The sequence below is a fragment of the Mesorhizobium sp. M0663 genome (assembly GCF_040320585.1).
GTDB lineage: Bacteria > Pseudomonadota > Alphaproteobacteria > Rhizobiales > Rhizobiaceae > Mesorhizobium.
Genome location: NZ_JAMYPX010000005.1, coordinates 220,315 through 274,535, shown reverse-complemented (window position 1 = coordinate 274,535; position 54,221 = coordinate 220,315). Strand labels below are relative to the sequence as shown.

The following is a 54,221-nucleotide window of genomic DNA, read 5'->3' as shown; positions in this document are numbered from 1 at the left end:
CAGCGAGGCCGAGTTCAAGGCCTCGCTGACCGGCTGGGCGGCAAGGCAGCGCTTCGGCATCGGCTTCAGCCATGTCGAGGGGAGCGCTCTCACAGCCCTGCAGCCCGGTCTGTCGCCGCGCTTCGTCAAGGGAACGTTCGTGCCGGGGTGGAAAACCGTTGCCGATCCCAAGCTGCTTGGAAAGGCCTTGTGGGCCTATGCCGAGAGGTTGGGCGCCGGGTTCGAAAGGGCCCGGATCGAGCGTGTCAAGGCGGGACAGGACGGCGCGATCTTGACCACGGCCGACGGCACGCGGCGACGGGCGAAGCACGTCGTCATCGCTGCCGGGGCCTGGTCGCATCTGCTGGCGAGACATCTCGGCGACGGAATCCCGCTGGAGACCGAGCGTGGCTACAACACGACGTTGCCGAAGACTGCCTTCGATGTAAGGCGGCAATTGATCTTCTCCGGGCATGGCTTCGTCATCACGCCGCTCGAGACGGGCCTGCGCGTCGGCGGCGCGGTCGAACTCGGCGGCCTTGAGCGGCCGCCCAATTATGCGCGCTCGAAAGCGCTGCTCGAAAAGGCGCAGAAATTCCTGCCGGGACTGGATCCGGCCAATGGACGCGAATGGATGGGGTTCCGGCCGTCGCTGCCGGATTCGCTGCCGGTGATCGGGCGGTCGCAACAAACGCCGTCGGTGGTGTATGGTTTCGGCCACGGTCACCTCGGCCTGACCCAGGCTGCGGCGACCGGGCGCTTGATCCGCGAGCTCGTTCTCGGGCAGAATCCATCGCTCGATCTCGGCCCGTTCAGCCCGCAACGGTTTTGAGTTCGAAGACATTCAGTTGGGAGCCGGCATGGCCAAGAATTCCTTCTTCTGCATAGACGGCCACACCTGCGGCAATCCGGTGCGGCTGGTCGCCGGCGGTGGGCCTTTGCTCAAGGGCTCAACGATGATGGAGCGGCGAGCGCATTTCCTGGCCGAATATGACTGGATCCGCACCGGGCTGATGTTCGAGCCGCGCGGCCATGACGTGATGTCCGGCTCGATCCTCTATCCGCCGACGCGTGAAGATTGCGACATCGCCATCCTGTTCATCGAAACCTCGGGCTGCTTGCCGATGTGCGGCCACGGCACCATCGGCACGGTAACTTTTGCCGTCGAGCATGGGCTGATCAAGCCGAAGACACCGGGCGTGCTCAGGCTGGATACGCCGGCGGGCGTGGTCGTAGCGGAGTACAGCCAAGTCGGCGACTATGTCGAGGAGGTGCGCATCACCAATGTGCCTTCCTTCCTCTATGCCGAGGCACTGACGGTCGAATGCCCCGGGCTCGGCGAGATCAGCGTCGATGTCGCCTATGGCGGCAATTTCTACGCCATCGTCGAACCGCAAAAGACCTATCGCGACATGGCCGACCATTCGGCCGGCGAACTGATCGCCTGGAGCCCGGTGGTGCGGCAGCGGCTCAACGAAAAATATACCTTCGTGCATCCGGAGAATCCCGGCATCAATACGCTGTCGCACATATTGTGGACCGGCGCGCCGACCAACCCGCAAGCCGATGCCCGCAACGCCGTCTTCTACGGCGACAAGGCAATCGACCGGTCGCCCTGCGGCACCGGCACCTCGGCGCGTATGGCGCAGCTTCACGCCAAGGGCAAGCTTGGGGTCGGCGACGACTTCGTCCACGAATCGATCATTGGTTCGCTGTTCAAGGGCAGGGTCGAGGAAGAGGTCACCGTCGCCGGCAAGCCGGCAATCATTCCGTCGATCGGCGGCTGGGCACGAATGACCGGATTGAACACGATCTTCATCTACGACCGCGACCCGTTCGCGCACGGCTTCGTCGTCAAATAGAAAAAACACTGACGCAAGGGAAAGAGAGAGCGCAAGCGGATTGACGTCAACGGCGCAACGATCCCGCTCATCAACTTATTTTGACGGCGATTTCTTCGAAATGGAGCGCATGCTGCGATTGAATCGTCAAAGACATTGCGTTAGGCCAATGGTAGGGTCCGCGATGGTCCAGGGGGCGGACGGGAACAAAACGGGCAATCGAACGGCGTGCGGCGAAAACACGCATAATGATCGAAAAATCACGTTGCAATCCGGGCTCGAAACTTTACGACTAGGGGAAATACGAAAAGGAATGCGTCTGCATGGGCGACATTCCAGGGGAGCCACGACAGCATGCAGTATTTTGTCCAGCAGCTTATCAATGGGCTGACGCTGGGATCGATCTATGGGCTGATCGCGATCGGCTATACGATGGTCTACGGCATCATCGGCATGATCAATTTCGCCCATGGCGACATTTTCATGATCGGCGCTTTCACCGCGCTCATCGTTTTCCTTATCCTCGGTGCGTTGTTCTATTCGCTGCCGATCGTCGTTGCGCTGCTGATCATGATGATCGTCGCAATGCTGCTGACCAGCCTGTATAATTGGACGATCGAGAAGGTGGCCTACCGGCCTTTGCGCGGTTCATTCCGGCTGGCGCCGCTGATCACCGCGATTGGCATGTCGATTGCGCTGTCCAATTTCGTCCAGGTGACCCAAGGGCCGCGCAACAAGCCGGTCCCGCCAATGGTGTCCAAGGTCTACAACATCGAAGGCATCAGCGTCTCGCTGAAGCAGATCATCATCGTCCTGGTCACCATAGTCCTGCTGGCGCTGTTCTGGTACCTGGTCAACAAGACCTCGCTCGGCCGGGCGCAGCGCGCCTGCGAGCAGGACCGCAAGATGGCCGCACTGCTTGGCATCGACGTCGACCGCACCATCTCGATCACCTTCATCATGGGCGCCGCCCTTGCCGCCGTCGCCGGCACGTTGTTCCTGATGTACTACGGTGTGGTGGTGTTTTCCGACGGCTTTACGCCCGGTGTGAAGGCATTTACTGCCGCGGTGCTCGGCGGCATCGGCTCACTGCCCGGCGCCGTGCTCGGCGGGCTGATGATCGGCTTCATCGAGAGCATGTGGTCGGCTTATTTCTCGATCGACTACAAGGATGTCGCGGCGTTCTCGATCCTGGCGATCGTACTGATCTTCCTCCCTTCCGGCATTCTCGGCCGGCCAGAAGTCGAAAAGGTCTGAGATCATGGCGGTTACCGTGTCTCCGGAAAGCACCGTCGTCGCCACCCCGGTCCAGCGCGCCTTTCGCGAAGCGCTCTATGCCGGCGCCATTTCGCTTGGCCTGTTCGTGCTGTTCATCGGCCTGAAGACCGACCAGAACATCTCCAACGAACTGATCCTGGTGCAGCGCTGGGGCTTGCTCGCCGGCGTCGTGATCGCCACCATGGCCGGACGCTTCCTTTACGTCGCCTATGGCCAACCCTTCCTGGCGAACCAGAAGATCGTCGACGTCGCCACCGGCCTGCTGCCGGTCAGCCTGGCTTCGCGATTCTTCCGCTTTCCCGCGTTCATCGTGGCGCTCGCCGTCGCCGTTATTCTGCTCGCACTCAGCGGCTTTCTGACCGAGGCCTTAGGGCCGGAACTTTCCGATTTCGTGCGGTTCGTGCGGGCGCTTGCAATCATCTATGCGCTGGCCTGGCTGATTTATCATTTCCGGGCCTTCATTCATGCTCATTTCTCGGCATTGGGCATAACTGCACTGGCGCTCTACCCGATCGTGGTGGTGTTGGTGCTAGCGCTATATGCCGGGTCGATGGCCGCCGGTTTCCAGGGCTCGCTGAAATATGTCGACAATTACGGCATCCAGATCCTGATCTACGTGATGCTGGCCTGGGGGCTGAATATCGTTATCGGCTTGGCCGGCCTGCTCGATCTCGGCTATGTCGCCTTCTACGCCGTCGGTGCCTACGCCTATGCGCTGCTCGGCACGCATTTTGGCCTCTCCTTCTGGATCCTGCTGCCCGCCGCCGGCCTAATGGCTGCGTTTTGGGGGGTGATGCTAGGCTTCCCGGTGCTGCGCTTGCGCGGTGACTATCTGGCGATCGTGACGCTCGCCTTCGGCGAAATCATAAGGCTGGTGATCATCAACTGGCGCGAGGTGACCAACGGCTCGGCCGGGATTTCCGGCATCCCGAAGGTCTCTTTCTTCGGCCTGATGTCGTTCAACGTCTCCGATCCGAACTACATCTCGAAGGTGCTCGGCATCGCCCAATCGGGTGCCTACTACAAGATATTCCTCTACTATTTGATCCTCGGGCTCTGCCTGCTGACGGCCTTCGTCACCGTGAGGCTCAGGCGGATGCCGGTCGGCCGTGCCTGGGAAGCGCTGCGCGAGGACGAGATCGCCTGCCGTTCGCTCGGCATCAACACCACCACCACCAAGCTCACCGCCTTTGCCACGGGCGCGATGTTCGGCGGCTTCGCCGGCTCGTTCTTTGCCGCGCGGCAAGGCTTCGTCAGCCCGGAATCCTTCGTCTTCCTGGAATCGGCGATCATCCTCGCCATCGTCGTGCTTGGCGGCATGGGCTCGCTGGTCGGCATTGCCGTCGCCGCCATGGTGATGATCGGCGGCACCGAAGTCCTGCGCGAACTGGATTTCCTCAAGACCGGCCTCAGGTGGGGCAACACGACGGTCATACCCGGTTTCGGGTCCGGCTTCACGCCGGAACTGTATCGCATGCTGCTGTTCGGCATGGCGATGGTCATCGTCATGCTGTGGAAGCCGCGCGGCTTCGTCGGCAGCCGCGAGCCGACAGCTTTCCTCAAGGTGCGCAGGGCGGTGTCCGGGTCCTTCACCAAGGAGGGACACGGCTGATGAACGCGAGCCCCTCCATGAACAATGCCATCCTGCAGGTCGAGCATCTGTCGATGAAGTTCGGCGGTCTCGTCGCCATCGGCGACCTTTCCTTCCAGGCCAAGCGCGGCGAGATCACCGCGCTGATCGGTCCCAACGGCGCCGGCAAGACCACCGTGTTCAATTGCATCACCGGTTTCTACAAACCGTCGGAAGGCATGATCACGCTCAACCGGCGCGACGGCTCGACGTTCCTGCTCGAACGCTTGCCCAACCATGAGATCCCGGCGCGCGCCAAGGTGGCGCGCACCTTTCAGAACATCCGCCTGTTCTCGGGCATGACGCTGCTGGAGAACCTTCTCGTCGCCCAGCACAACAAGCTGATGAAGGCCTCCGGTTACACCATTCTCGGCCTGTTCGGCTTTAGCGGCTACAGACAGGCCTCGGCGGAATCGGTTGAACTGGCCGAGCACTGGCTGGAGAAGGCCGATCTTGTCGACCGCGCCGACGATCCGGCCGGCGATCTGCCCTATGGCGCGCAGCGGCGGCTCGAAATCGCTCGCGCCATGTGCACCGGGCCTGAGCTTCTGTGCCTCGACGAGCCGGCCGCTGGTCTCAATCCGAAAGAATCGGCGGGGCTCAATGCGCTGCTGATGGACATCAAGGACAACACCGGCACGTCGATCCTTTTGATCGAGCACGACATGGCGGTGGTGATGCAGATTTCCGATCACGTCGTGGTGCTCGAATACGGGCGCAAAATCTCGGACGGCAACCCGCAATCGGTGCGAACCGACCCGCGCGTCATCGCCGCCTATCTTGGCGTCGACGACGAGGAGGTCGAGACGGTGCTCACCGAAGTCGGCGACGAAGATGTCATCGAGCAATTGGATACGGGCCCGGATGCCGCCCACGGCCCAGGCACATCGTCTTCCTATCTCGCCGGACCGGTTGCCGACACGGTCGGCCACAGCGAGGGCGAGCGCGTCACCGTGTCGAAAGGTGCCTCGAAAGCCGGGCAGTTCGATGCGAGGTCGAGTGCCGCAGCAAGCAAGGCGGCAGCGCAGGCCAAAGCCAAACCGACGGCGAAATCTTCTGCCGCGAAATCCTCTGCAGCAAAGCCGGCCACCAAGGCTCCGGTGAAGCCGAAGACGCCGCGCGTCTCCAATCGGCGCGGAGGGCGCAAGTGATGGCCGGCACAACGCTGCTCGATATCAAGGGCGTTCAGACCTACTACGGCAACATCAGGGCGCTGAACGGTGTCGACGTCACCGTCAGGCAAGGTGAGATCGTAGCGCTGATCGGTGCCAACGGCGCCGGCAAGTCGACGCTGATGATGACCATCTTCGGTGCTCCCCGCGCCCGCGCGGGTACCATCACATTCGCCGGTACCGACATCACCCAACTGCCGACCCACGAGATCGCGCGCATGCGCATCGCCCAGTCGCCGGAAGGGCGCCGCATTTTCCCGCGCATGACGGTGATGGAAAACCTGCAAATGGGCGCCAGCCTCGACAACCTTGAGCATTATGACGAGGACGTCGAGAAGGTGTTCACGCTGTTTCCACGCCTGAAGGAACGCATTGCCCAGCGTGGCGGCACGCTGTCCGGCGGCGAGCAGCAGATGCTGTCGATCGGGCGCGCGCTGATGGCACGGCCGAAGCTGCTTTTGCTCGACGAGCCGTCGCTCGGCCTGGCGCCGCTGATCGTCAAGCAGATATTCGACGCAATCCGCGAGCTGAACCGGACTCAAGGCCTGACCGTGTTCCTGGTCGAGCAGAACGCCTTCGGCGCGCTGAAACTCGCCACGCGCGGCTATGTCATGGTCAACGGCAATGTGACGATGAGCGGCACCGGCAAGGAGTTGCTCGCCAATCCGGAAGTGCGCGCCGCCTATCTCGAAGGCGGCCATCACTGAGTTTCAGGAGGCATCAATCATGCAGGGCATTCTCTATGAGGAACCCTCGATCTGGCAGTTCTTCTTCGTCACCTGCCTGCTCGGCGGCTGGGCGGCGTGGATGACGGGCAAGGCGTGTGCGCAGACGTGGCGCAGCTTCGCCCAGTTGTTCGCCTTCATGCTGGGGCTCGGCATCGGCATAAGGTTCATTCATCACGCGCTGTTCGGCGGAACGATGTTCTCGCTGCATTACTACATCGTCGATACCATTGTGCTGATGATCTTGGGCTTCATCGGCTACCAATACACGCGCACCAACCAGATGGTAACGCAGTATAATTGGCTTTACGAAAGAGCCTCTCTTTTGAGCTGGAAACCAAAAGGTTGACATTTATCATTAACGGCGTTTCAGGGATGAATCGGCGTGACAAGTGCCTGAAAATCGGCAAAGTACTCTTTCTGCGAGCAAGAGTGGGCATCGCATGAAAGCAACATCCACGCCCACTCGGTAAATGGGAGCGTTTCAATGAAAAAGTCACTTTTGTCCGCCGTCGCCCTGACCGCGCTTGTCGCGTTCAGCGGCAACGCGTGGGCTGACATCCTGATCGGCGTTGCCGGTCCGATCACCGGTCCGAACGCAGCGTTCGGCGCCCAGCTTCAGAAGGGTGCCGAACAGGCAGTCGCCGATATCAATGCGGCCGGCGGCGTTCTTGGCCAGCAGCTCAAGCTTGAAGTCGGCGACGACGTCTCCGATCCCAAGCAAGGCATCTCGGTCGCCAACAAGTTCGTCGCCGACGGCGTCAAGTATGTCGATGGCCACTTCAACTCCGGCGTCTCGATCCCGGCGTCGGAAGTCTACGCCGAGAACGGCATCCTTGAGATCACGCCGGCCGCGACCAATCCGAAGTTGACGGAACGTGGCATGTGGAACACCTTCCGCACCTGCGGACGCGACGATCAGCAGGGCAAGGTCGCTGGCGACTATCTCGCCGCGAACTTCAAGGATGCCAAGATCGCTGTCATCCATGACAAGACGCCTTATGGCCAGGGCCTCGCCGACGAAACCAAGAAGGCGCTCGCAGCCAACGGCGTGACTGAGGCCATGTATGAAGGCATCAATGTCGGCGACAAGGATTTCTCGGCCCTCATCGCCAAGATGAAGGACGCGGGCGTCTCGGTCGTATACTATGGCGGCCTGCACACCGAAGCCGGCCTGATCATTCGCCAGCTCGCTGACCAGGGCCTCAAGGCAACCTTCATGTCCGGCGACGGCATCGTGTCGAACGAATTGGCCTCCATCGCCGGCGACGCCGTCGAGGGCACGCTGATGACGTTCGCTCCGGATCCGCGCAAGAATCCGAACGCCAAGGAACTCGTCGAGAAGTTCCGTGCGGCCGGCTTCGAGCCCGAGGCCTATACCCTCTACTCCTACGCGGCGATGGAAATCATCGCGGCGGCCATCACCAAGACCGGTTCAGCCGATGACGCTCAGAAGGTAGCCGAAACCATCAAGTCGGCCGGCCCCTGGAAGACCGCGATCGGCGAGATCGGCTATGATGCGAAAGGCGACATCACCCGTCCGGATTACGTGATGTACACCTGGAAGAAGGGTGACGACGGCAAGTACACCTATGTCGAGAACGCACCCGGCAAATAACCGGACGTTGCTACATGAGAATGCCCGGCGCCTCGCGCCGGGCATTTTTCATGAGAGTTCCTGAAAGCCTGGATCGGAACTGCCCAGGCGTTCTTCGGATCGACACGCAATGTGTCAGCGCGATAGATCAAATTAAATCGGTTTAATCCTCTTTTCGATTTTGTTTGCACTGCAGCATTTTCGCGCTAATCATGTCCGGCAGTTCCCTTCCCCGCGTCCGGAGCCCTGTCCTTGGCAATCTCGAAGATCCTTGTCGCCAACCGCTCCGAAATAGCCATCCGCGTCTTCCGCGCGGCAAACGAGCTCGGCCTCAAAACCGTGGCGATCTGGGCAGAGGAGGACAAATACTCCCTGCATCGCTTTAAGGCCGACGAAAGCTACCAGGTCGGGCGCGGGCCGCATTTGGCCAGGGATATGGGGCCGATCGAAAGCTATCTGTCGATCGAGGAGGTTATCCGCGTCGCCAGGCTGTCGGGCGCCGATGCCATACATCCAGGGTACGGCCTGCTGTCGGAAAGCCCGGAATTCGCCGAAGCCTGCGCCAAGGCCGGCATCATCTTCATCGGGCCAAAGCCGGATACGATGCGCAGGCTGGGCAACAAGGTCGCCGCCCGCAATCTCGCAATCGAAGTCGGTGTGCCGGTAATTCCCGCTACCGATCCCTTGCCGGACGACATGGCGGCGGTAAAGGAACTCGCCAAGACGATCGGCTACCCGGTGATGCTCAAGGCGTCCTGGGGCGGCGGCGGCCGCGGCATGCGCGCCATCCGCTCCGAGGCCGATCTCGCGCGCGAGGTGATGGAAGGCAAGCGTGAGGCGAAGGCGGCTTTCGGCAAGGACGAGGTCTATCTCGAAAAGCTGATCGAGCGTGCGCGCCATGTCGAGGTGCAGGTGCTGGGCGACACACATGGCAACGCCGTGCACCTGTTCGAGCGCGATTGTTCGATCCAGCGCCGCAACCAGAAAGTGGTCGAGCGGGCGCCGGCGCCCTACCTCGAAATGTCACAGCGCGAGGAGCTTTGCGGCTACGCGCTGAGGATCGCGCGCGAGACCAGCTATATCGGCGCCGGCACAGTCGAGTTCCTGCAGGATGCCGATACCGAAAAATTCTATTTCATCGAGGTCAATCCGCGCATTCAGGTCGAGCACACCGTCACCGAACAGGTGACCGGCATCGACATCGTCAAGGCGCAGATCCACATCCTCGACGGCTTTGCCATCGGCACGGCGGATTCGGGCGTGCCGGCGCAGAAGGACATCAGGCTCAACGGCCATGCATTGCAGTGCCGCATCACCACGGAAGATCCCGAGCACAATTTCATCCCCGACTATGGCCGCATCACCGCCTATCGCGGTGCCACCGGCTTCGGTATCCGCCTTGATGGCGGCACCGCCTATTCGGGCGCGGTCATCACCCGTTTCTACGATCCGCTGCTGGAAAAGGTAACGGCTTGGGCGCCGACGCCGGCCGAGACCATCGCCCGCATGAACCGGGCGCTGCGGGAATTCCGCATCCGCGGCGTGGCGACCAACCTCACGTTCCTCGAGGCGATCATCAATCACTCGAGCTTCGCCGACAATTCCTACACCACCAAGTTCATCGACACGACGCCGGAACTGTTCGCCAGTGTGAAGCGGCAGGACCGCGCGACCAAGCTGCTCAACTACCTTGCCGACGTTTCGGTCAATGGTCATCCCGAGACGCGCGGCCGGCCGCAGCCAAAGGCCGATGCGGCGCCACCGGTGGTGCCATATCTCAACGGCAATGTGCCTCAAGGCAGCAAGCAGAAGCTCGACGTGCTCGGGCCGGAGAAATTCGCCGCGTGGATGCGCGAGCAAAGAGAGGTGCTGGTCACCGACACGACAATGCGCGACGGGCATCAGTCGCTGCTCGCCACAAGGGTACGCACCTATGACATCGCCGGCATTGCCGGCACTTATGCGCGCGCGCTGCCACAGCTTTTGTCGCTCGAATGCTGGGGCGGCGCCACATTCGACGTCGCCATGCGCTTTCTCACCGAAGACCCATGGGAGCGGCTGTCGCTGGTGCGCGAGGCAGCACCCAACCTTGTGCTGCAGATGCTCCTGCGCGGTGCCAACGGCGTTGGCTATACCAACTATCCCGACAATGTCGTCCAGCATTTCGTCCGCCAGGCCGCTGCCGGCGGCATCGACCTGTTCCGGGTCTTCGACTGCCTGAACTGGGTCGAGAACATGCGCGTGGCCATGGATGCGGTCGGCGCCGAGGGCAGACTGATCGAAGCGGCGATCTGTTATACCGGCGACATACTCGATCCGGCGCGGGCCAAATACGATCTGAAATACTATGTCGGCCTGGCCAGGGAATTGCAGGCGGCAGGCGCCCATATCATCGCTGTCAAGGACATGGCTGGGCTTCTAAAGCCGAGCGCTGCCCGCGTGCTGTTCAAGGCACTGCGCGAGGCGACGGACCTGCCGATCCACTTCCACACCCACGACACATCCGGCCTGTCGGCGGCAACCGTGCTGGCGGCGGTGGAGAGCGGCGTCGACGCCATCGACGCGGCGATGGATTCGCTGTCCGGCAACACCTCGCAGCCGTGCCTCGGTTCGATCGTGGAGGCGCTGAAGGGCACCGAGCGCGATCCAGGCCTCGACCCGCAGTGGATCAGGAACATCTCGTTCTACTGGGAGGCGGTGCGCAACCAGTATTCAGCCTTCGAAAGCGACCTGAAGGGGCCGGCATCGGAGGTCTATTTGCACGAAATGCCGGGCGGTCAGTTCACCAACCTCAAGGAACAGGCGCGCTCGCTCGGGCTGGAGACACGCTGGCACGAAGTGGCGCAGACCTATCACGACGTCAATCTGATGTTCGGCGACATCGTCAAGGTGACGCCGTCGTCCAAGGTCGTCGGCGACATGGCGCTGATGATGGTGAGCCAGGACCTGACCGTCGCCGACGTCGAGAATCCGGCGAGGGACATCGCCTTCCCGGATTCGGTGGTGTCGATGTTGCGCGGCGATCTCGGCCAGTCGCCGGGCGGCTGGCCAAAGCCATTGCAGAAGAAGGTGCTGAAGGGCGAAAAGCCGATCACGGTGCGGCCGGGTTCGCTGCTCAAACCGGCGGACCTCAAGGCCAGTCGCACGGAGGTCGAGGAAAAGCTCGAGCGCAAGCTCAGTGAGTTCGAGTTCGCGTCGTGGCTGATGTATCCGAAGGTGTTTTCCGATTTTGCCGCCGCGCAGGAGACCTACGGGCCGGTCAGCGTGCTGCCGACGCCGACCTATTTCTACGGCATGAAGCCGGAAGACGAGATTTTCGTCGACATCGAAAAAGGCAAGACGCTGGTGGTGCGCTGCCTTGCCATGGGCGATGTCGACGAAAAGGGCATGGTCACCGTGTTCTTCGAGCTCAACGGGCAGCCGCGCCGGGTGAAGGTGCCGGACCGGGCGCATGGCGCCTCCGCCGCCAAGGCACGGCGCAAGGCGGAGCCGGGCAATGAGGCGCATGTCGGCGCGCCGATGCCTGGCGTCGTCTCGGCGCTTTCGGTGGCTGCCGGCCAGCCGGTGAAGGCGGGTGACGTGCTGCTGTCGATCGAAGCGATGAAGATGGAAACGGCGCTGCATGCCGAACGCGACGGCACCATAGCCGAGGTGCTGGTCAAGGCCGGCGACCAGATCGATGCCAAGGATCTGCTGATCGCGTTCGGGTGAAATAGGCCGGCATCAGACAGCCTTGTCGGCGCCTGGCAGCAACCCTTCATGCCGCATCGATAGCACCTTGACCCGCCGCGCCCGGTCGGGCATCGAACCGCTGCAATTCGCCGCTCGGGTCACCCCGAGTCGCGGTGAGAAAACGACGCGGAGAGAAGACTATGGCCGACGACATCATCGAGACCAGCCAGACTGTTGCCGCCGGCCAGCTGCGCGCCTTCATCGAACGCATCGAGCGGCTCGAGGAAGAGAAAAAGACGATTGCCGACGACATCAAGGAAGTGTTCGCAGAGGCCAAGGGCACCGGCTTCGACACCAAGGCGATGCGGTCGATTATCCGGCTGCGCAAGAAGGACCAGGCCGAGCGGCAGGAAGAGGAATCCATCCTCGATCTGTACAAGGCTGCGCTCGGCATGGTGTAAAGGCCGGCCTCGGCGCCGGAGACGATCGCGGGAGAAGCGGTTCTGACCATGGATTCCAGCCATGAGCGAATTCGATTTTGGCGCCCGCCGCGCCTCTGAATTCCGCCAACGCAGCTTCTGGACGCTGTTCGCGGAACGGCATCCGGATGAAAGGGCTCTGCTGGCGAGGCGCGGACCGTGGTTCTGGCAGCGTGGGCTGCCCGATTTCGCATTGGTCCTTTCCATGTACGTCGCGCCTGCGCAGAATCATGTCGGCGTCTTCTTCGGCCGCAACGAGAAGTTCGGTGCCACGCAAGCCTGGTCGCGGTTGAAGCCGTTCCAGCCGGCCATCGAAGACAGGCTGAAGCTCAGGCCAGAACAAAGTTGCGACGGCCTCGGCATCAATTCGATGTGGCGGGTGAATTGTCTTGCCGAAGACAATTGGCCGGCGATGACCGACTGGCTGGTGACGGAAGCCTCGCGTTTCGAGCGCGCGATTGCCGAAGTTCTGGGTCGGGAATAAAGCAGGGTTTCCAGACGCAATCCTTAGAATCGCTCTGGTGAGCAGAGCGAGGGAGCCGGTCGATCGATGACGATCATGTCGCGCGTTGCCGCCTTCTTCCGCTCACGCTGGTTCGGCGGCGTGCCGCTCGATCGGCTGTTCTGGCGCGACCTGGTCGTTGTCGGCACAGCGATCAACGTCGCGTCGTCGGTGGCGGCACTCATTCTGCTCGGGCTGAAGCTGCCGCTTGCGCTAGTCCTGGCGGTGCATTTCGCGCCGGTGCCCTACAATATCTTCCTGACCTTTGCCGTTTGGCGAACTGCCGGAAAATCGAGTGGCGTCATGGCCTCGCTGATGACGCTTGGCGCCACGTTGTGGCTGATCCTGGTGGTTGTGGCCTGACGATCAGGCGGCCGGATCGAATTTGAGCGCCACGCCGTTGATGCAATAGCGCAGACCGGTCGGCGGCGGGCCGTCGTCGAAGACATGGCCGAGATGGCTGCCGCAGCGGGCGCAATGGCACTCGGTGCGGACCATGCCATAGCTGCGGTCGACGGTGGTCTCGAGCGAACCCGGCACTGGGTCGTTGAAGCTCGGCCAACCGGTGCCGCTCTCGAATTTCAGCTTGGATTCAAACAAGGGCTGGTCGCAGCCGACGCAGGAGAAGGTGCCGGCGCGCTTCTCGTGCAGCAGGGCGCAGCTTCCCGGCCGCTCGGTGCCGTGGTTGCGCATCACCGCATATTGCTCGGGCGTCAGCCGGGCGCGCCATTCGGCATCGGTGCGGGTAACGGGGTAGGTGTGGCTGTCCATTTTTTCCTCTTAGCTTATCTCGCTATTTGGGTTGCCTTCCCAACTTCGCCTGAAATAGGCATTTGTTACGGCGTTTGCCCGTATTTCCTATCCCGTTGCAAAGAATTCCTCAGGCGATGGCCGCGAGATAGCGCGCAACCGATGCTGAAAATGCCGCCTTTGCATCTCCGATGACGTTCTGGTTCCACCATGCGCCGTAGATATGGTCGAACGCGAAAGGCTCCAGCGCGGCCTTGATGCCGTGCACCTTCGTCGCGTTGAGCGGGATATAGTTCGGATAGCTGTACATGAAGCTGACATGACGGCGGGTCGGCGTCACCTGCAGGATGTCGCCGGCCAGGATGGCATTGCCGGCATCGCGCTTCCAGTGCAGCACCTGGCCACCGGCAAAGTGGCCGCCGCAGCGGATGAGCGTCAGCGACGGGTTTATGGCGCCCATCTCGCCCTCCCAACTGATGATTGCCGGATGCGGCCGCATGATCCACTGACGATCATCGGCGTGCAGATAAATCGGCACGCCGCCAAACGCCGCGCTCCATTCGACCATTGCCGAATAATAATGGCAGTGCGAAATGGCGATGGCGGCCAGGCCGCCCCGGCGGTTGATCTCCGCCACCGCCTCGTCGCTGACCATCGAGATGCAGTCCCACAACACATTGCCGTGCGGCGTTTGCGCCAGCAATGCGCGCTGGCCGATAGCGAAGCGCGGCTCGATGCCGAAGGCGAGCACGCCGGCATCATCCTTGATCACGAGCCGATGGCCGGCGGCGAGCTCTTCCGGCGTGGTCCAGGCCTGGCCCTCCCAGCGCACATATTGCCGCTCGTCCTCGCAGATCGGGCAATGTCGCGGCGGCGTCGCTGTCGCCGCGAACTGGACACCGCATTGCAGGCAAAGGAAACAGGTCGACCGTCCTGTTTTGCGTGGATCCATTCAGTGCTTCCTTGAAAGTTGCTTCGTCGCGGCTTCGAGGCCGGCGAGCGTCAGCGGAAACATGCGGCCGCCAAAGATATCGCGGATCATGGCAATCGAATGGGTATAGCCCCAGTTCTTCGCGTCTTCCGGATTGAGCCAAATGGCGTTCGGCCATTGCTGCAGCAGCCTGCCGAGCCAGACGGCACCGGCCTCCTTGTTCCAATGCTCGACCGAGCCGCCGGGTTGGGCGATCTCATAGGGGCTCATCGAGGCGTCGCCGACGACGATCACCTTGTAGTCGGGGCCATATTTATGGAGGAGATCGAAGGTCGGAATCACCTCGGCATGGCGGCGGCGATTGTCCTTCCACACGCCTTCGTAGAGGCAGTTGTGGAAATAGAAATATTCGAGCTGGCGGAACTCGGCGCGGGCGGCCGAAAACAGCTCCTCGACGCTCCTGACATGGTCGTCCATCGAGCCGCCGACATCGAAGAACATCAGCAGCTTCACGGCATTGCGACGTTCGGGTTGTGTCTTAACGTCAAGATAACCGTGCTCGGCGGTGGCGTGGATGGTGCCGGGCAGGTCGAACTCCTCTTCGGCGCCTTCGCGCATCCAGCGGCGCAAGCGCTTCAGCGCGACCTTGATGTTGCGGGTGCCGAGTTCGACGGCATCGTCGAAATTCCTGAACTCGCGCCTGTCCCAGATTTTTACCGCGCGGCGGTTGCGGCTCTCGTGCTGGCCGATGCGCACGCCTTCGGGATTGTAGCCATAGGCGCCGAAGGGCGAGGTGCCGCCGGTGCCGATCCATTTCGAACCACCCTGATGTCGGCCCTTCTGCTCCTCCAGCCGCTTCTTCAGCGTCTCCATCAGCTTTTCGAAGCCGCCCAGCGCCTCGATCAGCTTCTTCTCCTCATCGGTCAGGTGCTTTTCGGCGAGCCTCCGCAGCCATTCCTCCGGGATGTTTGCGACATCGACCGGGTTTTTGCCAGCCTGCGCCTCGACACCTTTGAAGATGTGCGAAAAGACCTGGTCGAAGCGGTCGATGTGGCGCTCGTCCTTCACCAGAGCGGCGCGGGCGAGATAGTAAAAGCCCTCGACATCATAGTCGACCAGCCCGGCTTCCAGCCCCTCCAGCAGCGACAGATATTCGCGGAGCGAGACCGGAACCCGCGCTGCCTTCAGTTCGAGGAAGAAGGGGATGAACATCTCACCGTCTACAGCAGATCGTACTCGATGAAGCCGGTCCTGCGCGCCACGTGGTCGTAGAGCTTGCGTGCGGTGGTGTTGGTCTCGTGGGTCATCCAGTAGACGTTCTTGACACCGATCTTGCCGGCTTCCTGTTTGACCGCTTCGATCAGGGCGGCGCCGACGCCCTTGCCGCGCACATCGGGGTCGGCGAACAGGTCCTGCAGATAACAGTTGTTTATCTGCGACCAGCAGGAGCGGTGGTAGAGATAGTGCGTCAGGCCGACGGCCTTGCCGTCGAGGGTGGCGATGAAACCCTTTGGCTCGAACTCGCCCGCCGTGAACAGCCGCTTCCAGGTGACGGCATAAACCGCTTCCGGCAGCTTGGTTTCGTAAAAGGTGAGATAGGCGGTCCACAGACGCCGCCAATTGGTATGGTCAGATTGCGCCAATGGGCGGACGGTGATCTCGGTCATTTCGTTTCCCTCTGAAGTCGGCAACCTGAAGCTGCCTCCGTGCCCGGCTAGAGGCAACGGTCCAGCACCGGGAAAGCGCTGTCCGGTGACTTCGTGGGCTTCCGGCCGACCGGCCCCTCACCCCTGCCGTCTCGCCATGAAGGCCAGGCGCTCGAACAGATGCACGTCCTGTTCGTTCTTCAGCAAGGCGCCGTGCAGTTTCGGCAGCGCGTTCTTCGGGTCGGCGCGCAGGTCCTCGGGCGCGATGTCGTCGGCGACCAGCAGGCGGATCCAGTCGAGTGCCTCGGAGGTCGACGGCTTCTTCTTGAGGCCCGGCACGTCACGGATTTCATAGAATTGCGTGAGTGCGGCGCGCACCAGGTTCTTCTTGATGCCGGGATAGTGCACGTCGACGATTTTGTGCAGCGTCTCGACGTCGGGAAAGCGGATGTAGTGGAAGAAGCAGCGGCGCAGGAAGGCGTCCGGCAGCTCTTTTTCGTTGTTGGAGGTGATGATGACGATCGGCCGGACGGTGGCGCGAATGGTCTCGCCGGTCTCGTAGACGAAGAACTCCATCCGATCCAGTTCCTGCAACAGATCGTTGGGGAACTCGATATCGGCCTTGTCGATCTCGTCGATCAGAAGCACGACTTTCTTGCCGGCAGCAAAGGCGTCCCACAGCTTGCCGCGCTTGATGTAATTGCGGATGTCGTTGAAGCGCTCGTCGCCGAGCTGGCTGTCGCGCAGCCGCGAGACGGCATCATATTCATAGAGGCCCTGCTGCGCCCGCGTGGTCGACTTGACGTGCCATTCGATCAGATCCAGGCCGAGCGCCGCCGCCATCTGGCGGGCAAGTTCGGTCTTGCCGGTACCGGGCTCGCCCTTGACCAGCAACGGCCGCTCCAGCGCGATCGCCGCGTTGACCGCCACCATCAGATCCTTGTCGGCAACATAGGCTGCCGTGCCTTCGAAACGCATTTTTGCTCCCGGGTTCATCGCGCGACCCTAAGGACGCGGCCTTCGCTGTGCAAGGCGCTGCTGGCAAAGCGGGGATCTTGCCGGCGCGACCCTCGTCGAGCGGTTCTGCGTCGATTTAAGACTCGAAACATGCCGTCTCTCTGGCGCTTGGTCTGCCGTCTGCCTATATTGGCGGAGACGGTCTGCGCTTCCCGGCAGGAGAACATTTTCCCCGGGGCCTTAATGATCCCTAGGGAGCTGTCCCTGGGAAGACCCGTGGGTTTTCTCATACGGCGCCCACCTACTTTGTAGGTTCCCGGGATCGCTCTCTCCACCGGTTGTGTGGATCGTCACCTGTCGAAAAGGCCATGTCTGGCGGATCTTGTCGTCGCGCCGCTTTGTGCGGTGCTCTCACGAACGAAAAAGTTCGCCCCGCTCCTCCAAAACGTCGCTCGTAAAACTCCATCCAAATCTGACCTTTTCTAACGTCGGCGCATGACATCCCCAAAAGACCTGAAAAAAAATCTCCGCAACCAAGCCCTCGGGCGCCGCGACGCGCTCGATCCTTTCTGGCGGGTGGAGGCAGCACTCGAAATGGCCGAGACGGCGCGCGACCGGATCACCGTCGCGCCGGGCCAGATCGTCTCAGGCTTCTGGCCGATGCGCTCGGAAGTCGACATCCGGCCGCTGATGTTTGCCTTGCGCGAAAAGGGGGCAAGGCTCTGCCTGCCGGCCATTCTCGACAAAACCATCATCGTCTTTCGCGAACTGGTGCGCGGCGCGCCGATGGTCGACATGGGCTTCGGCACCGTCGGGCCACACGAGGAAGCCGAGGTGCTCGATCCCCAGCTGATGCTGGTGCCGCTTGCCGCCTTCGATGCGCGCGGCCACCGCATCGGCTACGGCGCCGGCTATTACGACCGGGCGATCGCGCGGCTGGCCGACAAGGGGCAGCAGCCGCGGCTGATCGGCATTGCCTTCGACTGCCAGGAGGTGGCCGTGGTGCCTGACGAGCCGCATGACGTGATCATTCCGGAAATACTCACCGAGAGCGGGTTGCGTCGCTTCGCGCCGAAATTGTAGATAAGTTCCTGGACGCATGGTCTTTTCCGAAAGTCATGCAGCTTTTTGCTTCGCTGACCTTCGGTTCGGGATCACGCTTATATGAGACTTCTCTTCCTCGGCGACATGGTCGGCAAGACAGGACGTACGGCGGTGTGGGAACAACTGCCTGGCCTGATCTCGGATTTCAAGCTCGACTTCGTCATCGTCAATGGCGAGAACGCCGCCGGCGGCTTCGGCATCACCGAGGAGATTTTTCGCGAGACGATCTCGGCCGGCGCCGATGTCGTCACCACCGGCAACCATGTCTGGGACCAGCGCGATGCGCTGATTTTCGCGCCGCGCGAGGAGCGCTTCCTGCGTCCGTCCAACTTCCCGAAAGGCACGCCGGGGCGCGGGTCCGGCGTCTACATCGCCAGGAACGGCGCGCGCGTGCTGGTCGCCAACATCATGGGCCGGGTGTTCATGCATCCCGAGCTCGACGATCCGTTCCAGGCCGGCGAGCGCGAACTTGCCGCTTGTCCGCTTGGCGAGCAGGCCGATGCGATCGTCATCGATTTCCATGCCGAGGCGACCTCGGAAAAAATGTGTTTCGCCCACTTCGTCGACGGCCGTGCCAGCCTTGTTGTCGGCACCCACACGCATCAGCCGACCGGCGATCACCAGATCCTCAATGGCGGCACCGGTTATATTTCCGATGCCGGCATGTGCGGCGATTACGATTCCTCGCTCGGCATGGACAAGGAGGAGCCGCTCAACCGGTTCTTGTCCAAGGTGCCGAAAGGCCGCTTCGAGGCGTCGACCGGACCGGCGACATTGTGCGGTGTCGGCGTCGACATTTCCGACCGTAGCGGCCTGACCGAACGGATCGCGCCGTTTCGCCGCGGCCCGCGGCTGGAGGAAACGGCTCCGTCCTTCTGGTCGTGACATTGATATAGACGCTTGCAATACCCAATTGCCGGCGAAACTGCTCTAGATCGTAGAGGGGACGACCTCCATGCAGCTAGTCGAATTCCTGGCGCCGCATTTCGCCTTTGTCTCCGACCCGACGGCATGGGTCGCGCTGCTGACGCTGATCGTGCTGGAGGTCGTGCTCGGCATCGACAATCTGATCTTCATCTCGATCCTGACCAACAAATTGCCGGTAGCGCAGCGGGCCCGCGCCCGGCGGCTCGGCATCTCGGCCGCGCTGGTGATGCGGCTGATCCTACTGGCCACCATCTCGATCATCGTTCAACTGACGACGCCGATATTCACCGCCTTCGGCCACGGCTTTTCATGGCGCGACCTGATCCTGATCGCCGGCGGCCTGTTTCTCGTCTGGAAGGCGACCAAGGAAATCCACCACACGGTCGATCTCGATGATCACCAGGACACCATGATGGGCGAGACGCTGCAGCTTTCGCTGGCCGGCGCGATTTTCCAGATATTGCTGCTCGACCTCGTCTTCTCGATCGACTCGATCATCACCGCCGTCGGCATGACCGACGAAATCGCGATCATGTACATCGCGGTGATCGTGGCGGTGAGCGTGATGATGCTGGCGGCCGGGCCGCTGTCCGACTTTATCGCCAGGAATCCCAGCATCGTCATGCTGGCCCTCGGTTTCCTGCTGATGATCGGCATGACGCTGATCGCCGACGGCATGGGTTACCACGTGCCGAAAGGCTACATCTACGCCGCCATGGGCTTTTCGGCACTGGTCGAAGGGCTCAACATGCTGGCGCGGCGGCGGAAGAAGGCAAAAGGCGGCGGGCACTGAGGATGGCCCACCGCGGCTGACCTAATTGCCCGGCACACCCTTCGGGTGGCGGTCGCCGATCAGGCCGAGCATCACGCCTTGCTCCAGCCACGCCTTGGCGCCGGCGAGCACCAGCGCAAAACCGCCGGTCGAGCCGATCGCCTGCTTGACCTGCTCGTCAGGGCTGCCGGCAAAGCCGAAATTGCGGACCTCGACAAAGGTCGTGTTGCCCGGCATCTCCTCGAAAGTCCAGACCACCGTAGTCGGCGGATCGCTCCATTGCATGACGATCTTCTTGTTATCGACGATCTCACTGACATTGACCGTCGTCGAGACGCCATACATGCGCCATTCCCAGTGAACTTTGTTGCCGCTGTCCAGCCTGTTGCTGCCATGGGTGAACCAGAACTTCGTCGTGATCGCCGGATCGACGAAGGCTTCGAATACGTCGGCGACCGGCCGCCTTATCAGCATGCCGGCTTCGGCGGTCGGCGTTTCGCGGATTTCCATTTCGTCCTCCTTTCCACGGCGCCGCCCTGTTCACCAGGCATCGGGTTCGCGCACCAGGTGAATGATGTTGGCCGGGTTGGTGATCCAGCCGCCGCGAAAGCCTTCACCCAGTGCCTCGATGGCATCGCAGCGCACGATGCCGGCCTCGGCGAGATGCTCCGCAGCGGCCGGAAAATCATCGGTGAACAGTTCCAGCCAGATCTCGGCCTGGCTCATCATCGGCGCCTCGTCGATCCACAGCCGATTGGGACCGAGTTCGAATCCGACGGCCGGCGGCTTGGCCGTGAATGGCTTCAGGCCGATGACGTCGCGATAGAAGGCGACCGTTGCCTGGTATTGATGCGGCGGGACCTTCATCGCGATGTTGATGCCGCCGGTGATCTTCGCGGTCATTCTTACTCCATTTGCTCTCAGATGTTGTTCTCGTTAGCCGGCTCGCCCTTCATCTCGCTGCGGTAATAGCCGTCGCGCAGATTGATGCCGTATTCGACATAGGCCTTCATGCAGGCCAGCATCTGCGACCAGCCCTCGCAATTGAGGTAGGACTTCTTCAGGCCGACCGCGTCCTCGTGCCAGCCGGTTTCGGCGATGGTGACAAAGGTGCCGCCATCGTCGAGCGGTTCGAAATTCATTTCGATGCGGGTCTTGTAGGTCGGCTTGCCGTCGGCGTCGGTGGCATCCCAGCGCAGCACGATGCGGCTGTCTTTCTTCACCTCGTCGACCTCGACCGGAACCTTGCCCCACCAGATGACGGTGGCGCCCGCCTCCAGCAGTGCGCTGGCGCCGCCGATCGTGGTGAAGTAGCCGCTGAGTTTCTTCGGATTGACGACCGCATCGAAGACTTCGGCGACGGGTTTGCCGATGCGGCCAGAAACCCTGAATCCAAGAGACATATCCACAGCTCCTTCCTTGAATGGCTCAAGGATATGTTATAGAAATATAACATGTCAAGCCAATCGCGAGACGACAATGTTTTCAAGGCGCTGGCGCATCCGCGCCGGCGTGCGTTGCTGGACCGGCTGAAGGATGCGCCGCAGACCACCGGCATGTTGTGCGATGCCTTCCCCGACATGGACCGCTGCACGGTCATGCTGCACCTGAAGGTGCTGGAGGAGGCCGACCTGGTCGTGGCGCGGCGCGAGGGGCGCGAACGCTGGAACCATCTCAACGCGCTGCCGATCAAGCACATCCACGACCGCTGGATCAGTCAATATGCCACGCACGCGATCAGCATCCTCGACCGGCTGAAATCCGATCTTGAGGGATGAAAGGTTTGCCGAAGCCTGCCGATTTTCGGATCTTGAAAGCCTTGCGTGCCGGCAGCAATGGCGCGGCTGGACGAATTGAGCCGATTTATCTATAAGCCGGCCATTCCGACAGCGAGCGCCGTCCGTCCGTCAGGGACGCAGCAGGACGTTCTGAAATTTTGAATTCGAGCATTTTGCAAGATGCCGGGTGGTTCACCAGGCGGCAGATGCTCTAGCCGAGAAGATGACAGGGGTGCCATGGCTGGCCATTCACAGTTCAAGAACATCATGCACCGCAAGGGCCGCCAGGATGCGGTGCGGTCGAAGATGTTTTCCAAGCTGGCGCGCGAAATCACCGTCGCCGCCAAGAGCGGCACGCCCGATCCATCGATGAACCCGCGCCTGCGCCTTGCGGTGCAGAACGCCAAGGCGGTGTCGATGCCGAAGGACAATATCCAGCGCGCCATCAACAAGGCGTCGATGGGCGATGCCGAGACCTACGAAGCCGTGCGCTACGAGGGTTACGGGCCAGGCGGCGTCGCGCTGATCGTTGAGGCGCTGACCGACAACCGCAACCGCTCGGCGTCGAATGTGCGCGCTGCCTTCACCAAAGCCGGCGGGGCGATGGGCGAGACCGGCTCGGTATCGTTCATGTGGGACCGCGTCGGCGAGATCTACTATCCGGCATCGGCCGGCAGCGCCGAGAAGGTGATGGACGCGGCGATCGAGGCCGGTGCCGACGACGTCCAGTCGGACGAGGAAGGCCACACGATCTATTGCGCTTTCGAGAATCTTGGCGAAGTGTCGAAGGCGCTGGAAGGCGCGCTTGGCGAGGCTGAATCGGTGAAGCCGATCTGGAAGCCGCAGACCAATATCGCGGTCGACGAGGAGCGGGCACAATCGCTGATGAAGCTGGTTGCGACGCTTGAGGACGACGACGACGTGCAGAGCGTCTACGCCAATTTCGAGGTCGACGAGGAGACCTTGGCAAAGCTCAGCGCGGCGTAAGTTCAGAACGCCGCGCACCGATCACGTATCTTTCTTCTAGAGCTGTCAGTTACTGATGGGGGACGGATGACTGACACTGACGAGGCTCGTTTTGCTGACGCGATGTCCTGGCCTCGCCGGGGTGACATATGGCGCCGGCTGTTCGCTTCGATCATCGATTATCTTATCGTCCTGATACCTCTTTACGCACTGGTAGCGGGTTTGTTTCTGCTGACTGACGGCGGAGTCAAAGGCAGCTTTTGGTTGAACTGGAGAATATGTCAGGCGGCTTCGTTAAACGGAGCAAGTGATCCATCACTTGCCCGTTACGATTGGCAGGTATGCAGAACGTCGCTGTTCGGTTTGACGGTCGCCGAATGGGCCCTGGGAACGGCTTCGGGCTCACAGTCTGAAGGAAATCCTTCCATCTCATTTGATTTGGATTCGCAGGGCAATTTCCGACCGGCAGCATTGGATTTGGGTTTCCTCGAACTGGTCGTTCTCGCGTCTTATCTCCTTGTCATGGAGTTGACCTCCGGCCAGCCAATCGGCAAGCGTTTCGCGGCGCTCATAGTGCATGACCAGGATGACAAAAATAGAATCGGACTACCCGTACGAAAGGCTGTTCGGCGGCAGGGAATGAAATTTCTCGGCGCTTTGCCTATAATGGCCACAGGAGGGTGGTACGCTTTTCAGGCTTGGGGCAGCGCTCCTGGGGTCGCGCAGGACTTCTCCCAGCCGGAGATTGTCGGTGCATACGCCGCGTTGGTCTTGGTTATGGTCTGGCCGATTTGGATTGCAATATCCATAGCCCTTGGCAACGACCCGATACACGATCGATTTGCCGTGACCACAGTCCGCGCAGATGAGACCGAGACATGAGCGAACAGGCGCCCACCGTCCGCATCACCTATTGCACCCAGTGTCAGTGGCTGCTCAGGGCCGGCTGGATGGCGCAGGAGCTGCTGTCCACCTTCGGCACCGATCTCGGCGAGGTGACGCTGGTGCCCGGCACCGGCGGCATCTTCACCATTTCCTGCAATGACACGCTGGTCTGGGACCGCAAGCGTGACGGCGGTTTTCCCGACGCCGCAAAGCTCAAGCAGCTGGTTCGCGACGTCATCGATCCGGATCGCGATCTCGGCCATGCCGATCGCAAGGGCCATAAGCCAAAAGACCCTGCCTGACGGCCTTTTACGCTTCCGTCCTGCATTCACCGCCATGCGAAGATGAAGCAGCCCAGCGCCACGATGGCGGTGATGGTGCGGACATGGTTCCACATCACCCAGTCCTTGAGATAGGTGGCCCACACAGCGGCGCCGTTGGCGCTTGCCGGATCGACCGCGGCCAGGGCGTTGTTGAGCGGCACGTTGAACATCATCGTCACGATCGGATTGCCAACGACATAGATCAGGGCGCCGGCGAGAAGCCAGAACGAACCCGGTTGGCTCCAGCCGATAAGAGCGCCGGCGGCAAGGACAAGACAGACCAGCCCGGTGCCGAAAAGCGCGGTCATGAATGCCGGCGTAATCACGGTGATGTTGATCGAATTCATGGCGGCGATGCCGCCTCCGGCAGGCAAGCGGGCGAGCGCCGGCATGATAAAGTTGGAGAAGGCGAAGAAAACGCCGCCGACAACGCCTGAGCCAATGGCAGCGACGAAGGTGAGGGTGGGAAGCAGTTTCATGATCATGTCAGTTCCTCCGGTTTCGGGGTTCGAGCAATTTGATTGGCACGTCCACAAAATGTGAATAATCCTCATGTTTGCAAAACGTGATAAACCCTCGTATTTTGCGAGTCAAGGCAATTTGTTGATTGTTCGTCTGGAGACAGTGATGGAAGGCTCTGCCGTATCGGATTCACAGAACGGCCAGATCGCATCGCCGCGCCGGGCGCCGAGCCAGCAGCGCAGCCGCGAGCGGGTCGAGCGCATGCTGGCCGCCGCCTCGGCGCTGATCGCCGAGCAAGGCAGCGACGCCATGCGCATGGGCGAGGTGGCCGAGAGGGCCGGCGTGCCGATCGGCTCGCTCTACCAGTTCTTCCCCGACAAGAGGGCGCTCATCTGGGCGCTGGCCGAACGCTACACCGCCGAAAGCCAGGCCTGCATTGCGGCAGCGCTAGCCGAGGTCAATGACGCCGAAGGCCTGCGCCGGGCATTTTCGGAACTGGTGGATATCTACTACGGAATGTTCCTGGCGGAGCCGGTGATGCGCGACATCTGGTCGGGCACGCAGGCCGACAAGGCGCTGCGCGAACTCGAGCTTGCCGATAGCCGGGCCAACGCCGAATTCCTTACAGCCGTGCTGAAACGGCTGCGGCCATCCGCCGATCCGGAAGCGCTCGAAACGACGGCGTTTCTCATCTGGCAGATGGGCGAGGCCGCAATGCGGCTGGCGATCTCGGTCGGGCGGCAAGAGGGCGACAGGCTGGTTGCCGCCTACAAGCGGATGGCACTGCGCGAGCTGGTCGGCGAATAGGGCCGTATTTTCGCAATAAAAAACCCGCCACGAAGGCGGGTTTCTCGATCTGCGAAACGCCAATGCGGCTTAGAGGCCGAAGCCTTCGAAACGCTTCTTGAACTTCGACAGGCGGCCACCGCGGTCGAGCAGGGTCTGCTGGCCGCCGGTCCAGGCCGGATGAGTGGTCGGGTCGATATCGAGGTTCATCGTATCGCCTTCCTTGCCCCAGGTCGAACGGGTCATGTATTCGGTGCCGTCGGTCATGACGACCTTGATGGTGTGGTAGTCGGGATGGATGTCGGTCTTCATGGTTCTGTTCCTGGCTGCCGGGTGCTGCCGACGGGCTGAAGCCTGCGTCGATGCGCCCCTTTTTAAAACTCGAAGCCGCAGCTATTGAGGAGCCACGGCTTCTAAAACGGTCGGCGAGCCTATACATCAGCCGGAATTGAATCACAAGGCCGCGGCAAGCGCATATTGATGGCGCAAACCTCAAAGGGCCAAAGGAAACGGTCATGGCGAACATCAGCGGCGATGCAGACGAGCGCAGGCGCTCGCTGAGGCCGCTGCAGCGCCTGTTTCCCTACATCACCCATTACCGCAAAATGGTCATCGGCGCGATCGTCTCACTGGCCGTCGCGGCGGCGACGACGCTGGCGCTGCCGCTGGCCGTGCGGCGGATGATAGACCACGGCTTTTCCGCTTCCGATTCCAGCTTCATTGCCGAATATTTCGCCATGCTGGTGGTGATGGCCGCCGTTCTGGCGGCGGCGTCGGCCAGCCGCTACTATTTCGTCATCACGCTCGGCGAGCGCGTCGTTGCCGATATCCGCCGCGATGTCTTTGCCCACGTCACCACGCTGTCGCCCTCCTTCTTCGACACGGCCCAGTCGGGCGAGATCGTCTCGCGGCTCGCCGCCGACACGACACAGGTCAAATCGGCCGTCGGTGCTACCGCCTCGGTGGCACTGCGCAACGTCATCCTCGGCCTTGGCGCCGTGGCGATGATGGTCTTCACCAGCCCAAAACTGTCCGGCCTGGTCATCGCGGCCATTCCGCTAATCGTGCTGCCGCTGGTCGCCTTCGGCCGCTCGGTGCGGCGCAAGTCACGGCTGGCGCAGGATACTCTGGCCAATGCCACCGCCTACGCCAGCGAGCAGATCGGCGCGGTGCGCACCCTGCAGGCCTTCACCAACGAGAAGCTTGTAACCGGGTATTTTTCATCCGCCGTGGAAGCAGCGTTCGAAGCGGCGCGGGCCTCGATCTTTGCCCGCTCGTTTCTCACCTTCTTCGCCATCTTCATGATCTTTTCCTCGGTCGTGGCGGTGCTATGGTTCGGTTCGCGCGACGTGCTCGACGGCACGCTGTCGCCAGGCACGCTTGGCCAATTCCTGCTCTATTCGGTGTTCGCCGCCGGCGCGCTCGGCGCCCTGTCGGAAGTCTGGGGCGAACTGTCCCAGGCAGCGGGCGCTGCCGAACGGCTGACCGAGATCCTGGCCGAGAAACCGGCGATCCAGGCGCCCGCCGATCCGAAGCCGCTGCCGGCAAAGGCGAGAGGCGCGATCAGTTTCGACGATGTCTCCTTCTCCTATCCGGCCCGGCCCGACCGCGCCGCCGTCCATGGCCTGAGCTTTCAGGTCAAACCCGGTGAGACGGTGGCGATCGTCGGGCCATCCGGCGCCGGCAAGAGCACGGTGTTTTCGCTGCTTCTACGCTTCTACGATCCGGAGGCCGGCAGGACCGTCATCGACGGGGTCGATCTGCGCGAGGCCGATCCGGCCGCGATCCGCGCGCGCATCGCCATCGTGCCGCAGGACGTCACCATCTTTGCCGCAAGCGCGCGCGACAATATCGGCTTTGGCCGGCCTGGCGCCAGCCAGGCCGAGATCGAGGCGGCGGCGAAGGACGCGCTTGCCGACGAGTTCATCCTGAAACTCGAAAAGGGCTATGACAGCCAGGTCGGCGAGCGCGGCGTGACGCTGTCGGGCGGCCAGCGCCAGCGCGTGGCGATCGCCCGCGCGATTCTGCGCGATGCGCCCATCCTGCTGCTCGACGAGGCGACCTCGGCGCTCGATGCCGAAAGCGAGACGCTGGTGCAGACGGCGCTGGACCGGCTGATGAAGGGCCGCACCACGATCGTCATCGCCCATCGGCTGGCAACCGTGCTGAAGGCCGATCGCATCCTGGTCATGGATGGCGGCCGCATCGTCGAGGAAGGCACGCATCAGAGCCTGGTCGCCAAGGGCGGCATCTATGCGCGGCTGGCCAAGCTGCAGTTCGATACCGGGGCGAATGCTTTCAGGGGCGCGGCCGAGTAGCATCGCTCCATCCGATGAAATCGGGATGAGGCTCCATCTTCTTGTTTGACCATGATCTTTTCCGAAAACCGGCATCCACTTTTCGGGATCATGGTGCCCAGCGGCCGCCGAGTTTCTTCAGCTACCGAAAGCTCGGCGTTTGCCGCGTCGATAGGCTATGAACAGGGGAACGCCGACAAGCAACGACAACAAAAGCATGCTGGCGACGGTCTGTCGCTGCTCCTTTGCCGGATCGCTGAGCTGCACATCGGCAGGCGGCTCTTCATAGGTAAAATCGTACTGCCAGCGAACCTGGTCTGCGAGGTCATCGACGGTTTTCAGATAATCGGCAATCGCCTTGGCCGGTACTTTAGTCGCCAGCGTCTGAAAGTTCCATTCAACTTGCAATTCGGTGGGCGTGTTGGACCAGGATGCCTTGAGAGACAGATAGGGCGTCACGACGTTTTTCATCCACTCGCCGGAAAACCTCGCCTTGAGGTTGCGCACGGTCACCTTGTGGCGGCGGTAGAACTGGGGGCCGAGGGAGACGGGCCCGGTTCGGTCGACGATTGTCGGGGTTGGAAGAGAGTTGTTGCCGAGATCGGCCGCGCGGATCGGGAAATTCTTTGCCAGATCGTTGGCCGTCAGCGCCTCCGCTGGCAAGCGATAACTTTCCTTCACGCTCACTATGTTGCCGTCGCGGCGATCCACGATTTCCGGCTTGGCGATGGTTTGGATGCCTGGATATTGCTTGTTGTAGTATTTCAGGTAGGCGTCCGACACCTCGCTCAGCGACCGGCTGGCGAAATTGCCGCGCATCCAATCGGCATCGGCGTCCTCATATGTCGAGAAGACCGTCAGCACGAGGGGATCGCCCGGTTTCCGCGGAAAGTCGAATTCCTCGGCGATCTGGATCGACGGGCTGGTAAGCACAGGGCTCGGCATCTTCTCCAACCCGCCGGTGCTGGAAAGCGGCAGCGCGAAGCCGTAGTCCGGCTGTGCGAGATTGTGCGCCCTGCCGCCCTGAAGATAGTTCGTGGCGTCCAGCCAATATGTCTTTGCTCCGATCCTTGCCTTGACGATGGCATGGTCGAAATCGCGGAGCGCCGGCAGATGCTGGTCCAGGGCCCGTCCCTCGTCGAGATCGGCCAAGGCGACCTCGGCAGCAATGCCAAGCCGCACAAGCGATGAAACCAGCAGCAGGGCCTTGTCCTTGCAGTCACCGAACCCGCTCAGGATAACCGTCGCGGGATCACGCGGAACGTAGGAACCGGCACCCATCGACAGGCTTACATAGCGGATCTGGTCCTGCACCAACCGCATTGCCTCGACCATCCGGTCTTCGGGCACCGGATGCCGCAGAGCGATGTCGTCGAGCTTTGCGGCAAAAGCCGGGGGAAAAACGGTCGCTGGCTTGTAATAGGGCGCAACGGCATCGACCACACTTTGCCAATTCGCGGTAGACGCGACATCGACGGAGCCCCAGCCTGGATAGGTCACGGGCAGGTTGTCCTCGACATTGACCGGTTTCGGGTTTGAGATTTCCCACAGATAGGTGATGTCCGGCCCAGTCGGGGAGATTGAAGGCTTGAGTCGGGTTCCCCTGGTTTTGATCTCGAGCGGTTGGCCCGAGGGCCAAATGATACTTGTGCGGATAAGCGCTACCGGCTCTTTCCATTCGGTGGAGAAATTCTTGAAGAAAAGGTCCTTGCCGACCAGCGGTGTTACTTCGTAGGTCGACCCGTAATCGACGATGTCGCCGGCACGCACGTCATCGATGTTGACATGTGCTGTCAGCCAGCCGTCGAAGACGCCTTTCTCGGCGTCTCTTTCCCTGCGGAAGATGTCGAATTCGACGCCTTCCAGCCGGTCCAAAACGGCACCATCGCGGACGATGTGAAGATGGTTGAGCGTGACCTTGTGCCGGGACGGATCGAACTGCAGATCGATACTCGCGCCACGATCCAGGCCGGGACGGTCGACGATTTTATAGACGGTGCGCGAGTACTCGACATAGCCGCCGGCGCGATGCTTGATCTGGTCGTCCGAGAGCAGCCATGAAACGCCATTCTTGATTTGATCCGATCGGGTGGGATCGGCAGCCGGAATATCAAGCTGCTTTACCCAGCTTTCTGCCGGACCCTTGAGAACCATGTCGTCGGACATGGCCGGAGAACTCAGGCCGATCAATAAGATGAAAAATACCAAGCGGGGCCAGAAAGACTTCATCCTATGAAAACTGTAACAGACAGACATCTACGCTCGCCCAACTTGGAAGAACTCCTTTTTCAGAGGCTTTCCCACCAAAGTAAAGGCCAGTTTCGCGGATTTCTGCAGTCACCGCGGCAAGAACCTGGAATAGACGAAGCGGCTCAGTTCCCGTACCGCTTCTTCAGATGGTCAGTGAAATGTGCGGCATCGAGCTTTTCGCCGGTAGCGCGTTCGAGCAGTTCCGGTGTCGACCAGCGCGAGCCTTGCGACCAGATCCTTTTGCGGCGCCAGTCGTTGATCGCGGCGAAATCTCCCTTGGCGAGGTCTTCGTCGGCTGAAGGATGATCCCTGGTCAGCGCCGCCCATTGCTGCGCCGCCATCATGGCGCCCAGCGTGTAGGAGGGGAAATAGCCGAAGGCGGCACCCGGCCAGTGGACGTCCTGCATCGGACCGTCAGCCGGATTGTCTGATGTCGACAGGCCGAGATAATCGCGCATCTTGGCATCCCAGGCTTCGGGCAGGTCGGCTGCTTCCAGCCGTCCCGAGACAAGCTCCTGCTCCAGCTCGTAGCGCAGGATGACGTGCAGCGGATAGGTGACCTCGTCGGCATCGACGCGGATCAGGCCGCGCTCGACCCGGTGTACATGCGGCAGGATGTCGTCGATCGTCCAGCTCTCGCCGAGGTGTCTTTCGACCACCGGCAGCGCCCAGCGCCAGAATTCTGGATTGCGGCCGATCTGCTTTTCGACGAACAGGCTCTGGCTTTCATGCACCGCCATGCCGCGCGCTCTGCCCAGAGGCCAGTGCGCCCACGCCTTCGGCAGGTTCTGCTCGTACAGCGCATGGCCGGTCTCGTGCAGCACGCCCATCAGCGCCGACAGGAAATCCGAGGTCTTGTAGCGGGTGGTGATGCGCACGTCGCTCGGCACGCCGCCGCAGAAGGGATGGTGCGAAACCGACAGCGAGCCGTGGGTGAGGTCGAAGCCGACCGCCGCCATCATGGCGAGGCCAAGCTCGCGCTGCTTGTCCAAGGGGTATCTGCCGGAAAGCGGCTTCAGCGGATGTTTCGCCAGCCGCTCTTCCTGCACGGCCAGTGCCTCCGGCACGAAGCCTTTCAGGAAGGTCTTCAACTCGACAAACACAGGCGTGATGTCGGCGGCGCGATTGCCCGGGTCATATTGCTCCATGAGCGCGTCGTAAGGCTCGAGCCCGAGCACCTCGGCGCGAAGGGCCGCCTCCTCGCGGACCAGCGCCACGACGCCTTCGAGCGCTGGTAGGAAACCCGCCCAGTCGTTCTTGGCGCGCAGGTCGCGCCAGAGCTGCTCGGAGCGCATGCGCGCGGTCGTCTGGCGCTCGACGAACTCGACCGGCAGGCAGGTCAGGTTGCTGTATTGCCGGCGGAATTCCCTGACCGCGGCCTGCTGCTCTTCGTTCAGCGCCTCCTGCTCGGCCGCCGCGATCCAGTCGGCAATCTCCGGCGCAGTCGCCCGGGCATGGTGCATGCCCGCAAGCGCCGACATTGCCTCTGCGCGCTTCTCGCCGCCGCCGACCGCCATATGGGTCGCCTCGTCGGCGCCGAGGATGGCGAGGGCGTGTTCCAGCGCTTCGAGCTTGTGGCCGAGGTCGTCGAGTTTTTGAAAGGACATTGTGGGTTCCGCTGATTTGACGGCGGGAAAAGATACCAATGCAAAAGTGTTGGCAACCCCGAAGCCGTCCGCGATCGACGCATCGACTGCCAGCTGCAACGGCCGAAAAGCATCTTGTGGAAGCGGTGGCGTGCGTGGTCAATGTCGTCCGGCGGCGGCAGACCGCGATGCGGAGACGAAACATGATCGCCAATGTGCTGGTCGGGCTGGTGGCCGTGATCCACCTCTGCATCTCTATCTTGAGATGGTGCTGTAGGACACGCCGCGCGGCCATATGGTATCCAGGCTGACGCCGGAATTCGCCAGGGCCTCGAAAGTGCTCGCGGCCAATCAGGGGCTTTACAACGGCTTTCTCGCAGCCAGCCTGATCTGGGGCTTTACCTCGGCGAAGCCGGTTTCCAGTAGTCTTCTTCCTGCTCTGCGTCGCCATCGCCGGCCTTTACGGCAGCGACGGCGGGCCGTAAAATCCTGTTCATCGAGACAGTGCCGGCAGCGCTGGCGCTGATTGCACTGGCGTTGGGCTAGCGCATGATCCCTGAACCGAAAGCTGGAACGGGATCATGCGCAAATCAATTGCCACAGCGCCGGGCACTGCGGCCGATTTCAGCCGCCTGGATAAGTTGGGCCATAGCCGTTGGGATAGTATCCGCCATCGGCGCCGTTGCCGATGAGGAAGGCACTGCCGGTGTCAGCGCGCAGCTTTTGGCTGACATCGTCGAGCTGCGCCAGCAACTGCTGATATTGCGTGCTCGGCATGGTTCCACGGCGAGCGGCCCTCTGGGCGGCCCGATCGAGTTGAGCGACCTGCGTGCGCAAGTCACGTGCCTCGCCCGGCTCGAGCTTGTTCGCCCGGATGGCGCCCTGGATACCCGTCTCCACACTCTGGATCTGATTGATCAAGGCCGTCGCACGCGGGCCGGCGTAAGCGCCAGCAAACGGAACGGCGAGGAGCAGTGTGGCGAGCGTAGCAGTCCTGAGATTCCTGGGAGCGAAGAAGCGCATGGTTGCGTCTCCTTTACTGGGGAAGGCGGTGGTTGGGAGGGTCCTGCCTTCCGGCCGCGGGCCGTCAGGTTCCGTCGCGTCGCGATGAGCGGTTCCACCGCCGGCGGTTCTCGGCCCATGACCAAGGCTAAAAGGCCACGGCGGCAAAGTGTAATTAAAAAAAGGTAATTTTTTCAGCTCTTGCCGCTGCCGCACCAGTGCCCCAAATGCCGCCGACTTGAGCCGGCTCGACCTGGCGCATGATACAAGCCAAAGGCTTGCAGATCACCGCTCGGTCAGCTTCAACTCGATGCGGCGGTTCTTGTTGCGCGCCTCTTCGGTATCGGCGGGGTCCAGCGGCTGGAATTCGCCGAAGCCGGCCGCGACCAGCCGGTTGGCCGGCACGCCGTTCTCGATCAGGAACTTGACCACCGATGTCGAGCGCGCCGTCGACAATTCCCAATTGTCGCGGTAGCGGCCGGTGCCGGAGAGCGGCTTGTTGTCGGTGTGGCCGTCGACGCGCAGCACCCAGTTGATCTCCGGCGGGATTTCCTTTTGCAATTCGATGATGGCATCGGCGAGCTTCTTCATCTCGACCTTGCCGGCATCGTTGATCACCTCGGAGCCGGTCGGGAAAAGCACTTCCGACTGGAAGACGAAGCGGTCGCCGACGATGCGGATGTTCTCGCGGTCGGCAAGAATTTCACGTAAGCGGCCGAAGAAATCGGAGCGGTAGCGGTTTAGCTCCTGCACGCGTTGCGCCAGTGCGACGTTGAGGCGGCGGCCGAGATCGGCGATCTTGGTGTTGGATTCGCGGTCGCGCGTTTCGGACACGTCGAGCGCTTGTTCGAGCGCTGCGATCTGCCTGCGCAGCGCCGAAATCTGCTGGTTGAGGATCTCGACCTGGCTCAGCGCCTGCTGGCTGATCTGGCGCTGGCTGTCGAGCTCGCCGGAAAGTGCCGTCGCGCGCTGGTTGGCGGCATCGCCGGCACCGGCGCCTTGCGCCAGCAATTGCTCGAGCCGGCTCTTTTCCGCCTCCGATGTAGACAGCGATGCCTGCAAATTGGCAAGGGTGTCCTCCTTGTCCTGCGTCGTCGAGCGCTCCAGCGCCAGAAGCTGGGTCAACTCGTTGATCTGCGAATTGAGGCGGTTGAGCACCGTGTCCTTGCCGGAGATCTCGCGGCCGAGCAGGAACTGCGCCAGCACGAAAACCGTGAGCAGGAACATGATCGCCAACAGCAGCGTCGACAGCGCATCGACGAAGCCCGGCCAGTAATCGATGCGGCGGTCGGAGCGCCGGCCTCGTGCCAACGCCACGTCAATGCACTCCAGGCTTCTTCAAGGCGTCGGCGATCTTCTCCAGGGTGTTGCGCATCGCCTTCTGCTCGTCGGACTGGGCCTCGACCCAGTCGCGCATGATCTGCTGCTCCGAGCGCATGTTCTTGACCAGGCCGGAAATGCCGTCGGCGAGATTGGCCATGGCGGTGGCGACGCGCGGATTGGAGCCGCCGCCATTCTCCTGCAGAGTGCGCAGCTTTTCCGACAACAGCCGGATTTCCTCGGAGGGTTCGGTCTTGGCCGCGTCGGCAACGACGATGTCGGAGGACAGGTCGGTGACCGAGGACAGCCAGTTTTCGAGTTCGGTATAGAAGCGCGTCTGGGCGCGGCCGGCCTGCAGGTCGAGGAAGCCGAGCACCAGCGAGCCGGAGAGGCCGAACAGCGAGGACGAGAAGGCGGTGCCCATGCCGGCCAACGGAGCGGAAAGCCCCTGCTTCAGGGATTCGAGCACGGCCGCGGCATCGCCGGTGCCGGGATCGAGCGACTCGATGGTTTCGCGGATCGAGCCGATCGTGTTGAGCAGGCCCCAGAAGGTGCCGAGCAGGCCGAGGAACACCAGCAGTCCGACAAGGTAGCGCGACGTGTCGCGGCTTTCGTCGAGCCGGGTGGCGATCGAATCCAGCATGGTGCGCATCGAACTGGTCGAGAAAGCAATCGTCGAGGAGCGGCCGATCATCGCCTTCATCGGCGCCAGCAACACCGGTTCGGTGGTTTCGGAACCGGCGCGGAACGAGTTGACCCAGCGCACCTCGCGGAACAGCCGGCCGACCTGGACGAAGGCCAGCAGGATGCCGACCGCCAGCACGCCGATGATCAGGCCGTTGAGGCCGGGATTGGTGACGAAGGCGGTCGAGATCTGGCGGGTCAGGATGGCGGCGATGAAGGCCACGATGAACAGAAAGATCACCATGGTCAGCAGAAACACCTGCGGGCTCGACAATTTGTGCGGGTCGTAGATCAGAACGTCGGAGCGCCTGCCCATGCCGAAGGATCTGAGAAGAGTCATCCGTGCCCCGTTTCCGATGCCGTCGCCGCCGATCAATTTGTGTTTGCGACTCTAAACGGAATTGTGACGAAATTGAATGGCGCTTGGCAATATTGCCACTGTCCGCGACCGGAGGTCAAAGCCGGTTGATGACCAGGCAGTCGACCATGGCGGCCAGATGCAGGCCGGCGCCGGTGACGACAAAGCCATGCCACAGCGCATTGTGGAAACGCAGGCCCTTCCAGGCGAAGAAGATCACGCCACAGGAGTAGACGATGCCGCCGGCAACGATGAGCGCGATCGATGTCGCCGGCAGCGTCCGCACGAGCGGCTCCACCAGAACGATGCCGCTCCAGCCGATAGCCAGATAAAACACGATCGCCAGCCGGTCGAAACGGCCGGGAAGAAAGACCTTGATGGCGATGCCGACCGCCGCGGCGGTCCAGACCAGGACGATCATGGAAACGGCCTGCGGCGAGCCGCCGAGCTGGGCTAGGAAAGGCGTGTAGGTGGCAGCGATCAGCAGATAGATCGCGGCATGGTCGAAGCGCCGCAATATCCATTTTGCCGGCGACGACACCGGCCAGACATTGTAGGCCAGCGAAACCGACAGCACGGTGAGCAGCGAGACTACATAGAAGGCGGCGGCGACGTATTCGCCGGGGCCGGTTCGATAGGCGGCCAGTGCCAGCAGCGTCGAGCCGGCAGCGATCGCCAGCACGATGCCCACGGCGTGGACAATGCCGTCGGCGATGATCTCGGCGCGCGAGTAATGCCAGCGCCCCATAAAGGGAATGTCGAGCTGGGAGAGTTCGCTCTGGGGTTGGGGCCGGCTGTTCGTCATCGATGATCCTGCGCCACCTTATCTGGGCGGCCGCGGGACAGTATTTCAAGCTTTGGTTGCGGTTTTGCGACTGCGGCGGTTCAGCGCGGCGTGCCTGTATCAGCCGGCTGAGAGTGGCCTTTTGATAGTCTTCAACAGCGCGCGCTGGATGAGTTCGTTGCCGGCGACCAGTGAACCGGCGTTCAGCACATCCTGTCCCCCGGCGAAATCGGAGACGAAACCGCCCGCCTCGCGGATCAGCAAAATGCCGGCGGCGACATCCCAGGCCGACAGGCCGGTTTCCCAGAACCCGTCCATGCGGCCGGCGGCGACGTAGGCGAGATCGAGCGAGGCGGAGCCGAGACGGCGGACGCCAGAGACCTCGGCCATGACATTGCGCAACTCGATGAGGAAATTGCCGTGCTGGCCACGCCCGAGATGCGGCATGCCGCAGCCGATCACCGCATCGACCAGCTTGGTGCGGCCGGCGACGCGCAGCCGGCGGTCGTTCATGAAAGCGCCGCCGCCGCGCTCGGCGGTATAGAGCTCATCCATCGCCGGATTGTAGACGACGCCGGCGACGATCTGGCCCTGGCGCTCCAGCGCGATCGAAACGGCAAAGAGCGGAATGCCGTGCAGGAAATTGGTGGTGCCGTCGAGCGGGTCGACGATCCAGCGGTGCTGGCCGTCGTCGCCCTCGATCACGCCGCGTTCCTCCATCAGGAAGGCGTAGCCGGGCCGCGCCTTGGAGAGTTCGGCAAAGACGATGTCTTCGGCCTTGCGGTCGGCCTGGCTGACATAGTCGCCCGGCCCCTTCATCGAGACCTGCAGGTTCTGCACTTCGCCGAAGTCACGCGACAGCGAGCGGCCGGCCTTCATTGCGGCCTGGACCATGACATTGAGGATCGCGGAACGCGCCATTGCTGTTCTTCCTGTCGCTGCGCCTATTTGCCTTGACGCATGATCTTATCCAAAAAGTCTGCAACTCTTTGGGATCACGCCTTAGTCGGCGCGGCGCACGTAAGTGATTTCGTTGGTATCGACGATGATGCGCTCGCCCGAGCCGATGAACGGCGGCACCAGCACGCGGATGCCGTTTTCGAGTATCGCCGGCTTGTAGGACGAGGCTGCCGTCTGGCCCCTCACCACCGGGTCGGCCTCGGTGATGGTCAGCGTCACCTGGTCGGGCAGCGAAATGCCGATCGGCCTTTCGTCATAGAGCTGGACCGTCACCATCATGCCGTCCTGCAGGAAGGCGGCGCGATCGCCGACGAACTCCTTTTGCAATTCGAGCTGCTCGTAGCTTTCGGTGTCCATGAACACCAGCGCGTCGCCCTGCTCGTAGAGGAAGGAAAAATCCTTCAGATCGAGCCGGATCTGCTCGACCGTCTCGGCCGAACGGAAGCGCTCGTTGAGCTTGGTGCCGTTGATCAGGTTCTTGAGTTCGACCTGGTTGTAGGCGCCGCCCTTGCCGGGTTTGACGGTGTTGGTCCTGACCGCCACCCAAAGGCCGCCATCGTGCTCGATGACGTTGCCGGGACGGATTTCGTTGCCATTGATCTTGGCCATGGTGAGGTGATCCGGAAATGAGATGATCGCCGCAAAGGGCAATTTGGCGCCTCCAAGACCACAAATCGCCAGCAGAGGCAAGGAGCGCCTTCCGATGAAGCGGGAACGAAGCTGGCCCGGCAGCGCGGCGTGGCGGCCTCAGTCCGCCCTGACAGTCGCGGTGACGGCCTCGGTCACTGCGTCGGCGACCTCTGTCAAAAGATGCAGGTGCGGCGAACGCAGGACGACAATTCGCAGCGACAGCTCGAGGCCGGGAGCGTCGACCAGGGCAATGCCCTCCGGCAGCTTTTCCCGCAGCAGCCGCGTGGGTAGCAGACCAAGGCCTTGGCCTCGACGAACCCAGTCGATCTGCAGCGCGCTGTCCTGAATCTCGGCGCCGACAGTCAATCTGTTCCCGCCCTCGGCAAGGGCAGCCGCCAGCCGCCGGCGCGCGTCGCAGGGTTCAGGGCTGAGGACCCAGGGCATGGTCTTGACGTCGGCTTGCCGGCTGGTGTTTTCGGCAGCGATGATGTCGAGGGGCTCGGTTCCGACAACGCCGTCTCCAGTTTTGGAATTGCTGCCGTCCAGGATGAAGGCGAGGTCGAGCTGTCCGCGCTTGTGCTGGTCGGCCAGCTCAAGACTCCAGCCGCTCTTCAGACGCAGCGAAACCTTCGGAAACCGCGCCACGGCATCAGCAATGGCGGCGGCCACGGCTTTGTCGCAAAGTCCATGCGCGAGGCCGAGCCGCAGCAGGCCCTCCGGCTCGTTGCCCTTGGCGAATGATCTCAGCGCGTCGACGGCGGCGAGAATTTCCTTGCCGCGTGCCAGCACCTCTACGCCGGCCGGGGTCAGTCGCGACGGCTTTAGCCGGCGGTCGAGCAATTCCGTGCCGAGCATCTCCTCCAGCCGCTGGATCTGGCGGGTGACGGCCGGCTGCGTCAATGGCAGGCGTTGCGCCACCTTCTGAATCGAACCCTCCTCGGCAAAGAGGGCCAGTGTTTTCAGTTCTTCAAGCACGACACACCCGAACATGTCAGAGAAGCATAATTATCATGAACATTATGAATTTGAAATCCGATGGATGGCAAGCGATTTTCTTCCGGCAGGACCCAGCTGGAAAGGAACGACGATGAAGGCGATCGAATTACAAAGCCCGGGCGGCCTCGAGAGCCTCAGAATGGTCGAGCGGCCGATGCCTGAGCCAGGGCGCCAGGAGATGATTGTGAAGGTCAAGGCGACGGCGCTGAACTACCGCGATGCCGAGATCGTTCGCGGCAGCTATCACACGAAGTTTGCATTGCCGCTGGTGCCGCTGTCGGACGGCGTCGGCGAAGTCGTTGCCATCGGCGCCGAGGTCAGCCGGTTCAAGATCGGCGACCGGGTCTGCGGCACGTTCTGGCAACGCTGGGTCGGCGGCAGTTTCGCCATGGCCGAGCCCTCCTATCAACGCGGCGGCCGAATCGACGGGCTGCTCAGCGAATTTGCCCGACTCGACGAACAGGCGGCGGTGCTGGCGCCGGCCAATCTGAGCGACCTCGAGGCGGCGACGCTGCCATGCGCCGGCGTGACGGCATGGCATGCGCTGTTTACGGAGGGCAGCGTCAAACCCGGCGACACCGTGCTTTGCCTCGGCACCGGCGGCGTTTCGCTGTTTGCGGTGCAGTTCGCCGCCGCTGCCGGGGCGCGCGTCATCGTGACGTCGAGCAGCGACGAGAAGCTTGCGCGGGCAAAGCAACTTGGCGCGCAGGATGGCGTGAACTATCGCAGCGTCCCCGATTGGGCATCGGCCGTGCTGGGATTGACGGATGGCCGCGGCGCCGACCATATCATCGAGGTTGGCGGACCGCAGAGTTTTGCACAATCGCTGAGGGCAGCGGCGCGCGGCGCCCAGATCAACGTCATCGGCTATCTCGGCGGCAGTGACGGCGCCATCAACCCGCTCGACATCTTCCGCCGGCAGGTCAGGGCGCGAGGCATACCGGTGGGCTCACGCGAATCCTTTGAAGAGATGAACCGAGCTATCGCCGTCAACCGGTTGAGGCCGGTGATCGACCGGGTCGTGCCATGGAGCCGGGCCGCCGAAGCCTTTCGGTACCTTGAACACGGCTCGCCTTTCGGCAAGGTCGTGCTCGATCATACACAATGAGCCCGCCTGACGAGCCCGGTGCGATGAGTCGCGAGACCGCGGTCAGGGCAGGCGGTTGGCCCGTTGCAGCGCCTGCTGCGTCTGCTCGTCGGTCAGGCCCTGCAGGAAATCGTCCATCTCTTGGTCGATGAGCCCGGCGCGGCGGGCGACAACATACCAGGCGCCGGCTAGGATCAGATCCGGATCGGTGCCGATGCCGTTCATGTAGAGCTTGGCGAGACGGTTCTGGGCGGCGACATTGCCGCCTTCTGCGGCCTGCTTCATCCAGTTGAAGCCGGATTTCAGGTCGCGGGCGCCGCCGCGCCCCTCGATCATCCAGGTGGCGAGATCGATCTGTGCGGTGTCGTAGTTCTGCCGCGCGGCCTGTGCCAGCAGGCCGCGGGCGCGGACGTCGTCGCGCGGCTTGCCGCCGGCGCCATTGGCGTAGACCTGTGCCATCGCATATTGTGCGTCGGCAAGCCCGGTCGCGGCAGCGCGCTCGTAATAGGATACGGCTTTGGCAATACCGGCATCGCCGGGCTCCTGTTCGACCATCAGCTGCGCAAAATTGAACTGCGCCAGGCGGTTGCCGGCCTCGGCTGCGGCCTGCATCAGCGCATAGGCCTCCTTCTCGTCCTTTTTGACGTAGCGGCCGTCGAGCAGCATCAGCGCATACTGGAATTGCGATTCCGGGACGCCCTGCTCGGCGGCAAGCGCATACCACTTCGCCGCCCCTGCCGCGTCGACCGGCACGCCGAGGCCGCGCGACAATATCTCGGCCACCAGCGTCTGTGCCGCCGGATCGCCGTTTTGAGCACGGGAGAGCGCAAGGTTGTAGGCCGTCTTGTAGAGTCCGCGCTGAAAGGCGCCGTAGGCAGCGTCGGACGGCTTTGCGCCGAAGCGGTCGGGGTTGATGGTATCGGCCGACGGCAACGGGGCGGTGGTGGCGGGCTGCGGCAATTGTGCGGCGATGGGCTTGTCGGCAGGTTCGCTGGAATCCGGCCTGGGCTGCGGCAGAGGAACGGGTTCCGCCGCAATCGCCTGCGTCACGGCCGTTGCAAGAAAGGCGCTGAAAAGGATTTTCCGCGAGAGCACGTCAGTCCTCGAAGCGCGGCGCGGTTTCGTCGAGCAGCGCGTTGGCGGCGGCGACCGCCATCTTCGGATCGACGCCGTCGGCGAAAACGGCGCTGGACAGCGCCACGAATTCAGCGCCGGTGGCGGCGACCGCTTCCACCGAGGCAAGATCCGATCCGGCCATGACGATGCAGGGGATATGGATGACGTCCGCCCACCATTGCCCGAGCGACAGGTTGCGGGGGTGCGGCTCAGGCTTGTTGTCGTAACCGAAACGGCCGAAGAAAATGTAATCAGGCCTGACCTCGCCGAGTTCCAGCGCATCGTCGCGGGTCTTGGCGCCGCCGGTGCCGACCATCATCCTGGCCTGGAAGTGTTCGATCGTTTCGGCGAGCTCGTCCTTGCCGACCTCGACATGGATGCCGTCGGCCTGGACACGGCCGGCGATGCGGGTGTCGCCGGCAATGATGGCGGCAATGCCGGCCGCTTGCGCCACCGGCACGATCTGTTCGGCAAAGGCCTGGAAAGAGGCCTCGTCCATACCGTTTTCCGGCAGAATGAGCGAGGCGACGTCACCGCCGTCGAAGGCCGCGGCGATGCGCTCGGCCGACACGTTCGGCGGCGCGATCAGCACGATGCGGCAGCGGTTGGGCGGCGTTGCGTCATTCATTGGTGTTCGATCCCGGTTATCGCCTATGCCGGGCGAAGATGGTTGCATTGCGGCATAGAGCAAAGTGCGGGGATTGAACAGGCGGCAGGGGGATCACGATTGCCGTCAATGATTCAATAGGGCTCGGCGCATGACTGCCGTTGGCCGAAATTCTCCTCGCCTGGTCGCTTGCGGCCCTACGCAGGCACCTTCGATTTCCACAGCGACCAGCCGAGATTCATGCCGGCGGCGGCGACCAGGATGGCGGCGGCGCCGGCGATCTGCGCCGGATGCAGCCGGTGGCCGAAGGCGACGACGTCGACGAGGATGGCGACGACTGGGTAGATGAAGGACAGCGATCCCTGCAGATGCGTCGGCAGCTTCTGGATGGCACCGTACATGAGGATGTACATCAGGCCGGTATGGACGATGCCGAGTGTCGCCAGCATGACCCAGCTCCGCGCATCGACGGGAAGGTGGGTGAGATTGGCGAAGGGTGCCAGCATGAGAACGCCGACGCAGACCTGGATCAGGGCGATCAGGTGCGGCGGCGTGCCTTTGAGCTTCTTGGTGACGATAGCCGCAACGGCCCAGAAGAAAGCCGCGGCCAGCGCCATCGCAATGCCGGCAAAGTAATCCGTACCATGATCGCCTGCATCGGGCGCGGCCTGCACGATCAGCAGCATGCCGGCGAAGGCGATGCCGAGCCAGGTCAGCTTGGTCACCGTCAGCCGTTCGGAGAAGAAGAGCGCGCCAAAACCCACCAGCATGAAGGGCTGCGTATTGTAGACAGCAGTGGCGATCGAGATCGACGCGCGAGAAAACGCGCTGAACAGCAACAGCCAGTTGATAACGATGGCAGCACCGCCGAGCGCCGCGATCGCGACAATGCGAAGCGACAGCCTGCCGCGCAGCAGCCCAAGCGCCGCGCAGATGATCAGCAGCGTTACCGCACCGAAAGCACAGCGCCAGAACACCACGTCCATGATGGGCTGGCCGGAAAGGACGACGAACCAGCCGATCGTGCCGAGGATCGCCATCGCCGCCGTCATTTCGATCGTGCCGCGTACCGTGTTGTCCATGGATGCTCCTGAAACCCGTTGAGATTTTATAATCCCACAGCGGATCGGGTCTTTCCATGACTTCTAGCTGGTGATATGCATGAAATACCTAATTAAATTAGGTAAGGATCGGCTTTTGCTTGGAATTGTAAAATGCTGGACGAGCTCGATAGAAAGCTCCTCGATATCCTGGTCAAGGATTCACGGACCTCGCTGAAGGAACTGGCGCTGCAGGTCGGGCTGTCGTCGCCAAGCGTTTCGGAGCGGCTTCGGCGGCTTGAGGATCGCGGCGTCATCCGCGCGTTCACTATCGACATCGATCCGCAGGCGCTCGGCTACGCCTTGCAGGCGATCGTTCGCATCCGGCCATTGCCGGGCAAGCTGCACATCGTCCAGAAGCTGATCGAGGAAATCCCGGAATTCGGCGAATGCGACAAGGTGACGGGCGATGACTGCTTCGTTGCCCGGCTGTTCGTCCGCTCGATCGGGGAGCTCGACGGGATTCTCGACCGCATCGCCGACAAGGCCGAAACCAGCACCGCCATCATCAAGGCGCAGCCGATCCGGAGACGCCCGCCGCCGCTCGACATGCCAAACATGTGACGGGTTTCGGTGGCGTGGCCCACATATTTGCGGTCGCGGTCTGGCCATTTCTGGTCTATTCCAGAGTTCAACTTTCCCTCCAGCGTCCTTTCCCATGACAGGCCTGCTCGTCGATCCCTGGTTCTATGCCGCGGCCATTCCGGCCGTCATCCTCGTCGGCCTGTCGAAAGGCGGCTTCGGCGGCGCCGTCGGCTTTGTCGGCGTGCCATTGATGGCGCTGACCATGCCGCCGGTTCAGGCTGCCGCAATTCTTCTGCCAATTCTGTGCCTGATGGACATTGTCTCGGTGTGGACGTGGTGGGGTATCTTCGACCGCAAGATGCTGGCCGACATGATGCCGGGTGCCGTGATCGGCATTGCCCTTGGCTGGCTGACGGCGGCACTTGTAACCGAAGAGATGGTGCGGCTGATCGTCGGCGCGGTTGCGTTGATCTTCGTGCTGCGCTGGCTCTATTTGCAACTTCGCCACGGTGCCGGCCACGCGGCGGAGCCCAACCGCGTCGCCGCCGGCTTCTGGGGTACTGTTGCCGGGTTCACCAGCTTCGTCGCCCATGTCGGCGGCCCGCCTTTTCAGGTCTATGCGCTGCCGATCAGGCTCGATCCGAAGGTGCTGTCGGGCACCGCGGCGATCTTCTTCGCCGTCACCAACGCGCTGAAGCTCATCCCTTATTTCGCGCTCGGCCAGTTCGACACCACCAATTTGACCGCGTCGGCGGTGCTGATGCCACTGGCGCCGCTGTCGACAATCGCCGGCGCCTGGCTGGTGCGGCGGATGCGGCCGGAGCTGTTCTATCCCTTCACCTATGCGACCGTGGCAGTCGTCGCGGTCAAGCTTCTGTGGGACGGCATCGCCGGCCTCCTGTAAGACGGCGGCCCCATTCGGCCGCCGCCGGATTCCTTACACCTCAGGCGGCACTCGGCAGCAGCTGCCGCGTCCTGCCAAGCGCCAGGGCAATGCCGGTTGCCAGTACGAGCGCCATGCAGCCCAGAATGGTGATGTCGTGCAGCGTCGGCTTCAGCACCATGTCCGCGATGATCACCAGCATCACCGAATAGTCGAAGCGCGCGGCGCTGAGGACGCGCTGGCCCTGGGCAAGCACTGCCGGCGTCACGCCCTCCTTGGCGATCATGCCTGCCATGCGGTCGGCAGTCGGCTTGAAGATGAACATGCCGATGCAGAAGGTCGTCGCATAACCGGCAAGGCCGATCAGCACCCACAGATCGGAAAAGCCGATCCAGAAGCCGCACATGATGAGCCCGAAGAGCAATGTCAGCATCGACATCGGCGCGAAGAACCGGTTGCCGAGCTCGCCGGTAGCGCGCATCGCCTGCAGCATGCCTTCGACGTTTCCAGCGCGGTCGGCGCGTACCGCGAGCAGCATCAGCGTGAAGCCGCCGCCGACCCAGAGGATCGCCGAGACGATGTGCAGAAATTTAACGGCCGAGTACCAGTCCATTATTCGCTCCTTGAGAGATTTGATGATTTGCCGGAGCGCAAGGTTTGCTCCGCCTCGTTGCGAGGAGCGGGCGTTTACCGCGGCGCCTGTTTCGGAACGATGTCGCGCGGCGAGCGGATCTGTTTCGGTATGTCGGTCACGACCTGGAGGCAAGCGCGTCGCCCCGACTTTCCAGCCGGTGGTGAGAACGGCAGCTTAGCCAGTCAGCTGTGCTGTTACGGCACAGATGCTGGGCGCTTGATCAAAAAATATGCCCCGCGTTAAGGGTTCGTTAAGCTTTACAGGCGTTTACTATGTCCATCCAGTGATCTGGATTCTTACCGAGTGGTTGGAGCCACTTTGTTTGACGCCTCCCTGTTAAACTCCTGAGAGCCGCCTTATCCGCGGCTCTTTTTTTGTCCGCCGGCATGGGCGTCCTCCGGCTAAATGCGGCCGTTAACCGTTTGTTAAACATGTGCTTGCCTTCGCTGGCAGCGAAGCGCATTTTCAAGCTTCAGTCGTTTAGGCTGCCGGATATGGCAGCCAAGAGCCGAATCGGCCGGCTGTCAGGCAAGTGCAGGGGCGTAGCGATGAACGAGCCTTCGAAGGCGAGCGCGAAAACCATCAAGCTGGCGGAGCGCCGGGTTTTCTCCCAATCCTTCAAGCCGCTCTATCAGGAAGGCATGGGCCTGGTCGAGCAGGCGGCCGAATATCTCGACGGCAAGGGCCGCGCCGAGGCCAAGAAGCTGTCGAGGCTGGCGGCGACGCTTTATGCGGCCGAATCGATGCGGCTGACCACCAGGCTGATGCAGGTCGCCTCGTGGCTGCTTTTGCAGCGGGCGGCGAATTCCGGCGAGATGACCCGCGATCAGGTGGCCTCAGAAAAATCCAAGGTGCGTCTCGACACCGCCTCCGCGCATGAGGAGGCGCCCGGCTGGGCCGAGCTGCCGAAGGATTTCATCGACCTCGTCAACCGTTCGCTGCGGCTGCAGGCGTTGGTGCGCCGGATGGACGAGGAGATCTATGGCGGCCTCGCCGAGGTGCCGCCGTCGAGCCGTCGCGTCAATCCGGTCTCAGACCAGATCACGCTGCTAAACACGGCTTTCGCCCGCGGCTGAGAGAACGTTTCATAATTCTACTCCGGCGACCATCTAGACTAACCGCGAAGGGATGGGCTCGCGATCATCAGGCGAGGAGAATCACGCAGCAGCAGGCGCGATCCGACCTCCACGATAGACCTGATCGCTGGGAGCAGCTCCTGCCCCAATGACGTCAGCTCATACTCCACGGTCGGCGGCGATGTCGGCATCACGTGGCGTGCGAGGACGCCGCGCTCCTCGAGATCGCGCAACCTGCCGGTCAGCACCTTCGCCGAAATGGCTGGGATATCGCGGCGCAATTCGGAGAACCGGCGCGGGCCGTCGCTCAAGGACCAGAGCACCTCGGGTGTCCAGCACCCGCCAAGCAGCGCCATGCACCTCGACATTGGGCAGCCGGGAAGCGCCTTCACCTTCGTTCGCATCCTGAGGACCATCGCGCATCTTCCATGGGAGTTTCCAGTTGGTTACCGGAAAATGATGGTAACTACAAGATACGTGGTTTCCGATGGTAACGAGAGCCGCTATCTGAGGCTCTCAATCCATCCAACCACGAAATGGACAGAACGATGTACGCAATAACTGGAGCAACAGGACAGCTTGGCCGTCTCGTGATCGACGCACTGCTGAAGACAGTTCCGGCCAGCCGGATCGTTGCGGCGGTTCGTGATCCGGCAAAGGCCAGCGATCTTGTCCAACGCGGCGTAGTCGTGCGGGAGGCGGACTATAATCGTCCCGACACGCTCCCGATGGCGCTGGCCGGCGTCGATAGACTGCTGCTGATTTCCTCGACCGAAGTCAGCGGCCGCTTGCCGCAGCATCGGTCAGTGATCAAGGCCGCCCAACGGGTGGGGGTTTCGCTGATCGCTTACACAAGCATGCTGCATGCGGACACGTCTCCCGCGAGGCTCGCGGTCGAACATCGGCAGACGGAGGAGGTCATCGCGGCCTCCGGCCTACCCGCCGTCATCCTGCGCAACGGCTGGTACACCGAGAACCATCTGATGGCACTCCCGGCGGCTCTGGAGCACGGCGCCTTCATCGGCGCAGCAAATGAGGGGCGCTTCTCGTCCGCGGCGCGGCAGGATTATGCCGAGGCCGCGGCCGTGGTGCTGACGAGCGAGGATCAAGCAGGGAGGACTTACGAGCTCGCCGCGGACCAAGCCTTCACGCTCGCCGAGCTTGCGGCGAAGGTCTCGCGGCAATCGGGCAAGGCGATCGCCTACAACGATCTTGCCGGGGCGGCCTATGAGGGTGTGTTGACAGGCGCCGGGCTGCCCGCCGATCTCGCCGCTATCCTGGCCGATGCCGACATTGCAGCCTCACGCGGAGCGTTGTTCGATGACGGCGGCGCCATGAGCCGGCTGATCGGTCGACCGACAACGCCACTGGAGAGCGTCGTTGCGGCAGCATTGCGCGGCTGAAACCGAGATGGCTGTCACATCCGCCAAAGGATCAGAGGACCGTCTGTCGCTCGCGCCAACAGTTATTCAAACGACTAGACCAGCGCAGCCTTCTGCGCTTCCGGTGCTCGCGTACTTATGTACGCTCCGCTCCGGTTCTCGAAAACCACGCTATCTGTCTCGCCAGAGCGAATTCTCAAACATTCTCTAAACCAGACTCGGCTTGCTGTTTCTGGTTTGTTCACATTTCGCTGGCATCGCTGCTCGCCGGGGTTAAAGTTGACGGATGGGGGAAGCGATTCGCATCATCGGCATCGATCCAGGGCTGAGGCGCACCGGCTGGGGCATAGTCGAAAGCCTCGGCAATTCGCTGCGCTTCGTCGCTTCCGGCACGGTGCGGTCCGACGACAAGGCCGCCCTGGCGCTGCGTCTTTGCCAATTGCATGACGGGCTCGCCGAGATCCTGCATGCCGCGATGCCGCACGAGGCGGCGGTCGAGCAAACTTTCGTCAACAAGGACGCCGCAGCGACGCTCAAACTCGGCCAGGCACGCGGCATCGCCATGCTGGTGCCGGCGCGTGCCGGCCTTGTCGTTGCCGAATATGCGCCAAACGCTGTCAAGAAGGCGGTGATCGGCGTCGGCCATGGCGACAAGAAACAGATCCACATGATGGTCAAGGTGCTGATGCCGAAGGCGACTTTCGACACCGACGACGCCGCCGATGCGCTGGCCATCGCCATCTGTCACGCGCATCACCGGCAGAGCATCGCCTACAGGATGGCGGCGCTGGCCGGATAAGTATGTTCTTGACTTGTTCTCCAGTGGGCAATAAGTAATACCAACGAGGTATTACCATGCGCGTTACCACCAAGGGCGAAGTGACCATCCCGAAGGAAATACGGGATCATCTGGGTATCGGCCCGGGCTCGGAGGTGGAGTTCGTCCCCACCGAGGACGGGGCTCGTGTCATAGCCGTCGACGAAAACATGTCGGAGGAGGAAGCCTCGCGCAGATTCAGCCAGATGCTCGATGGTATGGCCGGTACGCTGGATCTGGGAGGCTTGACGGCGGATGAATATGTGGAATGGCTGAGGGGCCCACGTGAAGATCTCGACATTGATTGACACAAATGTCTTGATCGACGTTTGGGGTCCTGCCGGACGGGAGACGAAATGGTCGGCATCCGCGATTACCGCATGCCGGCGCGACGGCGCACTCGTAATCAATGCAATCGTCTGGTCCGAGCTCGCGCCGTTGATTGCGACCGAACAGGCTCTTCGTCAAGCAGCCGACATGCTCAAGATGGATCGCGAATTTCTGCCGTGGGAAGCAGCCTTCCTCGCTGGTGTCACGCACTCGCGCTATCGCCGCGCCGGCGGCATTCGCGAACGAACCTTGCCGGATTTTTTTATTGGAGCCCATGCGGTTGTCGCTGGGCATCGCCTGCTGACGCGCAATGCTGCGCGCTATCGCGGCTATTTCCCGGACCTCGATATCATCTCTCCGGAAACCCACCCGGCATGATCGGCACGCTCAAATGATCGGCAAGCTAAAAGGCACGCTGGATGAGATCGACGAGGATTTCTGCATCGTCGACGTGCATGGCGTCGGCTATGTCGCCTACTGCTCGGCGCGCACGCTGGCGGCATTGCCGCGGCCGGGCGAGGCGGTCGTGCTGTTCATCGAGACCTATGTGCGCGAGGACATGCTGCGGCTCTATGGGTTCCAGTCGGTGCTGGAGCGCGAATGGTTCCGGCTGTTGATGAACAATGTGCAAGGCGTCGGCGCCAAGGTGGCGCTGGCCATCCTGTCGACGCTGGCGCCGGCCGATCTCGCCAATGCGATTGCGTTGCGCGATATCGCCATGGTCAGCCGTGCGCCGGGCGTCGGCAAGAAGGTGGCGGAGCGCATCGTCACCGAATTGAAGAACAAGGCGCCGGCCTATGCGGGCACTGCCTCGGGCACCATCAGCCTGAAGCAGGAGCTCGGCGAGGGCGTCGCCTCGGCGCCGATCACCGACGCCGTCTCGGCGCTGGTCAATCTCGGCTATTCGCGCGACACCGCCGCCAATGCGGTGGCGGCGGCGCTGAGGACGGCAGGCGAAGAGGCGGACGCGTCGAAGCTGATCCGCTTCGGGCTGAAGGAGCTGGCACGCTGAGACGTTGCTGGAAAGTGAAATTCCAACTACTATCTGATCGGTAAGAATTTTTTGCAGGAGTAAGAATATGGGCGCATATGCCAGTCTGACCTCCAAGGGACAGCTCACGATTCCAAAGGACGTCCGCGACGCCTTGTCGCTCAAGACGGGCGACACGATCGCCTGGACGGTGATGGATGGCTATTTGGTCGGGACGCCGCGCAATCTCGACTTCGCCGACCTAGCCGGATTTCTCGGCGATCCACCCGGCGGTCCCGCTTCCCTGGAAGAGATCGATGCGGCTGTGAGGGAGGCCGTAGGCCAGCACGTTGTTGGTGACAAGCCACAGGGCGGAAAAGAGGGCGACGCGTGACGTCGATAGGTATCGATACTAACGTTCTGCTTCGAATGGTGCTGAACGATGATGCCGAGCAACAGGCCAAGGCTCTCGCCTTCGGTAAGAGCCTCAGCGGCGACAAGCTCGGCTTTGTGAGTTTGATTGTGCTGGTGGAATTCAGTTGGTCACTGCTTTCGCGTTACCGGCAGCCAAAGGAGCAGATACTGGCCGCGATCCAGAGATTGCTCAAGATCAAGACGCTGGTGTTTGAGGATTTCGATGCCATCGTGATCGCGCTCGAACGATCGAATTCGAGCCAGGTCGACTTTGCTAATGCGCTGATAGCCGAGCACAATCGAAATTTCGGTTGCTCGCATACGGTCACGTTCGACCAGCGGACTGCAAGGTCCATTACCGGTATGGAACTGCTCGCATGAGCCTTTCGCCACGCCTCATTGCTCCCGACAGACGCGGCGAGGACGCCGAGCAGACCTTGCGGCCGCAGACGCTTGGCGACTTTGTCGGCCAGGCGGCGGTGCGGGCCAATCTCAAAGTCTTCATCGAAGCCGCTAAGGGGCGCAGCGAAGCGCTCGACCATGTGCTGTTCGTTGGCCCGCCTGGCCTCGGCAAAACGACGCTGGCGCAGATCATGGCGCGCGAGCTTGGCGTCAATTTCCGCTCGACCTCGGGTCCGGTCATCGCCAAGGCCGGTGATCTCGCGGCGCTGCTCACCAACCTCGAAGACCGCGACGTGCTGTTCATCGACGAGATCCACCGGCTCAACCCGGCGGTCGAGGAAATCCTCTATCCGGCGATGGAGGATTTCCAGCTCGACCTGATCATCGGCGAGGGGCCGGCGGCGCGCTCGGTCAAGATCGACCTTGCCCGCTTCACGCTTGTCGCCGCCACCACCCGGCTCGGCCTGTTGACCAACCCGCTGCGCGACCGGTTCGGCATTCCGGTGCGGCTCAATTTCTACTCGGTCGAGGAACTCGAGCAGATCGTGCGGCGCGGCGCCCGCATCCTTGCCATGCCGCTCGGCGACGACGGTGCTTTGGAGATCGCCCGGCGGGCGCGCGGCACGCCGCGCATCGCCGGCCGACTGTTGCGCCGGGTGCGCGACTTCGCCAGCGTAGCCGGCGACGGCCATGTCGACCGCAAGATCGCCGATGAGGCGCTGACGCGGCTGGAGGTCGACGGGCTCGGCCTCGACGCGCTCGACCGCCGTTATCTGTCGATGATCGCCCGGAATTTCGGCGGCGGGCCGGTCGGCATCGAGACCATCGCGGCCGGGCTTTCCGAGCCACGCGATGCCATCGAGGACATCATCGAGCCCTTTCTGATCCAGCAAGGCTTCATCATGCGCACCCCGCGCGGCCGCGTGCTGGCGGCCAATGCCTGGCGGCATCTCGGCCTCGACGCGCCGAAGGACCTGGCGCAGCAGCAGATCAGCCTGTTCCAGGAAGAGCCGTAAGTTCCGCTGCTTATGGCTTCGGTGCTGGCAGTTCCCCGGCCCAGCCCTCCAGGTCTTGATCATCGCCGGTCTATGCGCAAAACAGGTGTTGCTTGAAACAGGGCCTGTCGGGCCAAAAGGACAGCGCAATGGACGATCACGGTGAATCGGCATTGTCCGCCGGACTTTCCGGCGCGCTGACGGAATTCGGCCATCGACTGATGGCGCGGGTCTATTATGCAGACACCGATTTTTCCGGCGTCGTCTACCACGCGCGCTATCTCGAATTCTTCGAGCGCGGCCGTTCCGACTATCTGCGGCTGGCCGGCGTCCACCACACCGAGCTTGCCGACGGCAAGCATGGCGAGAAAATAGTCTGGGTGGTGCGGCGCATGGAGATCGACTTCCGCGGTTCGGCCCGCATGGACGACATCCTGACCATCGATACGCGCACCGACGAGATTTCCGGCGCCCGCATCGTCATGGCGCAACAGTTGAAGCGCGGCAGCGAAGTGCTGGTCGAGGCGCGTGTCGAAGCGGCGATCGTCGGCGAGAACGGGCGGCCGCGGCGCTTTCCCAAGGACTGGATCGCAGCCTTCATGCCCAGAACGCGCAAATAAAGGTTCAGAGGCGGACGATCCCGGAGCTCCCGGTCCAGGCCAGAATCGCGAGGCGGCCTATCAGGGCGCGGCAATGCGCCGCGCTGTACGTCCTAACCCATCCTTAACCATAACGGTCCATGAAGGGATTGGTTAAGATTGGGAGAATCCAAGCGCCTTCCTTTCACCAATATTTGCCCCGAAAAGGCCGCCAACGGTGCATTTGGGGTTATTCCGCAAGCCTAACGCGAACGGACCACAAGGGATGCCCATGGGCCAGCCGCCAGCCACGCCCGGAAAATCTTTAAGGACGTAACATGGAAAACATCGCTCTCGCCGAACCGGGCGCGCATTTATCGATTTGGGCCTTGTTCATGCAGGCCGGTTGGGTGGTCAAGCTGGTCATGATCGGGCTGCTTGGTGCCTCGATCTGGACCTGGGCGATCATCGTCGACAAGCTCGTCGCCTATGCCCGCATGCGGCTGGCGCTCAACCGCTTCGAACAGGTGTTCTGGTCGGGACAGTCGCTGGAAGAACTTTACCGCACGCTCGCCGACCGCAAGACGACCGGCATGAGCGCGATCTTCGTCGCCGCCATGCGCGAATGGAAGAAAAGCTTCGAGAAGGGCGCGAAATCGCCGCTCGGCCTGCAGACCCGCATCGACAAGGCGATGGATCTGGCGCTGACCCGTGAAATGGAAAAGCTTGAAGGGCGGCTCGGCTTTCTCGCCACCACCGGCTCGGCGGCGCCCTTCATCGGCCTGTTCGGCACGGTTATCGGCATCATGACCTCGTTCCAGGCGATCGCCGCCTCGAAGAACACCAGCCTCTCGGTGGTCGCGCCCGGCATCGCCGAGGCGCTGCTGGCGACGGCCATCGGCCTGCTCGCCGCCATCCCAGCCGTCATCGCCTACAACAAGCTGTCGTCCGACGCGAGCAAGATCGCGGTGCGCATGGAAGGGTTCGCGGATGAGTTCTCCGCCATACTCTCGCGCCAAATCGATGAAAAAGTCGCGCAGAAGGCCTGAGGAACGATCATGGGAATGTCCGTAAGCGCAGGTGGCGGAGGACGCGGCGGGCGCGGCCACAGGCGGCGCGGCCGCCATCACGCCTTGATATCGGAGATCAACGTCACGCCGATGGTCGACGTGATGCTGGTGCTGCTGATCATCTTCATGGTCGCGGCGCCGTTGCTGACGGTCGGCGTGCCGATCGACCTGCCGGATACCCAGGCCAAAGCGATGAACGCCGATACGCAGCCTATAACCGTGTCCATCAACTCGGCCGGTCAGATCTACCTCCAGGAAACCGAGATCCCGATCGAGGAGCTGGTGGCAAAGCTGCAGGCGATCTCGAAGACCGGCTATGAAGAGCGCATTTTCATCAGGGGTGACAAGTCCACCGACTATGGCACTGCCATGAAGGTGATGGCCCGCATCTCGGCTGCTGGCTACAAGAATATCGGCCTGGTTTCACTGCAGGAACAGGATCAGTAGACGCAAGATGAGGACCGGCCTCACCACATCGGTGATCTTGCATACGGTGGCGATCGCCTTCGGGCTGTTCACGTTGTCCTCGCCGCCCGCGATGCCTGCGTCCGATGCGGAATCGGTGTCGGTCGAGATCGTGCCGATGGAAGCGACGGCACAGGTCCTGCAAGGCGACAAGAAGGCTGTAATGCACGACAAGCCGGCGCCGGTACCGACGCAGCGTCCCGACATCGTTCCCGATGCCCAGAAAGTCGGCGATAACAGCGTCGACACCGACAAGCCGCCGACACCTGAGCCCAAGCCCCAGCCAGTCGACATGACGGCGGCTCCGCCACCCGCGCCGACGCCGGTCGAAAAGCCCAAGCCCGAGGACGTGCCGAAGCCGAAGGAAGAGCCGAAGCCTATTCCCGCTACGGAGGTGGCGCCGGTGCCGCAGCCGAAGGAAGAGGTCAAGCCCGAACCTGTCAAGCAGACCGAGCCCAAGCCGACGCCGGCCAAGGAGCCGACGCCCACGCCGCCGCAGGACAAGACTGCCGCGATCGATCCGCAGCCCGAGGTCAAGCCGGATGCCGTCGCCGAGGCGATTGCCAAGCAACCGCCAACCGAGGAGGCGCAGCTTCCGGACTCGGCGCCAGCACCCGAGGCTCGGCCAAAGCCGCAGCCGGCCCAGGCCGAGAGCGCCAAGGCACCGGAGCGCAAGGACGCCGACAAGCCGGTCAAGGAAGCCTCATCCAAGCCGAAATCGGACGACAAGCAATTCAACGCCGACGAGATTTCGGCTTTGCTCGACAAGCGCAAGCCGTCGGGCGGCGGCGCCAAGCGCTCGACCCAGCAGGCATCGCTCGGAGGCGAGAAGGATCAGGGCCAGAAGCTTTCGAAATCGGAGCAAGGGGCATTGGAGGCCCAGCTTGGTGGTTGCTGGACGCTTCCGGCAGGGCTCGAGGGTTCGGAGAATTTCGTCGTCGTGGTCCGGTTTAATCTGGACGCCTCCGGCAAGCTGGATGGCCGGCCGAGCGTTGAAAAGTCGAGCGGAAACCGCCCGTTTGACGAAAGCGCAGTGCGCGCGGTTCAGAAATGCGATGTGGCCGGCCTGCAGGTTCCAGCGGGCAAGCAAGACATCTGGTCCGACGTTCGGGTCACTTTTGACCCCAGGGAGATGCTCGGTCTTTAGGCCCGGCTCCCACAGAATCAGCGAAGAGAAGCGAGAAGACATGAAATCCATCCTCAAGCCGCTCCTGACGATCGCAGCGATGGCGCTGGGTATGACCGTTGCTGTCACCCTGCCGGCGCGGGCGCTCGTTGAGCTCAACGTCAATAAGGGCAATGTCGAGCCGTTGCCGATCGCCATCACGGACTTCCAGGGCGGCGATGCCCTCGGCGCCGAGATTTCCGGCATCGTCAGTGCCGACCTGAAACGCTCCGGCCTGTTCGCGCCGATCGACAAAAGCGCTTTCATTGAAAAGATCTCGAATCCGGATGCCACGCCGCGCTTCGAAGACTGGAAGGTGATCAATGCGCAGGCGCTGGTCACCGGCAGTGTCGGCAAGGAGGCTGACGGCCGCATTCGCGCCCAGTACCGGTTGTGGGACACGTTTGCCGGCCAGCAGATGTCGGGCGAGCAGTTCTTCGCCAACGACGCCAATACCAGGCGCGTCGCCCATATCATCGCCGATGCGATCTACGAGCGGCTGACCGGCGAGAAGGGCTATTTCGACACGCGCGTCGTCTTCATCGATGAGTCCGGTGCCAAGAATGCGCGCAAGAA

61 protein-coding genes, 1 other RNA gene and 2 pseudogenes (2 of these 64 only partly in view) are annotated in these 54,221 nt (G+C 62.3%); 40 read left to right on the top strand and 24 right to left on the bottom strand.

All coding sequences use genetic code 11. The annotated features are described in order from the left end of the window. From NKI54_RS13590 to NKI54_RS13535, 12 genes and pseudogenes are all read left to right on the top strand, one after another. On the top strand, positions 1–811 hold the 3' portion of the coding sequence (locus tag NKI54_RS13590; protein ID WP_352569560.1) for an NAD(P)/FAD-dependent oxidoreductase. Its footprint begins 440 nt before the window's first position; 811 of the gene's 1,251 nt are visible here — the last part of the coding sequence; its start codon lies beyond the left edge, outside the window; its stop codon occupies positions 809–811. A gap of 28 nt (positions 812–839) precedes the next feature. After that, positions 840–1,841 carry a 4-hydroxyproline epimerase gene (locus NKI54_RS13585; protein ID WP_352634258.1) on the top strand — a complete coding sequence of 334 codons (1,002 nt, stop codon included), beginning with the start codon at positions 840–842 and terminating at the stop codon, positions 1,839–1,841. Between the two features lie 333 nt (positions 1,842–2,174). Then, positions 2,175–3,077 (top strand): branched-chain amino acid ABC transporter permease, encoded by a 903-nt coding sequence (locus NKI54_RS13580; RefSeq protein WP_023678052.1) that lies wholly within the window; start codon positions 2,175–2,177, stop codon positions 3,075–3,077. A gap of 4 nt (positions 3,078–3,081) precedes the next feature. Continuing rightward, positions 3,082–4,710 (top strand): high-affinity branched-chain amino acid ABC transporter permease LivM, encoded by a 1,629-nt coding sequence (gene livM, locus NKI54_RS13575; RefSeq protein ID WP_352574662.1) that lies wholly within the window; start codon positions 3,082–3,084, stop codon positions 4,708–4,710. Continuing rightward, positions 4,710–5,870, top strand: a pseudogene (locus NKI54_RS13570) (ABC transporter ATP-binding protein); the annotation flags it as partial. The gene livM and the pseudogene NKI54_RS13570, both read left to right, overlap by 1 nt. A gap of 8 nt (positions 5,871–5,878) precedes the next feature. Beyond that, positions 5,879–6,607, top strand: a complete 729-nt coding sequence (locus NKI54_RS13565) for an ABC transporter ATP-binding protein (protein ID WP_352455032.1) — start codon at positions 5,879–5,881, stop codon at positions 6,605–6,607. A 19-nt stretch (positions 6,608–6,626) separates the two neighbouring features. Beyond that, positions 6,627–6,974: a DUF6867 family protein gene (locus tag NKI54_RS13560; RefSeq protein ID WP_023678048.1), complete on the top strand. Its 348-nt coding sequence runs from the start codon at positions 6,627–6,629 to the stop codon at positions 6,972–6,974. Positions 6,975–7,112: 138 nt separating this feature from the next. Then, positions 7,113–8,243, top strand: a complete 1,131-nt coding sequence (locus tag NKI54_RS13555) for a branched-chain amino acid ABC transporter substrate-binding protein (protein WP_023678047.1) — start codon at positions 7,113–7,115, stop codon at positions 8,241–8,243. Between the two features lie 231 nt (positions 8,244–8,474). After that, positions 8,475–11,933 (top strand): pyruvate carboxylase, encoded by a 3,459-nt coding sequence (gene pyc / locus NKI54_RS13550; RefSeq protein WP_352634255.1) that lies wholly within the window; start codon positions 8,475–8,477, stop codon positions 11,931–11,933. Between the two features lie 161 nt (positions 11,934–12,094). Beyond that, positions 12,095–12,355 (top strand): DUF2312 domain-containing protein, encoded by a 261-nt coding sequence (locus NKI54_RS13545; RefSeq protein ID WP_023678045.1) that lies wholly within the window; start codon positions 12,095–12,097, stop codon positions 12,353–12,355. A 61-nt stretch (positions 12,356–12,416) separates the two neighbouring features. Beyond that, positions 12,417–12,857, top strand: a complete 441-nt coding sequence (locus NKI54_RS13540; RefSeq protein WP_352644588.1) for a hypothetical protein — start codon at positions 12,417–12,419, stop codon at positions 12,855–12,857. Between the two features lie 66 nt (positions 12,858–12,923). Next, positions 12,924–13,238 carry a hypothetical protein gene (locus NKI54_RS13535; protein WP_023678043.1) on the top strand — a complete coding sequence of 105 codons (315 nt, stop codon included), beginning with the start codon at positions 12,924–12,926 and terminating at the stop codon, positions 13,236–13,238. A 3-nt stretch (positions 13,239–13,241) separates the two neighbouring features. Here the strand turns inward: NKI54_RS13535 and msrB are convergent, their stop codons facing one another. The 5 genes from msrB to NKI54_RS13510 form a co-directional block, all read right to left on the bottom strand. Then, positions 13,242–13,646 carry a peptide-methionine (R)-S-oxide reductase MsrB gene (msrB, locus tag NKI54_RS13530; protein WP_352569565.1) on the bottom strand — a complete coding sequence of 135 codons (405 nt, stop codon included), beginning with the start codon at positions 13,644–13,646 and terminating at the stop codon, positions 13,242–13,244. Positions 13,647–13,755: 109 nt separating this feature from the next. Then, the gene (locus NKI54_RS13525) at positions 13,756–14,577 is read right to left on the bottom strand and encodes an MBL fold metallo-hydrolase (RefSeq protein ID WP_352691709.1); all 822 of its coding nucleotides are present in this window, start codon (positions 14,575–14,577) and stop codon (positions 13,756–13,758) included. After that, the gene (locus NKI54_RS13520; protein WP_352634250.1) at positions 14,578–15,768 is read right to left on the bottom strand and encodes a vWA domain-containing protein; all 1,191 of its coding nucleotides are present in this window, start codon (positions 15,766–15,768) and stop codon (positions 14,578–14,580) included. It abuts the gene before it with no gap. An 8-nt stretch (positions 15,769–15,776) separates the two neighbouring features. After that, positions 15,777–16,223 (bottom strand): GNAT family N-acetyltransferase, encoded by a 447-nt coding sequence (locus NKI54_RS13515; protein ID WP_352634248.1) that lies wholly within the window; start codon positions 16,221–16,223, stop codon positions 15,777–15,779. A gap of 117 nt (positions 16,224–16,340) precedes the next feature. Beyond that, positions 16,341–17,180 carry an AAA family ATPase gene (locus tag NKI54_RS13510; protein ID WP_352691706.1) on the bottom strand — a complete coding sequence of 280 codons (840 nt, stop codon included), beginning with the start codon at positions 17,178–17,180 and terminating at the stop codon, positions 16,341–16,343. A gap of 176 nt (positions 17,181–17,356) precedes the next feature. Here NKI54_RS13510 and ssrS point away from each other — a divergent pair. From ssrS to NKI54_RS13490, 4 genes are all read left to right on the top strand, one after another. Further along, positions 17,357–17,512, top strand: a non-coding RNA gene (gene ssrS / locus NKI54_RS13505) — 6S RNA. A gap of 142 nt (positions 17,513–17,654) precedes the next feature. Next, entirely contained in the window at positions 17,655–18,242 is a 588-nt protein-coding gene (locus tag NKI54_RS13500) for a 5-formyltetrahydrofolate cyclo-ligase (RefSeq protein WP_352634246.1), read from the top strand. A gap of 81 nt (positions 18,243–18,323) precedes the next feature. Then, positions 18,324–19,148 (top strand): TIGR00282 family metallophosphoesterase, encoded by an 825-nt coding sequence (locus tag NKI54_RS13495; RefSeq protein ID WP_023678036.1) that lies wholly within the window; start codon positions 18,324–18,326, stop codon positions 19,146–19,148. A 70-nt stretch (positions 19,149–19,218) separates the two neighbouring features. Continuing rightward, positions 19,219–19,983: a TerC family protein gene (locus NKI54_RS13490; RefSeq protein ID WP_352618015.1), complete on the top strand. Its 765-nt coding sequence runs from the start codon at positions 19,219–19,221 to the stop codon at positions 19,981–19,983. 21 nt (positions 19,984–20,004) lie between these two features. Here the strand turns inward: NKI54_RS13490 and NKI54_RS13485 are convergent, their stop codons facing one another. From NKI54_RS13485 to NKI54_RS13475, 3 genes are read right to left on the bottom strand one after another with little or no spacing between them, the layout of a single operon-like run. Continuing rightward, a complete protein-coding gene (locus NKI54_RS13485) occupies positions 20,005–20,472 on the bottom strand; it encodes an SRPBCC family protein (RefSeq protein WP_352691703.1) in 468 nt (155 codons plus the stop codon). Between the two features lie 30 nt (positions 20,473–20,502). After that, the gene (locus NKI54_RS13480; protein ID WP_352691701.1) at positions 20,503–20,865 is read right to left on the bottom strand and encodes a VOC family protein; all 363 of its coding nucleotides are present in this window, start codon (positions 20,863–20,865) and stop codon (positions 20,503–20,505) included. 17 nt (positions 20,866–20,882) lie between these two features. Beyond that, on the bottom strand, positions 20,883–21,365 hold the full coding sequence (locus NKI54_RS13475; RefSeq protein WP_352450849.1) for an SRPBCC domain-containing protein: 483 nt from the start codon (positions 21,363–21,365) through the stop codon (positions 20,883–20,885). 51 nt (positions 21,366–21,416) lie between these two features. On the opposite strand from NKI54_RS13475, the gene NKI54_RS13470 reads away from it, so the two are divergent. The 4 genes from NKI54_RS13470 (at position 21,417) to NKI54_RS13455 (ending at position 23,893) form a co-directional block, all read left to right on the top strand. Next, positions 21,417–21,740, top strand: coding sequence for an ArsR/SmtB family transcription factor (locus tag NKI54_RS13470; RefSeq protein ID WP_023678030.1), 324 nt, complete (start codon positions 21,417–21,419; stop codon positions 21,738–21,740). Positions 21,741–21,977: 237 nt separating this feature from the next. Then, the gene (locus NKI54_RS13465) at positions 21,978–22,727 is read left to right on the top strand and encodes a YebC/PmpR family DNA-binding transcriptional regulator (RefSeq protein ID WP_023678028.1); all 750 of its coding nucleotides are present in this window, start codon (positions 21,978–21,980) and stop codon (positions 22,725–22,727) included. A 66-nt stretch (positions 22,728–22,793) separates the two neighbouring features. Next, positions 22,794–23,588 carry an RDD family protein gene (locus NKI54_RS13460; RefSeq protein WP_352691697.1) on the top strand — a complete coding sequence of 265 codons (795 nt, stop codon included), beginning with the start codon at positions 22,794–22,796 and terminating at the stop codon, positions 23,586–23,588. Next, on the top strand, positions 23,585–23,893 hold the full coding sequence (locus NKI54_RS13455) for an Rdx family protein (RefSeq protein ID WP_352691694.1): 309 nt from the start codon (positions 23,585–23,587) through the stop codon (positions 23,891–23,893). The genes NKI54_RS13460 and NKI54_RS13455 overlap by 4 nt, the downstream gene beginning before the upstream one ends. 26 nt (positions 23,894–23,919) lie before the next feature. Here the strand turns inward: NKI54_RS13455 and NKI54_RS13450 are convergent, their stop codons facing one another. Continuing rightward, positions 23,920–24,399, bottom strand: coding sequence for an anthrone oxygenase family protein (locus tag NKI54_RS13450; RefSeq protein ID WP_352691692.1), 480 nt, complete (start codon positions 24,397–24,399; stop codon positions 23,920–23,922). Positions 24,400–24,541: 142 nt separating this feature from the next. Here NKI54_RS13450 and NKI54_RS13445 point away from each other — a divergent pair, with 142 nt between their 5' ends. After that, on the top strand, positions 24,542–25,183 hold the full coding sequence (locus NKI54_RS13445; RefSeq protein ID WP_352691690.1) for a TetR/AcrR family transcriptional regulator: 642 nt from the start codon (positions 24,542–24,544) through the stop codon (positions 25,181–25,183). Positions 25,184–25,252: 69 nt separating this feature from the next. On the opposite strand, the gene rpmE is transcribed toward NKI54_RS13445, so the two are convergent. After that, positions 25,253–25,474 carry a 50S ribosomal protein L31 gene (gene rpmE / locus NKI54_RS13440; protein WP_006327661.1) on the bottom strand — a complete coding sequence of 74 codons (222 nt, stop codon included), beginning with the start codon at positions 25,472–25,474 and terminating at the stop codon, positions 25,253–25,255. Positions 25,475–25,677: 203 nt separating this feature from the next. On the opposite strand from rpmE, the gene NKI54_RS13435 reads away from it, so the two are divergent. Then, a complete protein-coding gene (locus tag NKI54_RS13435) occupies positions 25,678–27,480 on the top strand; it encodes an ABC transporter transmembrane domain-containing protein (RefSeq protein ID WP_352691688.1) in 1,803 nt (600 codons plus the stop codon). 117 nt (positions 27,481–27,597) lie between these two features. On the opposite strand, the gene NKI54_RS13430 is transcribed toward NKI54_RS13435, so the two are convergent. Continuing rightward, on the bottom strand, positions 27,598–29,625 hold the full coding sequence (locus NKI54_RS13430) for a DUF3857 domain-containing protein (RefSeq protein ID WP_352691686.1): 2,028 nt from the start codon (positions 29,623–29,625) through the stop codon (positions 27,598–27,600). A 206-nt stretch (positions 29,626–29,831) separates the two neighbouring features. Next, complete coding sequence (locus NKI54_RS13425; protein WP_352691684.1) at positions 29,832–31,316, bottom strand: carboxypeptidase M32; 1,485 nt, start codon at positions 31,314–31,316, stop codon at positions 29,832–29,834. A 182-nt stretch (positions 31,317–31,498) separates the two neighbouring features. On the opposite strand from NKI54_RS13425, the pseudogene NKI54_RS13420 reads away from it, so the two are divergent. After that, positions 31,499–31,841: pseudogene (locus NKI54_RS13420) on the top strand (DUF1304 domain-containing protein). 78 nt (positions 31,842–31,919) lie between these two features. On the opposite strand, the gene NKI54_RS13415 reads toward NKI54_RS13420, so the two are convergent. From NKI54_RS13415 to NKI54_RS13385, 7 genes are all read right to left on the bottom strand, one after another. Further along, positions 31,920–32,318: a hypothetical protein gene (locus NKI54_RS13415; protein ID WP_352691682.1), complete on the bottom strand. Its 399-nt coding sequence runs from the start codon at positions 32,316–32,318 to the stop codon at positions 31,920–31,922. Positions 32,319–32,582: 264 nt separating this feature from the next. Next, complete coding sequence (locus tag NKI54_RS13410; protein ID WP_352644574.1) at positions 32,583–33,614, bottom strand: peptidoglycan -binding protein; 1,032 nt, start codon at positions 33,612–33,614, stop codon at positions 32,583–32,585. Between the two features lies 1 nt (position 33,615). Next, the gene (locus NKI54_RS13405) at positions 33,616–34,641 is read right to left on the bottom strand and encodes a MotA/TolQ/ExbB proton channel family protein (protein WP_023678019.1); all 1,026 of its coding nucleotides are present in this window, start codon (positions 34,639–34,641) and stop codon (positions 33,616–33,618) included. A gap of 115 nt (positions 34,642–34,756) precedes the next feature. Beyond that, on the bottom strand, positions 34,757–35,464 hold the full coding sequence (gene trhA / locus NKI54_RS13400) for a PAQR family membrane homeostasis protein TrhA (protein WP_352569585.1): 708 nt from the start codon (positions 35,462–35,464) through the stop codon (positions 34,757–34,759). Between the two features lie 99 nt (positions 35,465–35,563). Further along, a complete protein-coding gene (locus NKI54_RS13395) occupies positions 35,564–36,364 on the bottom strand; it encodes an inositol monophosphatase family protein (RefSeq protein WP_023678017.1) in 801 nt (266 codons plus the stop codon). Between the two features lie 81 nt (positions 36,365–36,445). After that, on the bottom strand, positions 36,446–37,012 hold the full coding sequence (gene efp, locus NKI54_RS13390) for an elongation factor P (RefSeq protein WP_023678016.1): 567 nt from the start codon (positions 37,010–37,012) through the stop codon (positions 36,446–36,448). 138 nt (positions 37,013–37,150) lie between these two features. Further along, on the bottom strand, positions 37,151–38,008 hold the full coding sequence (locus tag NKI54_RS13385; RefSeq protein ID WP_352634221.1) for a LysR family transcriptional regulator: 858 nt from the start codon (positions 38,006–38,008) through the stop codon (positions 37,151–37,153). Between the two features lie 112 nt (positions 38,009–38,120). Between NKI54_RS13385 and NKI54_RS13380 the strand changes: the two genes are divergently transcribed. Next, positions 38,121–39,137, top strand: a complete 1,017-nt coding sequence (locus tag NKI54_RS13380; RefSeq protein WP_352634219.1) for a zinc-dependent alcohol dehydrogenase family protein — start codon at positions 38,121–38,123, stop codon at positions 39,135–39,137. Between the two features lie 42 nt (positions 39,138–39,179). Here NKI54_RS13380 and NKI54_RS13375 read toward each other — a convergent pair whose 3' ends face one another. The 3 genes from NKI54_RS13375 to NKI54_RS13365 all read right to left on the bottom strand — a co-directional run bounded on the left by NKI54_RS13375 (position 39,180) and on the right by NKI54_RS13365 (position 41,921). Beyond that, complete coding sequence (locus tag NKI54_RS13375) at positions 39,180–40,211, bottom strand: tetratricopeptide repeat protein (protein WP_023678013.1); 1,032 nt, start codon at positions 40,209–40,211, stop codon at positions 39,180–39,182. Position 40,212: 1 nt separating this feature from the next. After that, positions 40,213–40,860 carry a thiamine phosphate synthase gene (locus NKI54_RS13370; RefSeq protein WP_352634217.1) on the bottom strand — a complete coding sequence of 216 codons (648 nt, stop codon included), beginning with the start codon at positions 40,858–40,860 and terminating at the stop codon, positions 40,213–40,215. 176 nt (positions 40,861–41,036) lie between these two features. Beyond that, positions 41,037–41,921, bottom strand: coding sequence for a DMT family transporter (locus NKI54_RS13365; RefSeq protein WP_352634215.1), 885 nt, complete (start codon positions 41,919–41,921; stop codon positions 41,037–41,039). Between the two features lie 132 nt (positions 41,922–42,053). On the opposite strand from NKI54_RS13365, the gene NKI54_RS13360 reads away from it, so the two are divergent. Together NKI54_RS13360 and NKI54_RS13355 are read left to right on the top strand one after the other, a co-directional pair. Then, entirely contained in the window at positions 42,054–42,503 is a 450-nt protein-coding gene (locus NKI54_RS13360; protein ID WP_023678010.1) for an Lrp/AsnC family transcriptional regulator, read from the top strand. A gap of 94 nt (positions 42,504–42,597) precedes the next feature. Beyond that, complete coding sequence (locus NKI54_RS13355) at positions 42,598–43,368, top strand: sulfite exporter TauE/SafE family protein (protein ID WP_352634213.1); 771 nt, start codon at positions 42,598–42,600, stop codon at positions 43,366–43,368. 40 nt (positions 43,369–43,408) lie between these two features. Here NKI54_RS13355 and NKI54_RS13350 read toward each other — a convergent pair whose 3' ends face one another. Continuing rightward, positions 43,409–43,960 (bottom strand): DUF2269 family protein, encoded by a 552-nt coding sequence (locus NKI54_RS13350; RefSeq protein WP_352569591.1) that lies wholly within the window; start codon positions 43,958–43,960, stop codon positions 43,409–43,411. 569 nt (positions 43,961–44,529) lie between these two features. On the opposite strand from NKI54_RS13350, the gene rcdA reads away from it, so the two are divergent. Continuing rightward, positions 44,530–45,057, top strand: coding sequence for a protease adaptor protein RcdA (gene rcdA, locus NKI54_RS13345; protein ID WP_352569592.1), 528 nt, complete (start codon positions 44,530–44,532; stop codon positions 45,055–45,057). 38 nt (positions 45,058–45,095) lie between these two features. On the opposite strand, the gene NKI54_RS13340 is transcribed toward rcdA, so the two are convergent. Beyond that, complete coding sequence (locus NKI54_RS13340; protein ID WP_245274745.1) at positions 45,096–45,413, bottom strand: winged helix-turn-helix transcriptional regulator; 318 nt, start codon at positions 45,411–45,413, stop codon at positions 45,096–45,098. Between the two features lie 192 nt (positions 45,414–45,605). Between NKI54_RS13340 and NKI54_RS13335 the strand changes: the two genes are divergently transcribed. The 13 genes from NKI54_RS13335 to tolB all read left to right on the top strand — a co-directional run. Continuing rightward, positions 45,606–46,460, top strand: coding sequence for an SDR family oxidoreductase (locus tag NKI54_RS13335; RefSeq protein ID WP_023678005.1), 855 nt, complete (start codon positions 45,606–45,608; stop codon positions 46,458–46,460). A gap of 265 nt (positions 46,461–46,725) precedes the next feature. Then, positions 46,726–47,238, top strand: coding sequence for a crossover junction endodeoxyribonuclease RuvC (gene ruvC / locus NKI54_RS13330; RefSeq protein WP_352634210.1), 513 nt, complete (start codon positions 46,726–46,728; stop codon positions 47,236–47,238). Positions 47,239–47,294: 56 nt separating this feature from the next. Then, positions 47,295–47,564, top strand: coding sequence for an AbrB/MazE/SpoVT family DNA-binding domain-containing protein (locus tag NKI54_RS13325; RefSeq protein WP_352691677.1), 270 nt, complete (start codon positions 47,295–47,297; stop codon positions 47,562–47,564). Continuing rightward, a complete protein-coding gene (locus NKI54_RS13320; protein ID WP_023678002.1) occupies positions 47,542–47,964 on the top strand; it encodes a type II toxin-antitoxin system VapC family toxin in 423 nt (140 codons plus the stop codon). Before NKI54_RS13325 ends, NKI54_RS13320 begins: the two co-directional genes overlap by 23 nt. Positions 47,965–47,977: 13 nt before the next feature. Beyond that, a complete protein-coding gene (gene ruvA / locus NKI54_RS13315) occupies positions 47,978–48,598 on the top strand; it encodes a Holliday junction branch migration protein RuvA (RefSeq protein ID WP_352634206.1) in 621 nt (206 codons plus the stop codon). A gap of 67 nt (positions 48,599–48,665) precedes the next feature. Continuing rightward, positions 48,666–48,950 (top strand): AbrB/MazE/SpoVT family DNA-binding domain-containing protein, encoded by a 285-nt coding sequence (locus NKI54_RS13310; protein ID WP_352569593.1) that lies wholly within the window; start codon positions 48,666–48,668, stop codon positions 48,948–48,950. Then, complete coding sequence (locus tag NKI54_RS13305) at positions 48,947–49,351, top strand: type II toxin-antitoxin system VapC family toxin (RefSeq protein ID WP_352634204.1); 405 nt, start codon at positions 48,947–48,949, stop codon at positions 49,349–49,351. Before NKI54_RS13310 ends, NKI54_RS13305 begins: the two co-directional genes overlap by 4 nt. Beyond that, positions 49,348–50,388, top strand: a complete 1,041-nt coding sequence (gene ruvB / locus NKI54_RS13300) for a Holliday junction branch migration DNA helicase RuvB (protein ID WP_352454896.1) — start codon at positions 49,348–49,350, stop codon at positions 50,386–50,388. Before NKI54_RS13305 ends, ruvB begins: the two co-directional genes overlap by 4 nt. A 128-nt stretch (positions 50,389–50,516) precedes the next feature. Then, a complete protein-coding gene (ybgC, locus tag NKI54_RS13295; protein WP_023677998.1) occupies positions 50,517–50,987 on the top strand; it encodes a tol-pal system-associated acyl-CoA thioesterase in 471 nt (156 codons plus the stop codon). Between the two features lie 296 nt (positions 50,988–51,283). Continuing rightward, complete coding sequence (tolQ, locus tag NKI54_RS13290) at positions 51,284–51,994, top strand: protein TolQ (RefSeq protein ID WP_023677997.1); 711 nt, start codon at positions 51,284–51,286, stop codon at positions 51,992–51,994. Between the two features lie 9 nt (positions 51,995–52,003). Beyond that, positions 52,004–52,462, top strand: a complete 459-nt coding sequence (tolR, locus tag NKI54_RS13285) for a protein TolR (protein ID WP_352569595.1) — start codon at positions 52,004–52,006, stop codon at positions 52,460–52,462. A gap of 7 nt (positions 52,463–52,469) precedes the next feature. Next, complete coding sequence (gene tolA, locus NKI54_RS13280) at positions 52,470–53,627, top strand: cell envelope integrity protein TolA (RefSeq protein ID WP_352569596.1); 1,158 nt, start codon at positions 52,470–52,472, stop codon at positions 53,625–53,627. Between the two features lie 79 nt (positions 53,628–53,706). Continuing rightward, positions 53,707–54,221 carry the 5' portion of a Tol-Pal system beta propeller repeat protein TolB gene (gene tolB / locus NKI54_RS13275; protein WP_245274748.1) on the top strand. The gene runs 757 nt beyond the window's last position, so only the first 515 of its 1,272 coding nucleotides appear in the window; the start codon lies at positions 53,707–53,709; the stop codon falls past the right edge of the window.

What these genes read in the sequence shown, in the direction of transcription:
- NKI54_RS13585 (WP_352634258.1), top strand. Translation starts at nt 840, where the DNA reads ATGGCCAAGAATTCCTTCTTCTGCATAGACGGCCACACCTGCGGCAAT.
- NKI54_RS13580 (WP_023678052.1), top strand. Translation starts at nt 2,175, where the DNA reads ATGCAGTATTTTGTCCAGCAGCTTATCAATGGGCTGACGCTGGGATCG.
- livM (WP_352574662.1), top strand. Translation starts at nt 3,082, where the DNA reads ATGGCGGTTACCGTGTCTCCGGAAAGCACCGTCGTCGCCACCCCGGTC.
- NKI54_RS13565 (WP_352455032.1), top strand. Translation starts at nt 5,879, where the DNA reads ATGGCCGGCACAACGCTGCTCGATATCAAGGGCGTTCAGACCTACTAC.
- NKI54_RS13560 (WP_023678048.1), top strand. Translation starts at nt 6,627, where the DNA reads ATGCAGGGCATTCTCTATGAGGAACCCTCGATCTGGCAGTTCTTCTTC.
- NKI54_RS13555 (WP_023678047.1), top strand. Translation starts at nt 7,113, where the DNA reads ATGAAAAAGTCACTTTTGTCCGCCGTCGCCCTGACCGCGCTTGTCGCG.
- NKI54_RS13545 (WP_023678045.1), top strand. Translation starts at nt 12,095, where the DNA reads ATGGCCGACGACATCATCGAGACCAGCCAGACTGTTGCCGCCGGCCAG.
- NKI54_RS13540 (WP_352644588.1), top strand. Translation starts at nt 12,417, where the DNA reads ATGAGCGAATTCGATTTTGGCGCCCGCCGCGCCTCTGAATTCCGCCAA.
- NKI54_RS13535 (WP_023678043.1), top strand. Translation starts at nt 12,924, where the DNA reads ATGACGATCATGTCGCGCGTTGCCGCCTTCTTCCGCTCACGCTGGTTC.
- msrB (WP_352569565.1), bottom strand. Translation starts at nt 13,646, where the DNA reads ATGGACAGCCACACCTACCCCGTTACCCGCACCGATGCCGAATGGCGC.
- NKI54_RS13525 (WP_352691709.1), bottom strand. Translation starts at nt 14,577, where the DNA reads ATGGATCCACGCAAAACAGGACGGTCGACCTGTTTCCTTTGCCTGCAA.
- NKI54_RS13520 (WP_352634250.1), bottom strand. Translation starts at nt 15,768, where the DNA reads ATGTTCATCCCCTTCTTCCTCGAACTGAAGGCAGCGCGGGTTCCGGTC.
- NKI54_RS13515 (WP_352634248.1), bottom strand. Translation starts at nt 16,223, where the DNA reads ATGACCGAGATCACCGTCCGCCCATTGGCGCAATCTGACCATACCAAT.
- NKI54_RS13510 (WP_352691706.1), bottom strand. Translation starts at nt 17,180, where the DNA reads ATGCGTTTCGAAGGCACGGCAGCCTATGTTGCCGACAAGGATCTGATG.
- NKI54_RS13500 (WP_352634246.1), top strand. Translation starts at nt 17,655, where the DNA reads ATGACATCCCCAAAAGACCTGAAAAAAAATCTCCGCAACCAAGCCCTC.
- NKI54_RS13495 (WP_023678036.1), top strand. Translation starts at nt 18,324, where the DNA reads ATGAGACTTCTCTTCCTCGGCGACATGGTCGGCAAGACAGGACGTACG.
- NKI54_RS13490 (WP_352618015.1), top strand. Translation starts at nt 19,219, where the DNA reads ATGCAGCTAGTCGAATTCCTGGCGCCGCATTTCGCCTTTGTCTCCGAC.
- NKI54_RS13485 (WP_352691703.1), bottom strand. Translation starts at nt 20,472, where the DNA reads ATGGAAATCCGCGAAACGCCGACCGCCGAAGCCGGCATGCTGATAAGG.
- NKI54_RS13480 (WP_352691701.1), bottom strand. Translation starts at nt 20,865, where the DNA reads ATGACCGCGAAGATCACCGGCGGCATCAACATCGCGATGAAGGTCCCG.
- NKI54_RS13475 (WP_352450849.1), bottom strand. Translation starts at nt 21,365, where the DNA reads ATGTCTCTTGGATTCAGGGTTTCTGGCCGCATCGGCAAACCCGTCGCC.
- NKI54_RS13470 (WP_023678030.1), top strand. Translation starts at nt 21,417, where the DNA reads ATGTCAAGCCAATCGCGAGACGACAATGTTTTCAAGGCGCTGGCGCAT.
- NKI54_RS13465 (WP_023678028.1), top strand. Translation starts at nt 21,978, where the DNA reads ATGGCTGGCCATTCACAGTTCAAGAACATCATGCACCGCAAGGGCCGC.
- NKI54_RS13460 (WP_352691697.1), top strand. Translation starts at nt 22,794, where the DNA reads ATGACTGACACTGACGAGGCTCGTTTTGCTGACGCGATGTCCTGGCCT.
- NKI54_RS13455 (WP_352691694.1), top strand. Translation starts at nt 23,585, where the DNA reads ATGAGCGAACAGGCGCCCACCGTCCGCATCACCTATTGCACCCAGTGT.
- NKI54_RS13450 (WP_352691692.1), bottom strand. Translation starts at nt 24,399, where the DNA reads ATGATCATGAAACTGCTTCCCACCCTCACCTTCGTCGCTGCCATTGGC.
- NKI54_RS13445 (WP_352691690.1), top strand. Translation starts at nt 24,542, where the DNA reads ATGGAAGGCTCTGCCGTATCGGATTCACAGAACGGCCAGATCGCATCG.
- rpmE (WP_006327661.1), bottom strand. Translation starts at nt 25,474, where the DNA reads ATGAAGACCGACATCCATCCCGACTACCACACCATCAAGGTCGTCATG.
- NKI54_RS13435 (WP_352691688.1), top strand. Translation starts at nt 25,678, where the DNA reads ATGGCGAACATCAGCGGCGATGCAGACGAGCGCAGGCGCTCGCTGAGG.
- NKI54_RS13430 (WP_352691686.1), bottom strand. Translation starts at nt 29,625, where the DNA reads ATGTCCGACGACATGGTTCTCAAGGGTCCGGCAGAAAGCTGGGTAAAG.
- NKI54_RS13425 (WP_352691684.1), bottom strand. Translation starts at nt 31,316, where the DNA reads ATGTCCTTTCAAAAACTCGACGACCTCGGCCACAAGCTCGAAGCGCTG.
- NKI54_RS13415 (WP_352691682.1), bottom strand. Translation starts at nt 32,318, where the DNA reads ATGCGCTTCTTCGCTCCCAGGAATCTCAGGACTGCTACGCTCGCCACA.
- NKI54_RS13405 (WP_023678019.1), bottom strand. Translation starts at nt 34,641, where the DNA reads ATGACTCTTCTCAGATCCTTCGGCATGGGCAGGCGCTCCGACGTTCTG.
- trhA (WP_352569585.1), bottom strand. Translation starts at nt 35,464, where the DNA reads ATGACGAACAGCCGGCCCCAACCCCAGAGCGAACTCTCCCAGCTCGAC.
- NKI54_RS13395 (WP_023678017.1), bottom strand. Translation starts at nt 36,364, where the DNA reads ATGGCGCGTTCCGCGATCCTCAATGTCATGGTCCAGGCCGCAATGAAG.
- efp (WP_023678016.1), bottom strand. Translation starts at nt 37,012, where the DNA reads ATGGCCAAGATCAATGGCAACGAAATCCGTCCCGGCAACGTCATCGAG.
- NKI54_RS13380 (WP_352634219.1), top strand. Translation starts at nt 38,121, where the DNA reads ATGAAGGCGATCGAATTACAAAGCCCGGGCGGCCTCGAGAGCCTCAGA.
- NKI54_RS13370 (WP_352634217.1), bottom strand. Translation starts at nt 40,860, where the DNA reads ATGAATGACGCAACGCCGCCCAACCGCTGCCGCATCGTGCTGATCGCG.
- NKI54_RS13365 (WP_352634215.1), bottom strand. Translation starts at nt 41,921, where the DNA reads ATGGACAACACGGTACGCGGCACGATCGAAATGACGGCGGCGATGGCG.
- NKI54_RS13360 (WP_023678010.1), top strand. Translation starts at nt 42,054, where the DNA reads ATGCTGGACGAGCTCGATAGAAAGCTCCTCGATATCCTGGTCAAGGAT.
- NKI54_RS13355 (WP_352634213.1), top strand. Translation starts at nt 42,598, where the DNA reads ATGACAGGCCTGCTCGTCGATCCCTGGTTCTATGCCGCGGCCATTCCG.
- NKI54_RS13350 (WP_352569591.1), bottom strand. Translation starts at nt 43,960, where the DNA reads ATGGACTGGTACTCGGCCGTTAAATTTCTGCACATCGTCTCGGCGATC.
- rcdA (WP_352569592.1), top strand. Translation starts at nt 44,530, where the DNA reads ATGAACGAGCCTTCGAAGGCGAGCGCGAAAACCATCAAGCTGGCGGAG.
- NKI54_RS13340 (WP_245274745.1), bottom strand. Translation starts at nt 45,413, where the DNA reads ATGGCGCTGCTTGGCGGGTGCTGGACACCCGAGGTGCTCTGGTCCTTG.
- NKI54_RS13335 (WP_023678005.1), top strand. Translation starts at nt 45,606, where the DNA reads ATGTACGCAATAACTGGAGCAACAGGACAGCTTGGCCGTCTCGTGATC.
- ruvC (WP_352634210.1), top strand. Translation starts at nt 46,726, where the DNA reads ATGGGGGAAGCGATTCGCATCATCGGCATCGATCCAGGGCTGAGGCGC.
- NKI54_RS13325 (WP_352691677.1), top strand. Translation starts at nt 47,295, where the DNA reads ATGCGCGTTACCACCAAGGGCGAAGTGACCATCCCGAAGGAAATACGG.
- ruvA (WP_352634206.1), top strand. Translation starts at nt 47,978, where the DNA reads ATGATCGGCAAGCTAAAAGGCACGCTGGATGAGATCGACGAGGATTTC.
- NKI54_RS13310 (WP_352569593.1), top strand. Translation starts at nt 48,666, where the DNA reads ATGGGCGCATATGCCAGTCTGACCTCCAAGGGACAGCTCACGATTCCA.
- ruvB (WP_352454896.1), top strand. Translation starts at nt 49,348, where the DNA reads ATGAGCCTTTCGCCACGCCTCATTGCTCCCGACAGACGCGGCGAGGAC.
- ybgC (WP_023677998.1), top strand. Translation starts at nt 50,517, where the DNA reads ATGGACGATCACGGTGAATCGGCATTGTCCGCCGGACTTTCCGGCGCG.
- tolQ (WP_023677997.1), top strand. Translation starts at nt 51,284, where the DNA reads ATGGAAAACATCGCTCTCGCCGAACCGGGCGCGCATTTATCGATTTGG.
- tolR (WP_352569595.1), top strand. Translation starts at nt 52,004, where the DNA reads ATGGGAATGTCCGTAAGCGCAGGTGGCGGAGGACGCGGCGGGCGCGGC.
- tolA (WP_352569596.1), top strand. Translation starts at nt 52,470, where the DNA reads ATGAGGACCGGCCTCACCACATCGGTGATCTTGCATACGGTGGCGATC.